A 55,136-nucleotide genomic window follows, 5' to 3' on the forward strand; every position below is an offset into this window, starting at 1 on the left:
CGCACTTCAAGCGCCACAGCCAGGCGGGCATGGTGATGGTGAACCTGCCCACGGCAGGCGTGGACTACCACGTGCCGTTTGGCGGGCGCAAGGGTTCGAGCTACGGTCCGCGCGAGCAGGGCCGTTATGCCCAGGAGTTCTACACCACCGTGAAGACCGCCTATACGCTGGCGTAAGAGCGGCCAAAACCGCCCTTGCTGCGTCGTTGCCTTGCCGTGCTATTGCACTGTCTGCGGCACCGCGCCTGGCATCAACCGCAAATCTTCGATTTGCTGGGCGGTGTTGGCCGCTCTCAACCAGCGCTGGCGCCATCCAGCTTCTCTTTGCACCGGGCCCTGGCCCGGTTTTTTTCGGCTCATTTCAGCGGTTGTTCCTGGCGACAGTGCACCTGGAGCAACTCGCGCTGCGCGAGAGTGTCGCCAAAACGCACGGCGCTCAGGCAGCCGCCCCAGACGCAGCCGGTGTCCAGGCCGATCAGGTCGGGCCGGTCCAGATGGCCCAGCGTCGACCAATGGCCGAAAGCCACGAGCGTGCCCGCGGTCTGGCGTGCGGGCGCGTCGAACCAGGGCACCAGGCCTGCGGGCGGCGTGTCCGCGCTTTCGCTGCTGTCGAAGTCCATGCGCCCTTCGGGCGTGCAAAAGCGCAGCCGGGTCAGCGCGTTGACGATCACGCGCAGGCGGTCGGCGCCCGCGAGATCGTCGCTCCAGGCGGCTGGTGTATTGCCGTACATGGTGGCGAGGAAGGCGGGCAGCGCGTCGCTGCGCAGCACGGCCTCGACTTGCGCGGCCAGTGCCAGCGTCGTATCCGCATCCCACGTGGGCAGCACGCCCGCATGCACCATCAGCAGCCGTTCGCCGCGTGCCGTGGTGTGCTCTCGGGCCAGGGGCTGGCGGCGCAGCCAGTCGAGCAGCGCGGCGCGGTCCGGCGCCTGCAGGATGGCCTGCAGTGTGTCGCGCTTGCCCGCGGGCCGCAGGCCATGGGCGGCGGTGAGCAGGTGCAGGTCATGGTTGCCCAGCAGCGGGCGCACCGCGTCGCCCAGCGCGATGCAGCGGCGCAGCACTTCGAGTGATGTCGGCCCGCGGTTCACCAGATCGCCGAGCAGATACAGGGTATCGCGGCTGGGTGAGAAATCGATGACATCGAGCAGTCGGCCAAGGGCTTCGTCGCATCCCTGGATATCGCCGATACAGTACATTGACATGGTGTTCTTTCTATTTATTGATTCATGGATTTTCTGCTGATTGCACTCTTGACCCTGCTCAATGGTGTGTTTGCCATGTCGGAATTGGCATTGGCCTCCAGCCGCAAGGCGCGCCTGGCGGGCATGGCCGAAGACGGCGACAAAGGGGCTGCGGCCGCCTTGATATTGCTCGAAAATCCGACCCAGTTCCTGTCTTCTGTGCAGGTGGGCATTACGTCCATCGGCATGCTCAACGGCATCATCGGCGAGGCCGCATTCAGTGACGGTCTGGCCCTTTGGCTGCGAGAGATCGGTGTCCCCGAAAGCGCTTCGGGCGTCTCGGCCACGGCCATCGTCGTGGCGGTCATTACTTTCATCACCATTGTCTTTGGCGAACTCGTTCCCAAGCGCATAGGCCAGTTGTACCCGGAAACCGTGTCGCGGCTGATCGCGCGCCCCATGACATGGGTCGCGTCCGCGGCCAAGCCTTTCGTGCGCCTGCTGTCGGCGTCGACCCAGGCGGTGCTGACGCTGCTGCGCGTCAATGACTCGGCCAGCCGCCAGGTCACGGAAGAGGAAATCGTCGCCAGCCTCGAAGAAGGCCGCAATGCGGGCGTGATCGAATTCCACGAGCACCAGATGGTGCAGAACGTGTTCCGTCTTGACGACCGCTCGCTGACTTCGCTCATGGTGCCGCGCTCCGACGTGCAGTGGCTCGATGCCGATCTGTCGGTGCTCGAGGGATTGCGGTTGTCGGCCGATGGCCAGGAAAAAGGCAGCCACTCATGGTATCCGGTCTGCCGAGGATCGCTCGATGACGTCGTGGGCGTGATCAGCGTGGCGCGCATGCTGGCGCTGGGCGCGGGCGCCGAAGGCAAATTGGGCGAGCATGCATTGCCTGCGGCATTCCTGCCCGAAACGCTCAGCGGCATGGAACTGCTCGACCAGTTGCGTGCGCGTTCGGGCCGCATGGTATTCGTCGTCGATGAATACGGAGTGGTGCAGGGCATCATGACGCCGCGCGATTTGCTCGAAGCCATTACCGGCGAACTCAAACCCGGAGCCCATACCGATGCCTGGGCCACGCCGCGGGACGATGGATCCTGGCTGCTCGATGGCTTGATGCCGGTCTCGGAACTCAAGGCCAGACTCGATATCCGCGATCTTCCCGAAGAAGACCGGGGCCGCTATAACACCATTGCCGGGCTCTTGATGGCTGAAACCGGGCGATTGCCTGCGGTTGGCGAGCGGATTGCGTGTGCCGGATGGATCTTTGAAATCGTCGACCTTGACGGCAAACGGATTGATAAGGTGCTTGCAGAGAAACCTGTGCAGACCGATTGAGCAGTGGTTGAAAATAAAACAGCGTAAATCTTGTGGTAATTACGTATAGTTTTTATGCTGGCGTGGTTTTTTATTTTTCTATAATATCCAATCACTTTTTTCACCTATCACCAAGATACGAACACCATGAATTCATACAAAGAATTGCTCAAGCAAAAAGAAGCCTTGGAACAGCAGATTCATGAGGCTCGCAGCCGCGAGCTTTCGGATGCTGTCGCCCGCGTGCGCTCCTTGGTTGCCGAGTATGAAATGACGCCTGAGGACGTGTTTCCTCCTGCACGCGCAGCGCGCAGCACGGGCACTGGTGCCAAGGTTGCTCCCAAGTACCGTGATCCCAACACCGGCCAGACCTGGACGGGCCGTGGCAAGGCGCCAAAGTGGATTCAGAACGAAGAACGTGAGAAGTTCGCGATCTAATTGCGCTTGCATTAAGAAAAGGCCTGCACTGCAGGCCTTTTTTGTTGATCCAAATCTTGAGCCCAATATGGCGGTTGGACGGATGCGCTGAAAATGTAACCAGGGCACCGGATTTTGTCAGGGGGCCAACATTGTCAAGTGGCGTGTTCGATATTTTTGAACTCGCAATGCACTGTAATCGTGCACGGCATGCTCGGCGCTGAAACGGTTACAAATTCAGCGATGCGAATCGTGCTGAAGTGGCACGGAGAATTACTGTCAAGAGCGGAAGTGAAACCGGCTTGCAGATGTACTGAAGAAACGCAGTATGCGGATGATTTCGACGCAGCCCGGAACGCGGCACAATGTGCGCATGAAAAAGCAGGTGTTGATTGCTGGTGGCGGAATCGGAGGATTGGCTGCGGGTATTGGGGCTGCGAGAGCGGGCTGCGATGTGCGGCTGTTTGAACGCGCGCAGAAATTCAGCGAAGTCGGCGCGGGCATACAGCTTGGGCCGAATGTGGTGCGCAGGTTGCAGGCCTGGGGCCTGCAAAAGGAATTGCAGTCGGTGGTCGCCGTGCCCGAGGCCTTGCAGGTGCGCAGCGCGGTGACCGGCCAGGCGCTTGCGCGCATGCCCTTGGGGCAAGCGGCGGTGGAGCGCTATGGCGCGGCCTATGTGACCATCCACCGCGCTGATCTGCACCAGTTGCTGCTTTGCGGCCTGCGCGACTACGCCGAAGTGCACCTGAATCTGGCCCAGGCGATCGCGCATTACCGCGAGGACGACGGCGTGGTGACGGTGCGCACCGAAGCCAGCAAGCTGATCGAAGGCGACGCGTTGATCTGTGCCGATGGCGTGCACAGCCGCTTGCGCATGCAGATGCTCGGTGATGGCGCGCCGCGCGCCACAGGCCATCTCGCCTACCGGGCGATGGTGCGCCAGGCCGAACTGCCCCAGCGCTTGCGCACCACCGACGTGACCGCCTGGCTAGGCCCCCGGCTGCATGTGATCCAGTACCCGGTACGCCGCGGCGAACTGCAGAACCTGGTGGTCATTGCCCAGGGCCCCGCGCCCGAGGACATGGAGCGCTGGGACCATGCGGCCAACGCCCAGGACCTCGATGCGGTGCTTGCCGGCACCTGCAGCGCGCTGCAGGACCTGGTGCGCAGCGTGCCGCGCATGGGTGTGGAGTGGCGCCTGTGGCCGCTGGCCGACCGGCCGCCGCTGCGCTCACCGGCCGAAATGGCCCAGGGCCTGGTGGCCTTGCTGGGCGACGCCAGCCACCCGATGCGGCCCTATCTCGCGCAGGGCGCGGGCATGGCCATCGAGGACGCGGCCGAACTGCAGCGCGCGCTGTCCATGCACGACCTCGACATGGACCTGCGCCTGCGCCGCTATGCGCTCAACCGCTGGCAACGCAATGCGCGCGTGCAGGCGCGCGCCCAGCGCAACGGGCGGATTTTCCATGCCACCGGCCCGGTGCGCTGGGGCCGCGACACCGCATTGAAACTGCTGGGCGCGCGGATCATGGATTTACCCTGGCTATATAGAGGCGATGGGTCGAGTGCGAGTTCGTTGTAAATATTGTCTTGCGCTCTCAAGAAACAGCTTTTTTCCAAACAAATCAACGACTTAGAGAGCACTCTATTTGAGCAAACAGCGGCAATGAATGGCCTACGCTCAAAATACCGACCCTTCGACAAGCTCAGGGTGAACAGGATTTTGAGGTCATGCCTCACCCTGTTTCTTGATAACGCCTGGCGAGACTTCGTCTCGCTTACCTCGCTCAGGGTGAACGGATTTTTAACTTTTCGTCCCCTGAGTCCTGAGCCCGTCGAAGGGGCGAACACTCCCGCCGCTAGACCTGTTGGTGCAGCCTCTGCGACACCGGCAGCGTCTGAAACGCCGCAGCGCCCAGGCACAGCATGGTGGCAATGCCCAGCATCACCGCCGCGAACGGATCGAAGCCGTAGCGCGTTGCCCAGGAGGCCATCAGCCCCGTGAACCATTGCATCAGCGCGGCGCCAAGGAACATCGCCATGGTCAGCAGCGCCATCGCCCGGCCCGTGGCTTCGGGCGGGTAGGACGAGCGCACATGGGCGTATTGCAGCACCGTGCCGCCAGAGATGAGGACGATCACGAGGATCAGCGCCACGTTGAGCCAGCCGGTGTGCAGCAGCCCGAGCGCCGCGTACAGCAGGGCGATGATCGTCGTCGTCGTGACCAGCAGGCGGCGCCGGCGCAGGGGGCCCGGGTCCATGCGGCCGAACAGCCCGGGGCTGACCAGCGAGATCAGCGACACCACCAGCGCCAGGTGGCCGCTGGCGACCAGGGACCAGCCCTGGCGCTCCATCAGCAGTGGCCCGAGCCAGAGGCCGCGCAGTGTCAGGAAGGACGCGTAGGTGACCAGGCCCATGGCCAGGATGCCCCAGCTATAGGGCTGGGTCAGCAGAACGCCGAATTCGCGTGTCGCCGCGAGCCAGCTCTGGCGCGGGACTGTGCTTGCACCTTGCGCGGGCTCATGCACCTGCCAGGCAATCAGCAGCCACGACAGCACGGACAGCAGCCCCAGCGTCGCAAACCCGCTGCGCCAGCCATATTGCTCGACCAGCCAGGCCAGCGGCGAGCCCGTGAACAGCATGCCTATGCCGCCCAGCCCCAGGCTGATGCCCGAGACGGCGGCGAAGCGCGACGCCGCGAAGTGGCGTGCGATGAACACCGTGCAGGCCAGGAAGGCCGGCGCGCAGCCCAGTCCGATCAGCGCCTGGCCGGCGAGCAGCCAGGCGTAGCTCGGTGACCAGGCCGAGAGGCCCGCGCCCAGAATGCTCAGCGGCGCGGTCACGAGCACCGTGCGGCGCAGACCGTAGAGGTCTATGCCCACGCCCATGAACAGCTGCACGGCGCCGAACGTCAGCGCGAACAGGCCTGCGAACAGCCCCAGGGACGAGGCGGGCAGACCGAAGTCGGTCTGCAGCGCGACGGCGATGATGGCGGTGACCGTGCGATAGGCCTGGCTCAGCGCAAAGCCGCTGAGCAGCGCCAGCAGCATGACCCAGGCCGCGCGCGAAGACAGTTGGGATGTGGCGGCAGCGTCGTGCGCGCCAGCGGATGGGGCCAGGGTCTGTGTCTCGGGCGGGTTCACGGCGCAATTTTCCTCATGGCGTAGCCTAGCCTGTACGGGCGCCGCGGCGTGTCGCCTGCGGCGCTAGGTGAAACCCGGGTTGCGGCGTTCACAGCGAGGTGCGCAGCGTCCAGATTTCGGGAAACAGCACCACGTCCAGCATCTTGCGCAGATAGCTCACGCCGCCGGTGCCGCCCGTACCGCGCTTGAAGCCGATCACGCGTTCGACCGTGGTCACATGGCGAAAGCGCCAGAGCCGGAATGTGTCTTCGAGGTCGGTGAGTTCCTCGCCGAGCTGGTACAGGTCCCAGTAGGTGGCGGGATCGCGGTAGACCGTGAGCCAGGCCTGTTCGACGCCGGCGTCGGCGCTGTAGGGCTGGGTCCAGTCGCGCGCGAGGTGGCCGGGCGGCACGGCGATGCCGCGGCGCGCGAGCAGGCGCAGGGCTTCGTCGTAGAGCGAGGGCGCGCGGTAGGCCGCATCGACCTGGGCCAGCAGCTCGGGCCGGTGGGCATGGGGCTTGAGCATCGCGGCATTCTTGTTGCCCAGCGAGAACTCGATGCAGCGGTACTGGTAGCTCTGGAAACCGCTGGACTGCGCGAGGTAGGGACGGATCGCGCTGTACTCGGGCGGCGTCATCGTCGCCAGCACATCCCAGGCATGGACCAGCTGCTCCATGATGCGCGAGACGCGCGCGAGCATCTTGAAGGCCTTGGGCAGTTCGTCGCTGGAGACATGGGCGATGGCCGCATGCAGTTCATGCAGCATCAGCTTCATCCACAGTTCGCTGGTCTGGTGCTGGATGATGAACAGCATCTCGTTGTGATCGGGCGACAGCGGCTTTTGCGCCGTGAGGATCTGGTCGAGCTGCAGGTAGTCGCCATAGCTCATGCTCTGGCTGAAGTCGAGCTGTGCGCGCTCTTGCTGCACGATGGCTTCGGGTGCGGGGGGAGGGGTGTGGGCGGTCATGGAAGCGGGACAATAAACAGTCGATCACATCATAGGCCGTGGGCGTGGCTCAGCGCTGCATGGCTTTCTCGCCCGGCATTCTTTTTCTGGAAGCTACGCATGACCCCATCCCCCGAGACGCGAGCGTCATGGCAACTGCCCTTGCCGCCGAATTTCCGCGCCGAGGACATCCTCGCTTTCCATGCGCGCGACCGCGCGGCGCTGGCCGAGCAGGTCGGGCCCACGACGCTGCGCAAAGGCCTGTGGTGGCGCGGGCAGCCGGTCTGCCTGCAGCTCGATTTCGCGCCGGGCCTGGCGCAGGTGCAGTGGCTGACGGCGGCGCATGACCCGGCCTTGGCCGCGCACGCGGCAAACGACGGTCTGCCACTGGTGCAGCGCATGCTGGGTCTGACGCAGGACGTCGCAGCGTTCGAGGCGCAGTTCGCGGGCCACCCGCAGCTCGGTCCGGTGCTGCGCCAGCAGTCAGGCCTGCGCGTGCCGGTCGCGGGAACGCCGTTCGAGGCGCTGGCCTGGGCGATCATGGGCCAGCAGATCAGCGTTGCGGCGGCCGTGGCGCTGCGCCGGCGATTGATTGCCGCGGCCGATCTGCGCCATCCGGGCGGACTGTATTGCCACCCCCAGGCCGACCAGGTGCTGGCGCTGGGCCTGGAACAGTTGCGCGCGGCGGGCCTGTCGCAGGCCAAGGCGCAGAGCCTGCTCGCGGTGTCCGAAGCCGTGCAGTCCGGCGCCTTGCCGCTGGACGCCTGGGCGGCCGCGCCGCAGCTGCCGGCCGCACAGATAGTCCAGGCCCTGCTGGCGATCAAGGGCATCGGGCCGTGGACGGTCAGCTATACGCTGCTGCGCGGCTTTGGCTGGCTCGATGGCTCGCTGCACGGCGATGTGGCCGTTCGCCGCGGCATTGCGCAACTGCTGGGGGCAGATGTGGGCCAGCCGCGCGCCGAAGCCTGGCTCGCACCTTTCGCGCCCTGGCGCGCGCTGGTGGCAGCGCATCTGTGGGCGATGCAGGGGCGCAGGACGGATTAGCGGGCAGGCGCCAGCGCAGTCGATGGAACCATAGGCGGCCCGGATGTTACCTACGGTACGAAGGCCCCTTTTCGGGCCTGAAAGCTCACCGCATGACTCTTGCCTATTCGGGGCTTCTGACGCAGCTGGCGCAGCACATCGGCATCGATGCCGGCAGTTTGCTGGCGCAGCAGGTGCTGCGCATCGGGGAGCTGGATGTTTTCCTGCAGCAAGGGGGTACGCCGGAAGCGCCGGAAGTACTGTTGTGCAGCGTGTTGGGCCGGCCGTGCGCCCAGCGCTTTGCCGAAGTCCTGCGCACGCTGATGCAGGCCAACCACCGGGGGATGGGAACGGCCGGTGGCACGCTGGGCCTGTCGCCTGCAGGGGATGCGATCAGCTGGAGCCAGCGCCGGGCTGCGCGCGACCTGGACGGCGCGATGCTGGCTGCCGGGATCGCCGGCTTTGCCGCGCTGGGCCAGGCCTGGATGCAGTATGTGATCGCAGACCCGGGCGAGGCGGCGCAGGTCTCGGCACATGTCCTGGACGCGGGGATGCGGGCCTGACGGCGCCCGGGAAACCAGCACCATGTCGCTTGATTCCAGCAGACCACTTCCTTCCAGCGGGGCATTGCCGCTGCCAAGGCCATGCACGACAGAGGGCGACAACCCGGTCCCTCCCGCACAAACGGGCAAGGGCATGGCGTTCACCGGCACAGGTGCGCTGCAGGGGCAGCGGATCAGTGTGCCGGAGTCGAGCGCCGCCCCCGAGCCTGGTGACACGACCGGCCTGCCGCCGCAAGTGCAGCACGCGCTGCAGCAGTCCGAGGGCGAACTGAATGGGCAAATGAACGCGCAGTTGCAGCCTCTTGCCGACCTGTCACCGCTGTACATCCCCGCGCCGCAGAGCCTGGCGACGAATCCGCAGGTGATAGCCCTGCTGCAGGCGCACGCCCAGGCGGCGGGCACTTGTCTGTCGCATCCGGAAATAGTGGCCTATGTGGCGCTGGGCGAGCGCGTGGTGCGCGCAATCGAGGCGTCGGTCGCCGAGGATGCGCAAACCGCGACGCCGACGCCGACGCGGCCGCAGGTGGACGGCATGGAGTTGACGCCCAATCTGGAGGCGATGCGGGCGATTGCCTGGTATGTGGTCGCCTGCGCGGCCCAGCAGGACGTCAACCAGCAGGCCATGGGCACGACGAGGAAGGTCGGGGAGCAGGAGATCACCGACCTGACAATCAGCGGCTCCTATCTGCTCAAGGACCCGCACAACGCGCTCTACCATTTCATGAGCAGCGGTCCGCTGGCCTATTCCCGGATATCAACGCATTTCAATGAACTCTCGGAAGGCTCCCCCGGTTATTTAGGCCATGCCGATCAGCGCGGGATAGAGGACTACGCCAGGCGCCTGCCAGGCGAAAACGGCACGATATTGTTCGACAGGCTCAAGGATGGCGAGAATAAATTGATCTTCTTCAAGTTCGAGTATGCCGGCGTCCCCACGCTGCTCAGCGGACAGAAGGTGGACGACCGGGGGCAAGGCGGTGGCAGCTACTTTGAGGTCCTCCAGCGTGTGTGGAGTCACGCAACGAGCTTTATCTCGACAAGCCTCGTCACGACGCCCGGCGTGGAGCGCAAGGAGCATGTCTACAAAGGGCTGCTGGAGAGCGCGGTGTACCGACCGTTCCTGGCACTGGTCCAGATGGCCGCAGCGCTGGGCCGGCTGGAGGAGGGTGCGACGGTGGGTGGGCATGCGACGCAGTCGAAAAACCAGGGGTTGCCCCATCTGGAGCGGACCTTGAGGCAGCTCGAGGCGAACATCAAGGCACAGCCCGAACAGACCCCGGAGCTGGCGGCGTTGATGGCGGATGTGCATGCGCTGAGGGAGACAATCCAGCAGGCCAAGGACCAACTGGGCGCGCAATCCAGCCACCTGGGAATCACCCGCCGAGGGGGCGAAACCCATGTGGACCTGAACCCGCGGCGTGTCCTTCGCGAACCGGCACAAGAAAGTTCCACGCAGCCCGGGCGCGGTGCGGCGCTGGCACCAGGCGCAGGGCTGTTCGGGGCAGTCGATGACGAGTTTGACGCCGAGCTCATAGAAGCCGACATCCATGAGGAGCTTGATACGGGGACCATCGATGACGAGTTCGATGCCGAACTCATCTCTGCGGCCAAAAAGGACGGCGGAGCTTAGGTCACTGCCTGGCGCTGGTGAAAACGCCCCTCGCGCCACTCGCCCGTTTCCAGCACCTGGCGCAGTTGCTCGACCGCGTTCCAGACGTCCTCGAAACCGACATACAGCGGCGTGAAGCCAAAGCGCAGTATGTCCTTGTGCACGCCCAGGCCGCCGTCGCCCTGGCGGAAGTCGCCGATCACGCCGCGCGCGATCAGCGCCTGGACGATGGCGTAGGCGCCGCTGCCCTGGCCGCTGACTCCCTGGTCCGCGCCCAGGCCTTCGGCGCGTGCGAGGCAGACCTGCGAGCCGCGCTTGTCATGCGCGCGCGGCGTAGCGAGTTCCAGTCCGTGGCCCGCGCAGCGCGTTTCGACGAGGGCGATGAACAGATCGGTCAGCGCCAGCGACTTGGCGCGCAGCGCCTCCATGCCGCCCAGCGCTTCGCTGGCGCTGAACACGTCGAGCCCGCATTGCAGCGCCGACAGGCTGATGATGGGCTGGGTGCCGCACAGGTAGCGGCGAATGCCTTCGGCGGGCGTGTAGTGGGGCGTGAACTGGAACGGCGCCGCATGGCCGAACCAGCCCGCGAGCGGCTGGGCGCAGCGGTTGACGACGCGCGGATGGGCCCAGACAAAGGCCGGCGCGCCCGGGCCGCCGTTGAGGTATTTGTAGCCGCAGCCGACGGCGAAGTCGGCATCGGCCGCGTGCAGGTTGATGGGCACGGCACCCGCGCTGTGGCACAGGTCCCAGACGCACAGGATGCGCCGCGCATGGGCCGCGGCCGTGATCTGCGCCATGTCGTGCATCGCGCCCGTGCGGTAGTTCACATGGGTCAGCAGCAAGATGGCCGCATCGTCGCCCAGCGCCCCCAGGATTTCCCCGGGCTCGAGCAGCACCAGCTCCAGCCCGTGCTGGGCGCAGATCGATTCGGCGATATAGAGGTCGGTGGGGAAGTTACTGCGCTCGGTCAGCAGCTTCTTGCGCGCCGGGCCGTCTTCGGCCGCGATGCGCGCCGCGGCCGTGAGCACCTTGAACAGGTTGATCGACGTGGTGTCGGTGAACACCAGTTCATCGGCGCGCGCGCCCAGCCAGGGGGCGAACTGGTTGCCCAGGCGCAGCGGCAGGTCGACCCAGCCGGCCTTGTTCCAGGAGGTGATCAGGTCCTGCGCCCATTCCTGCTGGACCACCTGCGCCACGCGCGCCGCTGCGGCTTTGGGCGCCACGCCCAGCGAATTGCCGTCGAGGTAGATCTGGCCCGCGGGCAGGGTGAACAGGTCGCGCAGCGCGCGCAGCGGGTCCTGGGCGTCGCGTTCGCGGCAGTCTTGCAAGGTGATTGTCATGGTGTCTCCGTCAGTTAATCAATCGCTTTACCCACAGTTCGTGGACCTGGCGTGTCCCCGCGCAGGGGCACCGAGCAAGGGCCGCCCCGCAGCGAGGGTGCCGTCCCTCGCCGGGCGCCCCCCTCCACCGAAGGATGAGAGGGGGAAGCGGGGGCCCGCCCAGGGCGTAAGCCGCTCAGGGGGTGGTTCGAAGTATCGCGCGCACCGGCGAGGCATCGGCCTGCGTGAGCTTGAGCGGCAGCGCGATCAGTTCGTAGTCGCCTTCGGGCACGGCGTCGAGCACCAGGTTCTCGAGCACGCGCAGGCCGCGCCGACGTATCACCTGGTGGCTGTCCAGCGTCTTGCTGCTCGCCGGGTCTATGCTCGCGGTATCGATGCCTATCAGCCGCACGCCCAGATCAGCCAGGCGCTCTACGGTCTCGGGCGCATACGCCGCGAGATCCGCATCCCAGCCCGTGGGCGCCTGCGCGTAGGTGCGCACCAGCACGCGCTCCGGCAAATCGGGCGTGATCGCATGCGCGAGGTGCTGCCACAGCAGCAGCGGCCCGCGTGCAATCGCGTGGATCACGCGGCACGGGCCGAGAAAAGTCTCGAGATCCACATCGCCGATGGCCGCGCCATCGGGCGCGTAATGCAGCGGCGCATCGGCATGCGCGCCGACATGCGGCGACAGCGTGATCGCGCTGACATTGACCGGGCAGTCGGGCGAGATCGTCGCGCACCATTGCTGGCTGTAGGGCGTGTCGCCCGGGAACACCGGGCTGGCGCTGTGGATTGCAGGGGAGATATCCCAGAGTTGCTGTGGCATGGTCACTCCACTGTAAACCGCGCGCAGGCCGCCAGGGCGCTCAGCGGCGCCGGAACCACAGCGCGTAGACCAGCAGCAGCACGGCCAGGAAAGGCACGCCGGTCAGCAGCGTCAGGTGGAATTCCTCGGTGAAGTAGGTCGTGACCAGCACGCCGAGCATCAGCACGGCGCCCAGCAGCGTGAGCACCGGAAAACCCCACATGCGAAACGCCAGCGGCCGGTTGCCTTCGGCCTTCCAGCGCGCGCGGAAGAACAGGTGGGTGACGAACACCATGAACCAGGTGAACATCGCGCCGAACATGGCGATGGACATCATCCAGACCAGCGACTTCTCGGGCTGCCAGACGTTGAGCACCATGGCCACGGCAATGCCTGCGCAGGAGACCGCGATCGCGCGCGTGGGCACGCCGCGGCGGTTGAGCCGGCCCAGCGCCGCAGGCGCATAGCCGCCGCGCGAGAGACTGAACATCATGCGCGAGGTCACATACAGCTGGCTGTTCATCGCCGACAGCGCCGCGACCAGCACCACGAAATTGAGCACATGCGCGGCGCCGGGAATGCCGATGATTTCCATCACCTGCACGAAGGGGCTCCTGTCGGTGCCGGCCGCGTGCCAGGGCACGATGGCCAGCATCAGCGCCAGCGTCAGCAGATAGAACAGCACCAGCCGCAGCACCGTGGTGCGAAACGCGCTGGTGATGGCTTTTTGCGGGTCCCGGGCCTCGCCCGCGGCGACCGCGATTGCTTCGAGGCTCAGATAGCTGAAGATCGCGACGATCACGGCGACCCAGCAGCCCCACAGGCCGTTGGGAAAGAAGCCACCCTGCTGCGTGTAGTGGTGAAAGCCTATGTCCGGGCGCTGCGCGCCGAACACCACATAGGCGCCGATCAGGATGAAGGCCACGATGGCGACGATCTTGACCATGGAAAAAACGTATTCGACCTGGCCGAAGGCCTTGACGCTGGAGGCATTGACCGCGACCAGCGCGGCGGAGAAGACCGCCACCCAGAGCCAGCGCGGCGAATCGGGAAACCAGTAGCCCATGTACAGTCCCACGGCCGTGACTTCCATGCCCACGGCCAGCACCACGGCGGCCCAATAGGCGTAGCGCACGAGAAAGCCGGCCCAGGGCGCGATGTAGTGTTCGGCATAGGCGCCAAACGAGCCCGAGGTCGGGTGGGCGACGGTCATTTCGGCCAGGCAGCCCATGAGCAGCAGCGAGATCAGCGCGCCTATTGCATAGCTGAGCAGCACGCTCGGGCCGGCAAAGCCGATCGCGAACGCGCTGCCCATGAACAGGCCCGTGCCGATCGCGCCGCCGATGGCGATCATCACGATCTGCGCGCCGCTCAGGTGCTGCTGCAGGCCGGTCTCGCGCTGCTGTATTTCTTCGAAGGTGGCCATGGCCGGAGAATCTTTCTGCGCGCGACTGCGCGCGCCCTTCGACCCTTCGACAGGCTCAGGGTGAGCGGGTAAGAGGCTCGGGGCGAACGGAGTGATCCGTGCGTCCCGAGGCCGTCAGGGATGAGCGGCAGCTTAGCCCGTTTGCTTGCCGATGAGCAAATATTCCATCAGCGCCTTCTGCACATGCATGCGGTTTTCGGCTTCTTCCCAGACCACGGACTGCGGGCCGTCTATGACTTCGGCTTCGACTTCCTCGCCGCGGTGCACCGGCAGGCAGTGCATGAACAGCGCGTCGGAGCGCGCCGCGGCCATCATCTCGGCGTCCACGCACCAGTCGGCGAAGGCCTTCTTGCGGGCCTCGTTCTCGGCTTCGTAGCCCATGCTGGTCCAGACGTCGGTCGTGACCAGGTCGGCGCCGGCGCAGGCTTCGAGCGGGTCCTTGAAGATCGCATAGCTGCCGGGGTTGGCGGCCTTGCCGTTGAAGGCCAGCTGCTCGTCGACTTCATAGCCGCCGGGCGTGCTCACATGCACCTTGAAGCCCAGCAGGTCGGCGGCCTGCAGCCAGGTGTTGGCCATGTTGTTGCCGTCGCCGACCCAGGCCACGGTCTTGCCCTGGATGGAGCCGCGGTGCTCGATGAAGGTGAAGATGTCGGCCAGGATCTGGCAGGGGTGGAACTCGTTGGTCAGGCCGTTGATGACGGGCACGCGCGAGAATTCGGCAAAGCGCGCGATGCGCTCCTGGCCGAAGGTGCGGATCATCACCAGATCGGTCATGCGGCTGATCACGCGCGCGCTGTCCTCGATGGGCTCGGAGCGCCCGAGCTGGCTGTCGCCCGAAGTCAGGTGCACCACCGAGCCGCCGAGCTGGTACATGCCGGCTTCGAAGCTCACGCGCGTGCGCGTGCTGGCCTTCTCGAAGATCATGGCCAGCGTGCGGTCGCCCAGCGTATGGTGCTTTTCGTAGTTCTTGAACTTCTTCTTGATCAGCGCGGCGCGTTCGAACAGATAAGCGTATTCCTCGGCGGTGAAGTCACTGAATTGGAGGTAATGCTTCATACGTCTTCATTCCTTGCAGTTTAGGCAGCCAGCACAGCTTGCACCAGCGGCAGCAGTTTGGCCACGATTTCATCGGCTTCGGCCTCGGTCAGGATCAGCGGCGGCACAAGACGGATCACGGTGTCGGCGGTGACGCTCAGCAGCAGGCCGGCTTCGGCCGCCTGGCCGATCAGCTGGCCGCAGGGCCTGGACAGCTCGATGCCTATCATCAGGCCCTGGCCGCGGATGTCGACCACGCCTTCGAGCGCGCCCAGCTGGGTGCGCAGCGCGGCGCGCAGGTGGTCGCCCACGCTGGTGGCATGCGCGAGCAGGCCGTCATCTTCCATGATGCGTATGGTTTCTATGCCCGCGCACATGGCCAGCGGGTTGCCGCCGAACGTCGAGCCGTGGTTGCCCGGCTTCAGCACCTCGGCGGCCTTGCCATGCGCCACGACAGCACCGATGGGCACGCCCGAGCCCAGGCCCTTGGCCAGCGTCATCACGTCGGGCACGATGCCGGCCCACTGGTGGGCGAACCACTTGCCCGTGCGGCCCATGCCGGCCTGGACTTCGTCGAGGATCAGCAGCCAGCCGCGCGCGTCGCACAGCGCACGCACCTGCTGCAGGTATTCGGCGCGCATCGGGTGCAGGCCGCCTTCGCCCTGGATGGGCTCCATCATCACGGCCGTGATGTTGGCATTGCCTTCGGTCGCGGCCAGCAGGCCTTGGTAGTCGTTGGGCGCGACGCGGATGAAGCCCTCGAGCAGCGGCCCGAAGCCGTCGCGCACCTTGGGATTGCCGGTGGCGGTCATGGTGGCGATCGAGCGGCCGTGGAACGCATTGTCGTAGACCACGATTTCGGGCCGGGCAATGCCCTGGTCGACGCCGAACTTGCGCGCGATCTTGATCGCGGCTTCGTTGGCTTCGAGGCCGGTGTTGCAGAAGAACACGTTGGTCATTGCCGAGCGCTCGACCAGCAACCGGGCCAGCGTTTCCTGGCCGGGCACATGGTAGTAGTTCGAGGTGTGGATCAGCCGCGTGAGCTGCTGCTGCAGCGCGGGCACCAGGCGCGGGTGGTTGTGGCCCAGCGTGTTCACGGCAATACCGCCGAGCGCATCGAGGTACTCCTTGCCATTCACGTCCCAGACGCGGCAGCCTTGGCCTCGTTCCAGAGCGATCGGGACGCGGCCATAGGTGTTCATCACGTGGGGCGAGGCAGCCTCAATGAAAGCGGTCATTGCAAAAATCTCCCAAGAATGCGGGGGTGGCATGGACATTGCGTCCTTGCCCGGGTTGAGCGAACTACAATTTTAGATGGGCCGGGCAGGATGAAAATTGAGGAATACGCATTACAGCCGTGCAATGGGCCCATGGACCGCTCGGATGCTTAGCTTAACTCTTGTATAAGAGTTAGAATCTTCCATTGACCTTCCGGCGGCGATCCTGCTGTGGTCACATCACTTTGCACAACGATATCGATGGTTTCCCCCAACTCACAAGAACTGTTCATCCAGGGCATGACCCGGGATGGAAAAACCTTTCGGCCCAGCGACTGGGCAGAACGCCTGGCCGGCGTCATGAGCCAGTTCCGCCCAGGGGGGGCGCAGCCCGGCAGCCATCTGAGCTATTCGCCCTGGTGCATTCCCACGACGCTCAACGGCACGAAGTGCGTGGTGCTGCACGCCGACCTGCGTGAGCACGAGCCCATGGCCTGGGATTTCGTGATCAACTTCGCCAAGGACAACAACCTGCAGATCGCCGAAGCCTGCCTGCTGCCGGAAGCGCCGCCCAAGGCCTGCGCCGGCCGCGCCTAGTCGCGCTCCTTTGGCATCTCGACCAGGCCGGCTTCATGCCGGCTTTTTTGTGCGTGCCTTGCCAGGCGAGTATCGGGCGCTGAAGCGCCCTTAGACGGGGCCGCCGAGGCAGGCTCAGGGCAAACGGGTACAAGCCGTTTGTGGTGTGAGCTACGCAGGGGGCGCCGTACGGTTGAGCAGGGCGTCTGCGGTGGGCCAGGCGAGCCGCCGCCGGGCCGCCCCAAGGCGGCGAGGGCCCCCTTGGGGGGCCGCGACTCACACGCAGTGGGGGAGCGTGGGGGCCATTTCGAGCCGCCGCCGGGCCGCCCCAAGGTGGCGAGGGCCCCCTTGGGGGGCCGCGACCCACACGCAGTGGGGGAGCGTGGGGGCCATTTCCACAACGCAAAAACCGCCCTAAGGCGGTTTTTGCGTTCGTTGACAGCGCACCCGTTACAAACGGCAGATGGCTTGCGCCATCCGTGCGATTGCCTAAATGTGGTTTAGGCGGCCAGTGCCAGGGCCTTGACCTTGGCGGACAGACGGCTCTTATCGCGAGCAGCCTTGTTCTTGTGGAAGATACCCTTGTCGGCAATGGTATCCAGCACGGATTGTGCCTTGGCAAACAGTTCCGATGCCTTGGTCTTGTCGCCGGCCAGAACAGCCTTTTCGACGTTCTTGACAGCGGTACGGTACTTCGAGCGCAGCGAGGTGTTCGCGGCGTTCAGGACGACGTTCTGGCGGGCGCGCTTGCGGCCGGATGCCAGGCGGGGGTTCTTTTTCTTGGGTTTAGCAGATGCCATGATTCAAATTCCTTGTGTCTGAGGATGATGTCAGCGAAGCCGGCGATTGTATCACCTGTTGCAGCCTTGGGTGAATGCGCAGGCCCAAGGCCCGCGCAGCGCATACACTGCGCGGGTGTCACTTTTCAAAGCCGCCTCCACCGTCTCGCTGCTCACGCTCGCTTCCCGGGTCACCGGGCTGCTGCGCGACCTGCTCATGGCCTCCATGTTCGGCGCCAACGCGCTGACCGACGCCTTCAACGTCGCCTTTCGCATTCCCAACCTGTTTCGGCGCCTGTTCGCCGAAGGGGCTTTCAGCCAGGCTTTTGTGCCGGTGCTGGCCGGGACCAAGGCCAAGGAGGGCGACGAGGCCACGCGTCTATTGATTGCCAATGTGGCGACGGTGCTGACCTGGGCGCTGGCGCTGACCTGCGTGCTGGGCGTGCTTGGCGCGCCGCTGCTGGTCTGGCTGCTGGCCAGCGGGCTGCAGCGCAACGATGCGAGCTATGACGCCGCCGTGCTGATGACGCGCTGGATGTTCCCCTACATCGGCTTCATGTCGCTGGTCGCGCTGTCGGCCGGCGTGCTCAACACTTGGAAGCGTTTCGTCGTGCCCGCGGCCACGCCGGTGCTGCTCAACGTGAGCATGATCGCCGCGGCGCTGATCGGCGCGCCGCGCTTTGCCGCGCACGGCATCGAGCCCATCTATGCGATGGCCGCCGGCGTGATGCTCGGCGGCGTGCTGCAGCTTGCGGTGCAGTTGCCTGCGCTGCGCCGGCTGGGCCTGCTGCCGCGCATAGGCCTGCGCTGGAGCACTGTGCACGCGGCCTGGCAGGACGCGGGCGTGCGCCGCATCCTGTCGCTGATGGCGCCGGCCCTGCTCGGCGTCGGGGTGGCGCAGATCTCGCTGATGATCAACACGCAGATCGCGTCCTATCTCGCGCCGGGCAGTGTGTCCTGGCTGTTTTACGCCGACCGGCTGATGGAATTCCCCACGGCCTTGCTGGGCGTGGCGCTGGGTGTGGTGTTGACCCCGCAGCTGGCCGCAGCCAAGGCCGCGGCCGATGCCGAGCGCTATTCGGCGATGCTCGACTGGGGGCTGCGGCTGGTGGTGGTGCTTGCCGTGCCGTGTGCCGTGGCCTTGCTGGTGTTTGCCGAGCCGCTCGTGGCCACGCTGTTCCACCGCGGCGCGCTGACCGACCGCGATGTCGGCCAGATTGCGCTGGCACTGGCCGGCTATGGCGCCGGCCTGGTGGGGCTGGTGGCGATCAAGGTGCTGGCCCCCGCGTACTACGCGAGCCAGGACATCCGCACGCCGGTGAAGATCGCGGTGGTGGTACTGGTCATCACCCAGTTGCTGAATCTGGCGTTCGTGCCCTGGCTGGCGCACACCGGGCTCGCGCTGTCGATTGGTCTGGCGGCGCTGGTCAATGCGGTCTGGCTGCTCGTGGTCCTGCTGCGCCGCGGCACCTATGTCCCCCGGCCTGGCTGGGGCAAGCTGGTGCTGCAGGTGCTCGCTGCCAGCGTGCTGATGGCCGTGTTGCTCGCCTGGAGCGGGCAGGCGCTGGACTGGATTGCGCTCAAGGCGCACGGGCTGCAGCGCATGGGCTGGCTGGCGTTGATCATCTCGGCGGCGGCCGTCCTGTATTTTGGTGCCCTGTGGGCTGCCGGGCTGAAGTTGCGGCAGTTGCTGCACAGATAGGCCATGTATCATTTTTTGGCTATAAGCTAGGCAGGCCGCGGCCGTTGGCAGATAAAGTGTCGGCGGCCTTCCCTCTTGCGCTCGATGGCGCCTGGTCGTACAAGGACAGCATGTCACTGCGTTTTGATGCGCCTTCTTCGCTGCAATACTTTGCCACCCTGGTGCAAAGCGACGAGCATTTGCCGCTGATGGAAGCGGCCATCTGCATTGCACAGGATGAATTTCCTGAGCTCGATATCCAGGCCGTGCTTGCGGATATCGACCAGATGCAGGTGCGCCTTGCACGCCATCTGGTGGGCGTGCACACGCCGCTGCAACGGCTCAAGGTGCTCAACCACTTCTTCTTTGGCGAAATGGGTTTTGGCGGCAACGTCAACAATTACTACGCGCCCGAGAACAGCTATATCCCGGTGGTGCTGGCGACGCGCCGCGGTATTCCCGTGAGCCTGGCGCTGGTCTGGCTCGAACTTGCCCAGGCCGCAGGGCTGCAGGCCGCGGGCATCGCGTTTCCCGGCCATTTCCTGCTCAAGGTGGGGCTGCCCGAAGGGCAGGTGGTCATGGACCCGCTCACGGGCACGTCGTTTTCCGCGCAGGAGCTGGCCCAGCGTCTCGAGCCTTTCGGGCTGGGCCGCGGGCGGCGCGAAGACACCATTCCGCTGGGCTTGCACCTGCAGGCGGCGACCGCGCGCGACATTCTCGAGCGGCTGCTGCGCAACCTCAAGGAAATCTACTTCGCTCAAAGCCAGTGGGCGCTGCTCACGGCGACGCTCGATCGCCTGATCGTGCTGCTGCCCGACGACTGGGCCGAATACCGCGACCGGGGCGCGGTGCTCGCCGAACAGGGCCGCACGCGCGAAGCGGTTGCGGACTGGGAAACCTATCTATTGCATGCGGGCGACCGGCCCGATGCGGGCCTCATTGCCAGCCGACTGGCTGTACTCAAAGGCTGATTCACCGGCGCCGGGCCGCCCCAAGCCGGTGACGGCCCCCTTGGGGGGCAGAGAGCCACACGAAGTGGGCGAGCGTGGGGGCTTAAGTTCACCGGCGCCGGGCCGCCCCAAGATGAAAAGCATCTGGGGGGCTCCGCCCCCCAGCGCGACCACACGCAGTGGGCGAACGTGGGGGCCATTTCTACACCAGCTTGCGCGCCTCAAGCTCTTTCTTGAGGTAGGCGTAGAACAGCGGCGCGGCCACGAGGCCCGCAGGGCCGAAGACGGACTCTGCGACGAACATCACCGACAGCAGTTCCCACACGCCCATGTGCGTGCGCCGGCCCACGACCTTGGCGTTGATCACGTACTCGGCCTTGTGGATCAGGATCAGAAAGCCCAGGCAGGCGGCTGCGGCCACGGGCGACACCGACAGGCCGACCAGCGTGATGACCGCATTGCACAGCAGATTGCCGACGATGGGGATCAGGCCGGCGACAAAGGTCAGCGTGATCAGCGCCGGCGTATAGGGCAGGGCGAGGTCCAGATAAGGCAGGATCAGCAGCAGGAAGAAGGCCGTGAGCAGGGTGTTGAACGCGGCGATCCAGAACTGCGCGGCGACGATCTGGCCGAAAGCTTCGCCAAACAACGTGATGCGCTGGTAGAGCACGTCGACCAGCGGCGGGCGTTGCAGCGGAATGTGGCGCACGGCCGCGAGCGCGCCGATCAGCAGACCGACATAGGCATGCAGCAGGCCCGAGAGCCAGGCCCGCCCGGCGAGCGCCAGCGCGCCGGCCTTGGCGCCAAGGTAGGAGGCGATCATGGTCTGGATTTCGCGCGCGCCGTCGGGCAGCTGGCTCGCGATGTCGGCCGGCAGCTTGTGGCGCAGCTCCAGCACGGTGCGGGCCAGGTAGTCGAGCAGTTCCCGATATTGCTGCGGGGCTTCGACAATGTAGCTGCGGGTGTGGGGCAGGGCGGAGGTCAGCAGCGCCAGCGGCGCGAGCATGATCACCGCCGCGGCCACCACCTGCGCCCAGTGGGGCAGATAGCCCGGAATCCGGCGGCGCTGCAGCCTGGACAGCAGCCGGGCGAGCGCGCGCGTGAGCATGAAGCCCACGCAGACGCTCAGCAGACCGGGCAGCAGGCCTTGCCACATGACCAGCAGCAAGGTGCTGGCCATCAGCAGATAGCTGGCGGTTACCACGCTGCGCGAAGGTGTCTGGAGGAAATCTTCTCGGGAAGCAGGAAGGTAATCGGACATCTGGGCGCGTGGTGGTACAGGCAGGGTCAGCGCACTTCGACGGGCTGGCCGTCACCGCGCGTGGCGATACGTCCAATGGTATAGACAGTTTCGCCCAGGCCTTGCAAGGCTGCGGCAATCGTTTCGGCCTGTTCGGCGGGTACCACCACCACCATGCCGATGCCGTTGTTGAACGTGCGGTTCATTTCAACGGCGTCGATGCCGGCCGTGGCCTGCAGCCAGGCGAACAGCTCGGTCTGCGGCCAGCTGCCTGCATCCAGATGCGCGGCCAGGCCGTCGGGCAGCACGCGCGGGATGTTTTCCAGCAGGCCGCCGCCGGTGATGTGGGCCAGGGCCTTGATCGGGTGCTCGGCCAGCACGGCCAGCACGTTCTTCACATACAGGCGCGTGGGTTCCATGATGGCTTGCTTGAAGGGCTTGCCGTCCAGCGTCTCGGGCACCGTGCCCTGTGCCTCGGCACGTTCTATGCACTTGCGCACCAGGCTGAAGCCGTTGGAGTGCACGCCGGCCGAAGCCAGGCCCAGCACCACATCGCCGGCCTGCACGTTCTGGCCCGTGAGGATCTTGGATTTCTCGACGGCGCCGACCGCGAAGCCCGCGAGGTCGTATTCGCCTTCGGGGTACATGCCGGGCATTTCAGCGGTTTCGCCGCCGATCAGCGCACAGCCCGAGAGCTCGCAGCCGCGGGCGATGCCGCCGACCACGGCCGCGGCCGTGTCCACGTCCAGCTTGCCGCAGGCAAAGTAGTCAAGGAAGAACAGCGGCTCGGCGCCTTGCACCAGCACGTCGTTGACGCTCATGGCGACCAGGTCGATGCCGACGGTGTCGTGCATGTTCCACTCGAATGCCAGGCGCAGCTTGGTGCCCACGCCGTCGGTGCCCGAGACCAGCACGGGTTCCTTGTAGCGCTTGGGCACTTCGAACAGCGCGCCAAAACCGCCGATGCCGGCCATCACGCCTTCACGCATGGTTTTCTTGGCCAGCGGCTTGATGCGCTCGACCAGAGCATCGCCGGCAACAATGTCGACGCCAGCGTCTTTGTAGGAAATGGGAGTGGATGGAGTGGCAGAGGAGCTCATGGGATGGGTCAGTGCAGGTGTGCCCGGCAGGGGCGGAACTCGGGGATTTTACGGCCCTGGCCTGCTTCGCGGGGGGCATGCGGCTGCTTTCAAGGGCTTTTCCCCGGGTCTGTGCAGGCCGGCTGTGTGCTTTGCGCGCGCGCGCAGACTAAAATCAGCGTGGCGCAGCTGCGGTTGTGCCTTCCGAGCCCTGTCGCACAAACCTTGCGCCAGGGGCCTTTTGCTCTGTCCTTTGTAATGTTGCCGAAACTCCTTTTGCCAGCCTGTCGCGCACGGCTCCTCCTGGGCTCAGGTGGGAGGGCGTGGTCCGTATGCCGTCCATGAAGCAAATGGCGCTGGATATCGGCCTGGCAACGAGTCCCTCGCTGTCGCGCTTCTTCGCGGGTCCGAACATCGCGGTGTTGCAACACTTGCGGCTGTGGGTCGGCGAAGGCCGCAGCCAGATGCCGCGCTCGCCCGTGCCGACCTATCTGTGGGGCGAATCGGGCTCGGGCAAGACCCATTTGCTCAAGTCAGTGCGAGAAGCTCTGCGCGATCAAGGGGCCATTGTCGGCTGGATGGATGCGTCGATCGGCTATCCTCCGGAGTTCGACGAACGCTGGTCGGCCGTGCTGATGGATGATGTGCATCTGTACACACCCATGCAGCAGGCGCGGGCTTTCAACTGGTTTGTCAATGCCACCAGCCCGGCCACAGGCATTCCCCGCTGGGTGCTCGCGGCCGGAGAGTTGCCGCCTGCCGACCTCAAGCTGCGCGAGGATTTGCGCAGCCGCCTGGGCTGGGGCCATGTGTTCCAGCTGCGGCTGCTCGACGAACCCGCGCGCCGTGCGGTGTTGCGCCAGGAGGCCGATGCCCGGGGCGTGTTTCTCGGTGACGACGTGATGGATTACATGCTCAAGCGCTTTTCGCGCGACCTGGGCAGCCTCATGCAGTTGCTCGACATGCTCGATGGCTTCGCCTTGCGCAACAAGCGGGCCATCACCATCCCACTGCTCAAGACCATGTTGGAGACCGAGTAGCCCAAGCTAGCTGCCAGGCCTCTTTTTCTGGAACCCCATGCCATCATCTTCTGCGCCCAACGTCCGCCCGCGGCTCGCGCTGTTCGATCTCGACCACACTTTGCTGCCCCTGGACTCGGATTACGAGTGGGGCGTATTCACGACCCGCATCGGCTGGACCGACCCGCAGGAATTCGGGCGCCGCAACGATGCGTTCTTCGCCGACTACCAGGCAGGTACGCTCAATGTGCATGACTACGTGCGCTTTGCGACCGAGGCCGTGCGCGAGCGCGGCTCCAAGGCAGCGGATGAGGCCCATGCGCAGTTCATGCGCGAAGTCATCACGCCGGCGATCCGCCCGGCCGCGCGCGCGCTGCTGCAGGCGCACCGCGAGGCCGGCGACGAGATCGTGATCGTCACCGCGACCAATGAGTTCATCACCCGTCCGATCGCGCAGGCGCTGGGCGTCGATGAACTGCTGGCGGTGCAGCTCGCGCGCGATGGCTCCGGCTGGATCACGGGCGAGATCGATGGTCATCCGACCATGCGTGAAGGCAAGGTGCTGCGCATGCAGCAGTGGCTGGGCCAGCGCGGACTCGACTGGAGCGGGGTGGAAAGCACGTTCTACAGCGATTCGATGAACGACGTGCCCCTGCTTGAAAAAGTGGACCATCCGGTCGCGACCAATCCTGACGCGCGTTTGCGCGCACTGGCCCAGCAGCGCGGTTGGCGCATACTGGACCTGTTTACTGAACACCCATGATCAAAAACTTCATCGACAAACTGCTGGGCAAGCCCAGCGCTGGCGCGCGTGCGCACAAGCTGCGTTTTGGCAAGCGCGAAGAAGTGCCGGCCTCGGTGCATGGCATCAATCCCGAACTCGTCGATCGGCGTGCCATTGATGTGGTCGAGACGCTGCAGGACGCGGGCTTCGAAGCCTATATCGTCGGCGGCGCGGTGCGCGATCTGCTGCTGGGCCTGCGGCCCAAGGATTTCGACGTGGCCACCAACGCCACGCCCGAACAGGTCAAGAGCCTGTTTCGCCGCGCGTTCATCATCGGCAAGCGCTTTCGCATCGTGCATGTGGTCTATGGTCGCGGGCGCGAGAACGAAGTCATCGAAGTCTCGACCTTCCGTGCCTTCCTCGACAACAGCCTGGCCGAAAGCGTGTCGGGCAACGAGCGCACCAGCAAGGCGGCGCTCGCCGGCATGAAGCATGCGGTGGACGCGAGCGGCCGCGTGCTGCGCGACAACGTCTGGGGCCCGCAGGACCAGGATGCGACACGCCGCGATTTCACCATCAACGCCATGTACTACGATCCGGCCACGCAGATCGTGGTCGATTACCACAAGGGCATCCAGGACGCGAAAAAGCGCGTGCTGCGCATGATCGGCGACCCGGCCACACGCTACCGTGAAGACCCGGTGCGCATCATCCGCGCCGTGCGTTTCGTGGCCAAGCTGCACGACGTGGGCTTCAAGCTCGAGCCGAAAACCGCCGCGCCGCTGATCGCCAGCCAGCACCTGCTGGCCGAAGTGCCGCAAAGCCGGCTGTTCGACGAAATGCTCAAGCTGCTGCAAACCGGCCATGCGCTGGCTTCGGTGGCGCGCCTGCGCGAGCTGGGCCTGGACCGCGGCATCTATCCGCTGCTTGACGTGGTTGTCGAGCGCGCGGATCACCCGTTCGTCACCGCGGCGCTGGCCGACACCGATCGCCGCGTGGGCGAAGGCAAGCCGGTCGCGCCGAGCTTCCTGCTGGCCTGCGTGCTGTGGCAGGACGTCAAGCAGGGCTGGGAGCAGCGTCTGCAGCAGCGCCAGCATGCGTTTCCCGCATTGCAGGACGCGATCGACGACGTGTTCAACCAGCGCATCGGCGACGTCTCCGGCCGCGGCAAGCTCGCCGCCGACATGCGCGAAATCTGGGTCATGCAGCCGCGCTTTGAAAAGCGATCGGGCGTCACGCCGCTGGGCCTGGTCGAACAGGCGCGCTTTCGCGCCGGCTTCGACTTCCTGCGACTGCGCGCCGATGTGGGCGAAGTCGAGGAGGCGCTGGCCAGCTGGTGGCAGGAATTCCAGCAGGCCGACGACGACCGCCGCGACGACCTGATCGCCCAGGCGCGCGAAGAACAGCGCCAGCGCCCCAAGGCGGTTGCCGCGCCTGCTGGCGCCAAGGCCGCCGCACCCGCGCCGCGCCGCGCGCCCAAGGCCGCGGGTGCTGCATCGGCTGCACCTGCGCCCGCCGCCGAAGCCGAATTTGCCGAGACCGAAGACGGCGCCGCACCCAAGAAGCGCCGCCGTCGCCGCCGCAAGCCCACCGAAGGTGCGGACGGCGGTGAATCCGGTGGCGCCGTGGCTGCCGACAAGGGCGCGGCGCGCGATACCACCGACGACGCATCGCCGTACTGAGGCCTGGCGTCATGTCCCAAGCGCAGGCACCTGAAGGGCGCGCCTGGATTGGCCTGGGTGCCAATCTCGGCGACCGCGGCGCGGCGCTGGCCCGCGCCGTCCAGGCGCTGGCTGCCATGCCCGCGACGCGCGTGGCGCAAGTCTCGGGGCTGTACGCGAGTGCGCCCATCGATGCCGGCGGCCCCGACTATCTCAATGCCGTGGTCGAGCTGGCCACCAGCCTCGCACCGCTGGACCTGCTGGACGCGCTGCAAGCCATCGAACAGGCGGCCGGGCGCGAGCGCCCTTACCGCAATGCGCCGCGCACGCTGGACCTGGACCTGCTGCTCTACGCCGACCAGCAGATCGCGTGCGAGCGCCTGGTGGTGCCGCATCCGCGCATGGGCGAGCGCGCATTCGTGCTGCTGCCGCTGGCGGAGATCGCGCCTGAACGCGTCACGGCCGTGCAGCTGGAGGCTGTGGGGGATCAGCGGATTGAGCGGATCGAAGGGCCTGAGTGGGTGGGGACTGTCAGCGGATTTTGAGGGCAGGCCGTTCACCCTTCTATCCTTCGACAGTCTCAGGACTCAGGGCGAATGGGGAATAGGTTGGGTGCTGCGATGTGCCAGCGGCCCATGCAGTGGGCGGGTATTCCTTATGGGGGCACCGAGCAAGGGCCGTCCCGCAGCGACGGTGCCGTCCCCCTCCACCGAAGGATGAGAGGGGGAAGCGGCGAAGCCGCTCAGGGGGTGTCAATCCACTTTCGCGCCCGAGGCTTTGACGACTTGTTGGTATTTCGTACGTTCGGCGGCCATGAACTGATCGAAGCCCGCAGGGCTCGAAGCCACGGGCTCGGCCATCAGCATCTCGAAGCGGGTCTTGGTTTCCGGTGCCTTGAGTGCGTCGGTGAACGCCTTGTTGAGCTTGTCGAGCACGGCCTGGGGCGTGCCTGCGGGAGCCACCAGGCCCCACCAGGTATCGATGGAGAAGCCGGGGAAGGTCTTGGACAGCGCGGGCACGCCGGGCAGCAGCGCGGTGGGCTCGAGCGATGTCACGGCCAGCGCCTTGAGCTTGCCCGAGCGGATGTTCGGGGCCGCCGCGGCCAGGTTGTCGATGTTGAAGTGGACTTCGCCCGACAGCAGCGCGAGCTGGGCCGGGTTGGCGCCGCGGTAGGGCACGTGCAGCGCGAAGATGCCGGCCTTTTGTTTGAGCATTTCACCGGCCAGGTGGCCTGCACTGCCGTTGCCGCCGCTGCCGTAGTTGAGCCTGCCCGGGTTGCTCTTGGCGTAGGCCAGCAGGTCGGCGATGGTCGCGATCTTCTGGCGTTCCGCGAAGTCGGCGTTCACCACCAGCACATTGGGCACGCGGACCATTTGCGTGATGCCGGCGAAGTCCTTGGCTGCGTCATAGGGCATGCGCGAGTAGAGCCAGGGGTTCACGGCGTGGGTGGCGGTCGCGGCCAGGCCGATGGTCAGGCCGTCGGGCGCAGCCTTGGCAATCGCATCGGCGCCGATGTTGCCGCCGGCGCCGGCCTTGTTTTCAATGATCACCACACCCAGCGAATCGCGCACGCGTTCGGCGAGCGCGCGCGCCGTGATGTCGAGCGGTCCACCGGGTGCATAGGGCACGATCAGGCGAATGGGTTCTTGGGCTTGGGCGAGGGGGGCTGCCAGGGCCGCGGTGGCGGCGAGGAGCGAGAGGAGACTGTTACGGCGATTCATTGCCTATCCATTCTTGCAAAAAAACTGCTTCTCGTCGTCAGGAAAAACCATGCAATGCAGCTTTCTTGCGTGAATGCGTCGATTTCGGGCCGCGTTCACGGCCCAAGCGTGGCTTGGCTCAGGCTTTGTGCGCGGTCGTGAGGCTGTGAATCACGGCGCTTCGCCGCCTACAAGGCATGAAACCGGCGTGGCCCGGCTCAGGGGGCGGTGGATCCGTGCTTGTCTGCCTCCGACGTGAACGCGTCGGCATGGAACTCGTCCTCGGGCAGGCCGCCCTGGCGGGTATAGGCGGTGCGGGCCGAATCGACGACGATGGGCGCGCCGCAGGCATAGACCTGGTGGCCACTCAGATCGGCGAAATCGTCGAGCACCGCCTGGTGCACATAGCCGGTGCGGCCGGTCCAGGCGTCTTCGGGCTGGGCATCGGAGACCACGGGCACATAGGTCAGGAAAGGCATGTTCGCGGCCTGCTCGCGCAGCCAGCTGTCGAGGTACAGGTCCTGCGGCCGGCGGCCGCCCCAGTAGAGCGTGGTCGGGCGCTTGAAGCCTATGTGCTGCATGTGCAGGATCAGCGCCTTGATGGGCGCAAAGCCCGTGCCCGACGCCAGCAGGACGACCGGCTTGTCGCTGTCCTCATGCAGGTGGAAGCTGCCGAACGGGCCTTCGATGCGCAGGATTTCCTTTTCCTTCATGGCCGCGAACACATGGTCGGTGAACTTGCCGCCGGGCATGTGCCGGATATGCAGTTCAATGCCCGGCGCGGTTTCCTGCAGATGGGGCGGCGTGGCCATCGAGTAGGCGCGGCGTGCGCCGTCGCGCATGATGAATTCGACATACTGGCCCGCGTGGTAGCGGAATTTCTCCATCGCCGGCAGTTGCAGACGCACCTGCATCACGTCGTGCGCCATTTTCTCCAGCGCCGCCACGCGCACCGGCATCTTCTTGACCGGGAACGCGCTTTCATCGGTGACCTGGCGCGATTCGAGCACCACATCGCTTTGCGCCGTGGCACAGCAGGTCAGCACAAAGCCCGCGGCCTCGTCTTCGGGGCTCAAGGCCTTGGCCTGGTGCGTGCCATGCACCACGCTGCCGCTGAGTTTCTTGCACTTGCACGAGCCGCAGGCACCGTCCTTGCAGCCATAGGGCATGCCCACGCCGGCGCGGATGGCGGCGGCCAGAATGGTTTCATCGCCCTGGCTCGCAAAGGCGCGACCACTGGGCTGCACGGTGATCTGGTGGGTGGGGTTCGCAATCAAGGTCATGTTCTCGTTATCCTAGGAGCTTTTTCTGGGTCTGCCAGTGGGATGGCCGGCCCGCACAACAGGGTGAATTTTGCCTTCAAACCAAAACCCTCTCGGGGCGCGGCCGGCGCGCTTTCGCCGCCAGCGCCTGCTGATCATCGGCTGTGGCGATGTGGGCCAGCGCGTGGCCAAGGCCCAGCGCGGCGTGCGGCTGCTGGCGCTGACCTCGTCGCCCGAGCGCCGCGCTGAACTGCGCGCGCTGGGCATCACGCCGCTGCTGGGCAATCTCGACGATGCGCGCAGCCTGCGGCGCCTCGCGGGCCTGGGCACGCGCGTACTGCACCTCGCGCCGCCGCCGGCCGCGTCCGAGGAAACGCCGCGCTGGTGGCTGGACCCGCGCACCACGGCGCTGGTGCAGGCGTTGCGCCGGCGCGGCCTGCCGCAGGGCCTGGTCTATGCCTCGACCAGCGGCGTCTATGGCGACTGCGGCGGCGCCTGGGTCGACGAAAGCCGCCCGCCTGCGGCGCGCACCGGGCGGGCCATGCGCCGCGTCAACGCCGAGCGCACGCTGCGCTGGGCGGGCAGGCAAGGCCTGCGCGCGAGCATTTTGCGCATTCCCGGCATTTATGCGCCCGACCGTGCGGGCGGCACGCCGCGCGCGCGGCTGCTGCGCGGCACGCCGGTATTGCGCAGCGAAGACGATGTCTATACCAACCATATCCATGCCGATGACCTCGCGCGTGCCTGCCAGGCGGCGCTGTGGCGCGGCAGCGCGCAGCGCGTCTACAACGTGGCCGACGCCAGCGCCATGCGCATGGGCGATTATTTCGATCTGGCCGCCGACCTGTATGGCCTGCCGCGCCCGCCCCGGGTCTCGCGCAGCCAGGCCCAGGGCGAGCTGCCGCTGACCCTGCTGAGCTTCATGGGGGAATCGCGCCGGCTGCGCACCAGGCGCATGGCGCTCGAATTGCGCGTCGCGCTGCGCTATCCGACGGTGGCGCAGGGGCTGCAAGGCAAGCCCGTGCGTTAACGCGGATAGGTGTTGCCGTGGCGGTCGTAGCAGCGAAACACGTTGCAATGCGTGATCTGCGGGCGCGGCGGCTGCACCGGGGGCGGCAGGGGTCGCGGCGGGCGCAGCGGCGGCACCACGATCACCGGCCCAGAAGGTGCGGCGGACTGGGCGCGTGCCTGCTCGAGTTCGCCATAGGCTTGCGGACCCAGGCAATCGAGTTCCATTTGCTGGCGCGCGGCAGCGAGCTGCTCGCCATAGGAAGACGAAGATCGATCGGGCCGGGCGAGCAGGCTCTGCAACTGCTGGCGTGACTGGGCGCAGCGCGCTGTCTCGGCCGGTGCGGCTGGGGCAGGGGGCTGCGCGGGCGTGGGGGCCGAGGCAGCGGCCGCGGCCTGCGCCTGGGCTTCCTCGCGCAGGCGCTGTTCCTTGCGCGCGATCGCCTGCGCGGCCTCCTCGCGCTCACGCGCGAGCGCTTCGGGGCTGCGCGCCGGCAGCACCTGCTCGGCCTGCCGGCCGTTATCGCAACTGCCGTCGGTGTAGGTGACCGCACCGGTGCGCGCATCGGTGCAGCGCAGCACCTGGCCGTGGGCCGAGGCTGCTGCAAGGCACAGCGCGGCCAGGGCCATGCCCATGCCCATGCCCATGCCCATGCCCATGCCCAGAGCGCGACCATTGCGAAGTGGCATGCGCGCAGTCATGGCCTGCGGATATCAACTGCCGCGGTCGCCACGCGGCACGCCTGGCAGTCCTCCATCGCGGCGATCGCCGTCGCGCGGGCCGCCTTCGCGGGGACCGCGGCGGTCGTCATTGCGTTGCGGTGGCCGCTGCTGCTGCTGGGCACGCTGGCGCTCGGCCTGGGCCCGTTGTTGCTGCTGCTGCGCACGCTGGCGTTCGGCCTGGGCGCGTTGCTGTTCGCGCTGACGCTCGACCTGGTGGCGTTCGCGTTCAGCCTGTGCACGCTGGCGCTCCGCATGGGCGCGCTGCTCGCGTTGCATGCGCTCGCGTTCGCGCGCCATGCGCATGCGTTCCTGCTCGCGGCGCTCATGCTCGCGCCAGGCGCGTTCGTCGCGTCGGTCGGGCACGACATAGATCGGGCTGCTGCGGTAGATGGTCGTGGGTTGCTCATACACGATCGTTCCGGGCGCGTTGTAGACCCGGCCCGGGCCGACGTGCCCCGGGCCGTCGTAGTAGGGCTCTGGCGGCAACACACAGCCCGTGACCAAGGTGGCCAGGACACTGGCGGCCAGAAGGCGGATGGAAGTATTGCGCATAGGTCTCCGTCGTGTGGTGTATCCCAGGTGGCACGGCGACAAGGCCGCTGTGCGCCGCGGATGCGGTGGGCGCCCCGCATGGCTGGCCTGGGGCGCAATGCGGTGGGGCCCGCGATGCTTTACTGTTATACGCGCGGCCTGCGCTTTTGGTTGACGGAAAAGATGCTGTTGCACCAGCTTTGCCTTGGCGCCATGGTTGTATCCATATGCATCTTCAATAGTCCACGATGCGCAGAACAGTTTTGCGCGCAGCTTGCGGCAAGGCCCGCCATGTGCCGATAGAATCAACAACGGCCCCCGCGTGGGGCCAGCGTTCTCAGGGCGGGGTGTGATTCCCCACCGGCGGTATCTGTGGCCTGACCACAGCAGCCCGCGAGCGCCTGTGACCTCTGCGCAGCGATGCGTGCCGGTCACAGGGTCAGCAGACCTGGTGAGACTCCAGGGCCGACGGTCATAGTCCGGATGAAAGAGATCGCGCATTTCCTCGCAGCCGCAGTGCGCCCGAATTTCGGCCCTGTGGCCGCGCAGCTTCGCGCGCGCCCTGATTCATGTTGTCAACGTTGATCTACTTGTCATGAATCAGACTTCCACTGCTGTCGTTTCCTCCATTTCTTCCGCCGTTGCCACGGCCCCTGCCTGGGGTGGCGTGGCGCGCAACAGCCGCGTTGCGGTGATCTGCGCGAGCTGGCACACCGACGTCGTGCACCAGGCGCGCGACGCGCTGGTCGGCGAGCTGACCCAGCAAGGCATGCCGGCCACGCAGATCGCGCATTTCGACGTGCCGGGCGCGTTCGAGATCCCGCTGATGGCCAAGCGCCTGGCGCTCAGCGGCCGCTTCGACGCGATCATCGGCTGCGCGCTGGTGGTCAATGGCGGCATCTACCGCCACGAGTTCGTCTCCAGCGCCGTGATCGACGGCCTGATGCGCGTGCAGCTCGACACCGACGTGCCGGTGCTGTCGGCTGTGCTCACGCCGCGCGACTTCCACGAGCATGCCGACCACCTCGAGTTCTTCCGCTCCCACTTCGTCAAGAAGGGCGTCGAAGTCGCGCAGTCGTGCCTGGGCGCAATCGCGCAGTTGCAGCGCGTAGAGGCAGGCTAAATCGTGCACCCGTTCCGAGCGTGGTGCGCGCCTATGTGCAGGACGCGCAGCAGACCGTGGCGGGCAGCCCCGCATCTACGCGGATTGCATGCGCGGCGCGCGCGCGATCCGGGACGGCACCAAGGCCGCAGGCGTCAAGCGATCTGCTCAAGAAATTGCAGGAGCGCCAGCGCGAGTGGGCGTTGCTGAGCCCGCCCATCGGCTTGCGGCCCGGCGAGCGCGGCCAGCGCACCGGCCACTACCGCGTGGGCCAGGGCCAGCCGCTGATGAACGGCGACCAGCCCGGCAGCATTTCTGCCACCGATCTGGCCGTGGTCGACGAACTCTAGCGCCCGGCCCATGTGTGCGCGCGCTTCACGATTGCTCATTGAGGCGTTGCCGGCGCCGGCGGGGCAACTGCCCGCTGCGGCATAAGGGCACTTGCGCTGCAGGCGCGCAAGTGCGCATGGGCGGCTATGCTCCGGGCCGAGCCTCCCGGCGCAGGGAGGCGCCAACGGTCCCTAGCGTCTCTACTGCGTGCCTCGCGCGCCCCCCATGTCTACTCCTTCCTCTCAACAACCCACCTCCTGGCTGGCGGTGGTCGCTTTGGCCATTGCGGCCTTTGTTTTCAATACCAGTGAATTCGTGCCTGTCGGCCTGCTCAGCGGCATAGGTGCGAGCTTTGGCCTGCCGACCGGGCAGGTCGGGCTGATGCTGACCGTCTACGCCTGGATCGTCGCGCTGGCTTCGCTGCCCTGCATGTTGCTGACCCGGCATGTCGAGCGGCGCCGACTGCTGATGGGCGTGCTGCTGGTGTTCATCGTGAGCCATCTGCTGTCGGGCATCGCCACCAGCTATGCGCTGCTGCTGGTCAGCCGCGTCGGTGTGGCCTTGTCGCACGCCGTTTTCTGGGCCATCACGGCGTCGCTCGCGGTGCGCCTCGCACCCGAGGGCAAGAAGGCGCAGGCGCTGAGCCTGCTTGCCGTGGGTACTTCGGCGGCCATGGTGCTGGGCATTCCGCTGGGCCGCGTGGTGGGCGAACTGCTGGGCTGGCGCACCACGTTCATGGCGATAGGCGCCGTCGCGGCGCTGGCCATGCTGTGCCTGGCGCGGCTGCTGCCGCTGCTGCCCAGCGAGAACGCGGGGTCGCTGAGCAGCGTTCCCATGCTGCTGCGCCGCAAGTCGCTGGTCTGGCTGTATGTGCTGCTCGCGGTCATGATCACGGCGCAGTTCACGACCTACAGCTATATCGAACCGTTCATGCAGACCGTGGCCGGGCTGGGCAGCGACAGCATCACGCTGGCGCTGCTGCTGTTTGGCGGCATGGGCCTGGTCGGCAGCCTGCTGTTCAGCCGCTGGGGCATGCGCTATCCGCGCCGCTTCCTGCTCAGCGCCTGCGCAGTACTGGTGCTGTGCCTGTGGCTTCTGCTCCCCGCAGCGGCCCATGCCGCAGGCTTGTATGCCGTGGTTTCGGTCTGGGGCATTGGCATGATCTGCTTTGGCCTGGCCATACAGTCCCAGGTGCTGCGCCAGGCGTCGGATGCGACCGATGTCGGCATGGCGATGTTCTCGGGCATCTACAACATCGGCATCGGCGGTGGCGCGCTGCTGGGCAGCCAGGTCATCCAGCAGGGATCGCTGGTGCACATTGGCTGGGCCGGCGGCGCGCTGGCCCTGGCCGGGCTGCTGTGGTGCGCCTGGGCCGGCGCGCGCAAAACTCTGAAGGCGGGCCCCCCTGTGCTTGCCTAAAAATCAGGCAGCCATTGAATTTCCCTGGCCCGACAGCGACTTGGGCCCCTTATCCCTGGTAACGGGCGGACTTGTCCACATGCTTGGGGGCCTTGCGCGGGGATAACTTTCCCCCGCATTCACCGCCCCAGCAGCGCCAGGCACAGCGGCATCAGCAGCGCCGTCGCCACGCCGTTCAAGCCCATGGCCAGCGCCGCGAACGCGCCCATGGTCGGGTGGATCTGCAGCGCGCGCGCCGTGCCGATCGCATGTGCGCTCAGGCCCAGCGCGAAGCCCTGCTCGGCGGGGTCGGTGGAGCGCAGCAGGCGTATCAGCAAGGGCGCGAGCATCGCGCCCGCGATGCCTGTGATCGCCACCGCCACCGCGGCCAGCGAGGCCGTGGCGCCATAGCGCTCGGCCATGGGCAGCGCGATCGGAATCGTCGCCGATTTGGGCGCGAGCGCCATCAATGTCGAATCGCTCGCGCCGAACACCCAGCCCAGGCCCAGCGCCGAGAGCAGGGCCACGCTGCAACCCACGAGCAAGGCCACGGTCAGGGGCAGCCACAGCGCACGGATGCGCGCGCGCTGGGCATACAGCGGCAGTGCCAGCGCCACGGTCGCGGGGCCGATCAGCAGGGCCAGCGGTGCGACGCCGCTGCGGTAGGTCGCATAGGACGTGCCCGTGAGCAGCAGCACGCCGACCACGACGACCACGGCCGTGAACACCGGAATCAGCAGCGGGTGGCAGCCGCTGCGCCGGTACAGCGCCATCGCGGCAAGGTAGCAGCCCAGGGTCAGCACCAGCCAGGGCAGCGGCGAGGCGGCGAGCCAGGATCCGATGGCGGTGCTCATGACCGGACCTTTTTCGCCTGCCAGCGCAGCATCCAGCGAAAGCTCAGCAGCGTTGCGACGAAGGTGAGCGCGGCGCCGAGAATGCAGGCCAGCACGAACGGCTGCCATTGGCGCGCAAGGTTGTCGAACTCGAGCATCACGCCCGCGATCACGGGAATGAACAGCAGCATCATGTTCTGCAGCAGCACGCTGCCCACGCGCTCGAGCGCTGGCGGCGTGCGGCCGTGGACGACCAGCGCCGCGAGCAGCAGCAGCGTGCCGACCAGCGCCCCGGGCAGAGGCAGGTGGGTGAAGTGAACGACGGCTTCTCCTAGCAGTTGAAGCGCAAACAGGGCGGTGATGGCGTAGAGCATGGGCGATGAACAAGAAGCGGGCGGTATGCGCCTTTGCGGCGCGCGCAGGGCGATCATCGCAGGCTGGCGCCGAATGCGCCGGCAGACGCTTGCGCATCCGTGCTCAAGAGAATACGCTGGAGACCTGTTACCGCTTCCCGATCAACCGGCTGCAAGCCCGTAGCCAGGAAAGTGCCATGACCACCAGTGACCACCTGCTGCATTTCGAACCCACCGTGGACGAGTTGGCCGCGCTCAAGAAGCTCGAGATGGGCGAATCCATTTCGCTCGAATCCGCGGCGCGCGAGCATATTTCCAAGCGCCTGCTGGAATTCGGGTTCGCCCGGCAGGATGAGGCGAAGAAGTGGGCCATCACTGCGCTGGGGCGCGATCTGATACGTCGCCAGGAAGATTGAAGCGCCGGCCCGGCAGAGGCTGCGGATGCGCTGCCTCAAATTGCGGCAAGGCAGCAGGTTGATAGCCAGGTCAAGGGCTTGGCTTGGCCGTGCACATGCTGGTCACAGCTTATCCACAAGGTTGTTCCGCACATTTGTGGAGAAAAAGCGCTGCCCCGCAGGGCGCCTGCCTCCCGATTAACGCACAACAACGCGCTGCGCGCAATCGGTGGCGGCCACAGCCCCCGGCGGTGCCGTGCCTGGTGCCGCTGCAGGCATCGATGGCCAGGACTTCGAACTTTCGGGTTTCGCACGCGCACTCAGGGCTCCAGCGGTGGCTTGGCCATTGGCGCAGAAGGTGACGTCTGTTTCGGTCCCCGCCAACTCTGCGCATTGGCCGCGCAAGCCATTGGCTGACAGCATCGCGGCCATCCTGACGGCGAGCGCAGCGACGGGTGCGGGGTACAACCGAGTGACATCGGGCGCAAACCCCGTCGTCCATTGCCAAGGAGTGACCCCATGAACATCGCAATCTCCCCCAAAGAAAAAACCATGGACCCCGACCTCGCGGAGCAGGCCCTGCCAGGCCACGGCGTACCATCCCAGGATCCGGACCCTGCGGCGCAGGTGCAGTTGTCGCCGGAAGACGCCGAGCGTGAGTCCGGCTCCGTGCTGATGGGCGGTGGTCTGGTCGCGGGCGCGGCTGCGGGCGCTGCGGTCGGTGCAGCCGTGGCCGGGCCTGCTGGCGTGCTCGTGGGCGGTGTGGTCGGCAGCGTGGCCGGCGCCCTGGGCGGCGCTGCCGCGGGCTCGGCGGCCGCTGCCTCCGAACCGGGCACCACAGCCGTCAAAAAACAGCCCTGACGCCTTTATTCTTTCCTGTTGTCTCCGTGCCGGCTCCAGCCTGCACTTGCCCACCGGGGCGTGCGTCGGTGGGTTTTTTTGTGCCGGTTGCGTGGCTAAAGCGCCGGCGATGTCGTGATTCCACGATCAAGCGCTGCTCTGACATGAGCCTGCGCACGACCTTCTCGGAGGTGCGAACGCCTTGACCGCGTAAGACGCGATCAATCCGCCGGTATCCATGGCAATGGCAATTGCTTGGGAAGATATATCTGCAATGGTGCTTCTCACCGATGCGTATTTGTCGGGCAGTTGCTGGCGCGCCCTGTGATGGAAATAAGTGCTGCGAGCCAGACGAAATTCAGTCAGTAGTGCCCGCAGCGGGTGGCTCATTCTCGAGGCATCGACCAGCTGGGTTTTCTCCTGACTCGTCAGCTGCAGCGGATTGATGCCTTGGTCTTTTTTAATAGTTCATTTTCCTTGGTCAAAATATCATGTTCAAGTCGGAGGCGTTGAACGCGCGCTTGAAGCCGGTCTTCCTCCTCCAGTAGCGTGTCGCATTTTTTGTCCGGGCAGCGATCATTGGGGATTGTCATAGGTGCGCGTTGCCTCCTATCGAGCATTTGAGCTTGCCAGTGATGCAGAGTTGTCCTACTGACGCCCACTGATTTGGCAATCCGCCAAGCGTTCCCTTTGCGTGTATTCATGTGAATGACGGCATCCTGTTTCCGCGCAAAAGTGTAGGCGGCTGGATCATTTTTCCGAGCTGCCGGTGTCCACAGGTCCAGTCTGAGTTCGCGGATCCATGTGCGCAAAGTTTCACGTGTCGGGCAGCCTAATGCACGGACGGCATAGGCCAGGCAGAGGTCGTGTTGCGAACAATGATCGACGACCAGCTGTTTCTGCTGCTTGGTATGAGTGTGCTGACTGCGTTTATAGCCCTGGGCAAGATCGCTAGCCTCCAGCAACTGGCGAGACCAGGTGATAAGCGCATTTTTTGCAGGGTAGCCAGCTGCCGCAAGATCGGAGCGAGTCTCTTTCCAAGTGCAATGTGGAGCTTGATGGCGCGAATGCGATTGTCGTATGAATACATGAACCACTCCTAGAGTAGTCCAAGACTTTGTCCACACCCCAATTAGACATTGGATTACAAAATGAGCCCGCACCGACGAATAACAATTCCGAACTATCTGTGTAGCACACAAACGAACAACTACATATGTTTACTCCCGCGATAAAGAGAAATATTGCCACCTACGTAAAAAATCTCGTCAAGCGCCACGCACACTGACTAGTTGTGTATCAGTAGTGAATTAATGCTCTCGGCCGACAGGAGAAGATGTCATGACGCAACCAGTTTGTCCTTTTTTTAACAAAAACCAATCGGATAAGAAAAAAGAGGAAAAATCTTGGCATAAGCCGATTCTCATTGCTTGGTTGTGGGTAGCTTTGATTGGATCGCTTGCTTGGACAGTGTTGTCAGTGACTGCATCTAGTATCGGTTTTCTACCTATCGAGTTAGGGTGGACTCTTTCGATTTTTGGGCAAATAACTCTATTCATAACTTCTCTGCATATGTATTCCTTGCGCGCGCGTGCCAGATTCCAACCGACAGATCCTCGTGCTGGAAGTGAGAGTGCTGCGTTCCGGCGCTCGATACCGACCCATGGTCTATTCACGACTTTATTTGATATCGTGGTGAGGAAAAAGACGTTGCTCAGGGAAATTGATATTGAGCGGATGAAGAAATACGGCGACATATATCTGATGTTCGCTGGCCCACTTCCAGTCATAGTAGTGACATCGTCGTCATTGGTTGAGAAAATTTCCAAGGAATATGACGATTTCTCTAAAAGCGATCCTCGAGATTTGAATATGCTTTATTACTTCAAATGGGTCGGAAATAGCAATGTTGTACTGGCGAATGGGGATCAATGGCATCGCGTTCGTCGGCTTACCCATCCTGCGCTGAACTCTGTTCATGTTTTTTCTCCAGTGTTCAATCAGAAAGCTCATTTTTTATGTCAAACCTTGCGAGAAAAAGTAGCATCTTCTCAGGAAGGCGATGGAATGGTCATCCAATTATCTAGGTGGTTAAAAGCAGTATCCTTAGATAGCGCAGGTGTTGCGCTCTTCGGATTTGACTTTAACCATCTAAAGGAGGTTAGCAATCCGGGGATAGATGCGATGGACTTTGTCATGGCGGAAGTCTTCGATCCAGAACGTATCGCGTTGCCTATCAAAAATCACCTTCCTCTTGAATCGAATCGGCATCTTGAACAGTGCAGAAACATCTGGACCATCTTGTGCTAGATATGATCGGGAGTATTAATAGAGACGGGGGTGAGCACGAGAGTGGGAACGTTTTGGAAATGCTTATTCGCGGGCAGCGCAGTGAGAAACTGAACACCGATGAATTGCGAAATAACGTGATCGCCATGGTGCTGGCAAGTCACGAAACTACTCAAGTATCGCTTGGTGGCGTGCTCTACTTTCTTGCCAAGTATCCGGGGTTGCAAGAAAAAATCCGAAAAGAATCAATCGCACTATTCCCGGATTTTGAACACGCTTTTGCTAATATGGATAGCGGGAAAAAAAGAACAGTACCTATGAGAAGCTACGCAATTTTCATTCTCTTGGAAACTTCATTCTTGAAAGTTTGAGAGTATATTCTCCACTCGCAAATCAAAATCCCCGAACAACGTCGAGAGACACGGATTTGGGAGGATATCAGATTCCAAAAGGGACTTTGATAAGCATGAATATCCATGCGATCCATATGAATCCAAAAGAATGGGATCGTCCCGAAGAGTTTGATCCAGATCGATTCGTTGATGAAAATTGTCGGAATAAATTTGCGTATCTGCCGTTTGGTGCGGGACCGCGGGTATGCGCAGGCCGAAACTTCACTTTGATGGAGCAAAAAATCATTTTATGCCACATACTTCGGCACTTCGACGTAGGTCTCCCAAATGTGGGATATGAGGTTCCAATAAGACGGGGAAGTTTTACGGGTCTTCCCGAGGACTCGTTCCAATTGCGTTTCAGATTGCTTTCTGAAGCACCTTCACTACCCACCGGCAAGCCGGATGTGACAGTGTACAGTTCGGAAGAGCCGCTTCCTGAAGAGGTCAAGACATGCGTTCTCGCTGTATCCTACCCAAAATACTGGTTTGCGCCTGTAGCACTTTCCCCATTTGCTACCACAATTGAGGAAGAAACCATCGAATGGATGGATTCTCTCGGCCTTGTAAAAAGCAAGGAGCGGCGATCCCATATTCGAGCGATGGAGCCTCGTCACTATGCGGGCTATTCGCATTCTATGGCGTCATATGAGCACGCCTTGATGTATTGCAAGTACATCACCATGTGGCTGCTCTGGGATGATGAATGTGTGGAAGTAGCTACAGACTATTCCGAAGTCGCCGAACCTTTAATGGCACTTGCTGGAGAAGATGTTCCCGCTGCAAGAAAAAATGACCCATATGTCCTAGCATTCAAACACATTGGGGATGAATATGAGCGGTTAGGTGCTTCGCGAGAATGGCGGATCCGTTTTGCTGCGAGCATGAGCGAGTGGGCGAAACACGCCGTTGAGGAAGAAATAGTTCGCCGCAAAGGCTCTGACGGAATATCAGGCCGGAACTTCTCCGAAGCTATCAAATTGCGTGCCGTCACGGTGGGCATTCGCCCAAATAGCTTGCCTCTCGAAAGGGCTGTCGGCATCGAGGTCCCTCAAGAGATACATACAGATCCTGATTACAAGGCGCTGGTTGACCAGGCAGCTCGTGTTTGCTGCATTGTGAACGATCTGGTCGGCGTGCCAAAGGATATCAAGAACAAGCAAAAAGAATCGAATCTGATTTTGTACCATCAGATGTGCTCCGGTGGCTCTTTGAATGATTCGTATGCCGCCATTCTGGAAATACACGACAAGGCAGTCAAGACATACGATGAATTGGCAGCGAAGTTATTGGCAAGAACTCCTTCGGTATTTCGCGAACGGATGAATACATTCTTCGATCACCTTAGGTATATGGATTCAGGCTTTGGTTTCTGGCATAGGGACTGTATCAGATATCAACGATTTATCGCGGCGGAAGAAAATCGTGCGTTTCGTATTCAAATTGCAGAGCAATGCAGTGAAGTAGCGGAAGATTTTACAGTGAGTCAGAAAGAAGCAGAAGATGCTTACTTTGTTTGATCTTCTGAAATCCATTGACCCGAGAATGAAGTTGCTGTAGTGGCTTTCCTCGAGAGTCATATTCGATTTTTGGAGCTTACTCATTCAGTCGTCGAAACGTAGGAGGGCATACCCTCAATCAATGCTGTAAATTTTGATGGCATTAAAGGTAAAAGATATTGCAGGCATATACTTTGAGCCTTTTCTTGTTATGTATTCTGTGAGAAATTTGCGAGATAGTATTTTTAATAGAAGAAAACTATATGCCAGGTTATTCTTTGGCAGATAGATTCTATCTGGATAGTTTACACCACCGATTTTGATATCGACGATAACGATGAGGGAGTGAAAATGTTTACTATCCGGTTTCCCAATGGGGAAGAACACAATTTTGAGACTGCTATTTCACTGAAAGAGGTTCTGCGAAACGTAAACTTAAAGCCGGAGCGGCATGCTATTGCTGGAAGGGTGAACGGCGTGTTGGTAGATAGCTCGTGCATCATAAATCATGATATTGTACTGGAGATTGTTGCAAGAGATGATGCAGATGGATTAAGCGTCATTCGGCATTCCACTGCGCATTTGTTAGCATATGCCGTGAAAATTTTGTTTCCCGATGCAAAAGTGGCTATTGGGCCAGTCATAGAGAATGGTTTCTATTATGATTTTTCTTATCGACGCACCTTTACCTTGGAAGATATGGCGGAGATAGAGAATAAGATGAGGGAGTTGGTGCAAAAGGACGAGCCTATTATTCGAAAAGCAATGCCGCGCCAAGAAGCGGCAACATACTTTCAATCGATAGGTGAGACGTACAAATGCAAGATTCTCGAGTCTATCCCAGGAAATGAACAGATAATGCTTTGTACTGTCGGAAATTTCACCGATTTATGTTGCGGGCCACACGTATCGTCGACTGGAAGTCTAACTATTTTCAAATTGATGAGGCTGGCCGGAGCTTACTGGCGCGATGATGCAAAGAATGAAATGCTGCAACGAGTTTACGGCACAGCGTGGGCAAGTGAGCAGCAGCAGCGCAGCTATCTGGCAATGTTGGAAGAATCGGATCGGAGAGACCATCGCAAGCTTGGTCAAGCGCTTGATTTATTCCATTTTCAAGAAGAAGCACCGGGTCTAGCGTTCTGGCATCCCAACGGTTGGACGGTGTGGTTGGAAGCTGAAAAATACCTGCGACACAGACTTGCTAATGCCGGTTATTTAGAAATTAAAACACCGCAGGTCCTGGATAAGTCATTCTGGGAGCGTTCTGGGCATTGGCAGAACTATCGGGAGTACATGTTTGCAACAGCGTCCGAGAAGCGCGAGTATGCAATTAAGCCGATGAGTTGCCCGGGCCATATTCAGGTCTTCAACAGAAGCCTGCGCTCCTATCGCGATTTGCCGATCAGGTTCTCTGAGTTTGGTGCATGTCATCGTAACGAGCCATCCGGAGCGCTGCACGGCTTAATGCGTGTTCGCGGATTTGTGCAGGATGACGCCCATATTTTCTGTACCGAGAAGCAAGTGTTCTCCGAAGCTCGAAATTTCAACCAACTGGCATTGTCTGTATATAGGGATTTTGGCTTTGATGAAGTTACTGTGAAATTGTCATTACGGCCTGCGAAGCGGGCAGGTAGCGATGAAGTATGGGATCTTGCTGAAAATGAACTTCGACAGGCGCTTAGATCATGTGAGATGGATTGGGAGGAGTTGCCCGGTGAAGGAGCATTTTACGGACCGAAGGTTGAATATCATATCAAAGATGCATTGGGCCGTTCATGGCAATGTGGCACATTGCAATTGGATTTTGTTTTGCCGGAAAGACTTGGCGCGGAGTATATGACAGAGAATGATTTACGGGCTCAGCCTGCTATGCTTCATAGAGCAATTTTTGGTTCATTTGAACGCTTCATTGGTATTATAGTCGAACACTATGGCGGTGCGCTACCAGTGTGGCTTTCCCCTGTCCACGTTATCGTTATGAATATTACGGAATCCCAATCTGCATACGCAGAGCAAGTTGTGTATGAATTAAAGAACCAAGATTTTCGGGTAAAGATGGATTTGCGTAACGAAAAAATCTCCTACAAGGTACGTGAACATTCCATGCAAAAAATTCCTTATTTTCTTATTGTTGGCGATAAAGAGCGTGAGGCAGGTACGGTATCTGTACGGGCGCGTGGAAATATGAATTTGGGAGTTATGTCTTTAAATGACTTCAAAATGATTCTCAACTCCGCAATAGTTGACAAACGATGAGGAGTGAATAATTCCACTGCAACTAAGCTTTTGTAATACTTGGTTTTTAGTATCTTTCTGACTTCACAGTCGTGGCGAGGATTTGATGAATTCGTCAACACGGATACCAGCTAAGCGGTATGTTGAGCTTCTGCCAGAGAAGGGGCATCCATCTGAAATACCATTTGGCTGGTATTTCGTTGCATATTCTGATGAATTGGAGTTCAGCGAGATTCGTGTCATTTCATGTTTCTGGCAAGAGTGGGTATTGTTTCGCGATGAATGTGGTAGTGTTGGAATGATTGATCCATATTGTCCTCACTTGGGGGCCCATATTGGTTTCGGCGGGAAAGTGGATGGCGAGATGGTGCGCTGTCCTTTTCATGCTTGGGGCTTTGATTCTAGCGGTTACTGTCGGGATGTGCCTTATGCGAAGAAAATGCCACCTATCCTTAAGAAGGGGCCTGTACTTAAATATCTTCCGGTCATCGAGTGCAACAAGATAATATGGGCCTGGTATCATCCGGGGGCAGTGGCGCCTATCTGGAATGTCGACAATTTTCCCGAGACAATGTCCAATAACTGGATCGAATACGAAAAGGTTGAGTTTGAGATAAGTACATCGATCCAAGATATTGTCGAGAATAGTATCGATTATTCTCATCTCAAGTATGTTCATGGACATACTTCAACTCTGTTGGGTGAGACCCGCCAGGACGGAATTTACCGACATGTCAACATTGGAGCGGACGTGCAGGTTATAGATCGCGAAGGAAAACCAGATTCCTGCCACTATTCGATCGAGCTTATCCAAAAGGGACCAGGGCAACATACGATCCGTTATCGGCGTGAAACAGAACTGCTGATGATGTTTTTGATGACACCAGTGACGAACGAAAAAACTATTTTACGTTTTGCATTCACCCATGAAAAGTATCCCGAAGGTTCTTACGAACATAAGTCAGTGAAGGAGTTTATGCTCGAAAAACTCGGATCGCATGGCAACTTGAACGGCGTACATGCCGATATTCCTATCTGGAATAACAAGATATATCGTAAGAAACCATTGCTTTGTGAGGGAGATGGTCCGATCATGCCGTATCGCTCTTGGTTTAAGCAGTTCTACGATGGTGGTTCATAAACATTGCTCGCGTAGATTGAATTTAATAAATTCTCGTAACCGATCTGCTATCGGCAGATACCCCGTCACTAACCACTTTCGAGCCCGATCGTAAGCCCGAAAAACCAATGAAATCAAAAAATATACTTTAGATTTTTTATGGCTTGACACTACCTCTCGGCATTCATCATGTTCTGCCTCCCCGAGGGGAAAAACCGCACCCTTGGACCAGTCTTTGAATTCAGAAACGAGCTCGTCGGGGGCCTCTCCAATACTTGTGCGAAAGCGCGCGCTCAATCCCCACCTCGCTTGCGCGCTTCATGTCTCGCTCTCGACGGAGGCGCCGGAAGGCAGCAGAAACAGGCAGGGCGGGCCTTGTACCGGGTCGGCAAGGGGTCCTGCGCCGGGTTTTGACGGGCTTATTCGGGGCTTCCAGGCGATTGAAGATGCCGCGCACAAAGAGTCCTGGCGGATCAAGCGGTTTGCGCATGACGGCCTGCACTGCCCAGCCGATGCTGACAACCCCTTGCCCATCGTTTTTTTGCTGGTCTGCGCGCCGGCGTTTTTGATTCTTTGCGCCTAATTTGGCCGCAGTGCGATCGGAAGCGAAAATGAAAAAAGCCGATAAATCATTGAAATTTAAAGGCTTTTTTTTCTGATGCCCGGGGCCGGAATCGAACCGGTACATCTTTCGGTGGGGGATTTTAAGTCGCTGTGTGAGGTGCTCTGTCTGGGTAAGCGGTGCGAAGCTGAGCGAAGGTTGAAGTAGTCAAAAGTACTTACGGATCAGTAGGTTAGCGAAGTTTTGCGGAGTCGGGGAAAACTGATCTGTGTACCTGTACGGTACTGCGGATGCGCTTCTTTTCAAGGTTGGTTTGTGGTCTGGACGTGGTTGGCGCGCTGTGATCTGTGATGGCCGCTGCAGGCTGGAGTCAAGCAACTGGATTTTTGCGCACTTCAAACGTCATCCGGTTAGCGAGGGTTCAAGCGAGCGCTCGGCAATTCAGTCGGGCCTAGAGCGGATTTCATATTGCTAAAAGGCATAACCGCAATGAGTGAACCATCCCTCTGCATCCCTGGTAGTCACCGTGTCGACGACCTTCGACAGGGCCTCATCCAGGGCGTCTCGGGTACGCGCCTTGATGGCGCGCAGACTCGTTTTGAGCTTGGACCAACACGGCTCGATGGGTGAGTAGTCGGGCGAGTACGGCGGCAGATACACCAGGGCTGCGCCCTTGGCCTCAATCGCCTCACGGACACCTCGCACCTTGTGCGTGCTCAGGTTGTCCATTACGACCACATCGTCCGCTTGCAGGGTCGGCGCCAATACCTCGGTGACATAGGCACGGAACACCGATGCATCGGCCGCATCCTCGACGGTCATCACCGCGTCAAGACCTTGATACGACAGCGCGCCCAGCACGGTCACGTTGCGGCCCCAGTTTTCCGGCACCGCATCATGCACACGTTGGCCACGCCGAGCGCGCCCGTAGCGACGCGTCATCGCGATGTTCACACCCGATTCGTCGACAAATTTCAACCGTTTTACGGGGTGTCTGGCGATGTCTTGCCAGTATTGGTCGCGTGCCTGACGTACTTGCGCAGTGTCCCGCTCGCTGGCATGGAGAGTCTTTTTTTTCGACCCAAGCCCAGACGCTGCAGGACTCGGCACAAGGTCGGTGTGCTGACTGCCGGGCCGCCTTCGGCCTGCAACTTCTTGGCCAACTCAAGCAGCGTCAAGTCGGGCTGCTCTTGCAACCAGCGCTCCAGGCGTTCGCAGCCTGCAGGATCTATCTTGACGCGAGGTCCGGGGCGCCATTTGCGCGGCGCCAGGTCAGCGTTGCGGCGCACGCGGCGCACGCGGCGCATCATGCCTTCGACAAACGATAGGCTCACGCCAAAAAGCTCAGCCACCGCTTGTCGCGTTTGACCTGAGTGTTGGCATGCATGGACGACCTTAAGACGCAAATCCAAGGAATAAGGGACAGTCATGATCGCTCCAATTTGTCAATCACATCATGATTTGACTCCGATGCCATCCTCAAAATTCCCAGGCCTTCAGTCATCAAGAAATCCGCTCTAAGTCGGCGTGGCAGGCGGCGGGCGGCCGCCAGACGTGACAAAGCCCGCGCGAGGCGGGCCTGTGTCGGTTGGCTGGTGGTCGATCGGCGTTATGCCGCAGCCTTGAATTTTCCCTTCTGTACTGCTTCGCGCAGCACATCGTTGAGGCGGGTTTGCCAGCCCTTGCCGCTGTGCTTGATGGCATCGAGTACATCGGCGTCAACGCGGGTCGTCATGGGCGCTTTGGGGCGCTCCACCGTCGGACGCCCACGCCGACGCAATGGCTGCATCCTGGCGGTCAGGACTGCCGTGATTTCTATCGTGTCCGGGTCTGCCGCAATGCCGCGATTAATGGCTGCATCATCGGCATCGGTGGGGACGATGAGCCCCGATTTACTCAAACGCTTGTTCATAGTGCTTTAACTCCCGCTTGTTGGCCTTGCGCAGGCTGATGATCCGCATGGTCTCGCCGCGCTGCACGAACACCACCACATACAGGCGCTGCGCGATCACTGCGAACCCGACTTCGCGCACTTCGCTGTAGTCCGCGCGATCGTCCACGAAACAGAGCACGTCTTGCCATTCGATCATGCTGGCCAGCGAAAGCGACACACCATGCTTTTGCTGATTCGCGGTGTCTTTCATGGCATCGAACTCTGTTTCCATGCGATTTATTGTACGTACATATATGCCGTTGTGAAAATTATTTTGTACTTACATTTAATGTGCGCTTAGCGGCTTGCGGCTGCATCTGCGTGCCAAGGCTTCAATCCTCGTTCGCTTCGTCCCCATCTTTCACCCCCTCAGCAGACTCGCCTTTGTGTAGCGTTTGCTTTGGATGGATTCGATGGTCTTGAGGGCGCGCTTTGGCAACGCGGACCAGGCGCAGAGCGTGTTCATGAGCAACGAGATTGCACCACTGCAGACGCTGTTCGAGACGTTCAACGAATGGGCCGGCGACGAACTGGTGCGGTTTCAGCCCATAGTTTCTTCCCCGAGCTGAAAGCGGCGGCAGTCGCCGCATCATTCCACCCCATCAAGGCGCCCTGGCGCCTTTTATCTGGCCTGCATTGCCAGACCCCTGCCGGATCGCGCCCCAGGCCGCGCACGGCCCGAATTCCGGCCGCCGTGGGCCTTTGGGCCGTCGACCTTCAAGAGCTGACCCTCTGCCCCGCGGCGCGCCATATCGCCCCCGCCGCGCCTCCCTGCTTCGTGACGCGCAAATTACGTGCTGGTCGGCCTGGGCTGATCGGCGCCAGCGCTGGCGCGGGCGCGCAAAGACGCCTCTTTTCGGATTACGGGAAATTACGGGAGATTCCCGCGGCTATCACCCAATGGCTGTCGGTGGTTCCACATGGTCGGCCATTCGGCTCGCGGCCATGTTCAGTTGACGCGCGACGGGCTGCAGCAGCGCGCGCACGGAGGATGCCCGGATGGTTTCATCGCTCGCGGCAGCAAGGATGTCGCAGAGCGCATCCACGCTCCCGCTTGCTGTTTCCACATCGTCCCGAACTGCCTGAATAAATCGCATGCTCCGACCTTTGATAGCTGGTTGCTGTATTTGCGTACAGTATACCTTTGCCGCCAAGACGTATCTAGATGAAACAGGATTGAACATGGCCGCACTTTTCATCTTGGGCAGGAAAGCGTAGCCCTCACGGGGGGGAAACAGAGGCTTTTTTGGGACGACAAAAAAGCCTGCATTCGGTAAGGAATGCAGGCTTTGAGGAAACGGCTGCGGAAATGATGAGGAAATCGCCTCAAATTTCATAGCAGCGTATCTATGGTGCCCGGGGCCGGAATCGAACCGGCACACCTTTCGGTGGGGGATTTTGAGTCCCCTGCGTCTACCAATTTCACCACCCGGGCTTGAATTTGCGCAGACGCGAATTATGGCACATTTGAGGCTTATGAAAACGTATTTGACCATCGAAGACGCAATCGGCCAGACGCCCCTGGTTGCGCTGCAACGTATCGGCGCTGAGGACAACAAGGAACGCGGCAACGTGGTCCTTGGCAAGCTGGAGGGCAACAACCCGGCGGGGTCGGTCAAGGACCGGCCCGCCGTGTCCATGATCCGGCGCGCCGAGGAGCGTGGCGAGATCAAGCCCGGCGACACGCTGATCGAGGCGACTTCGGGCAACACCGGCATCGCGCTGGCCATGGCCGCGGCCATCAAGGGCTATCGCATGGTGCTGGTCATGCCCGAGGATCTGTCCGTCGAGCGCGCGCAGACCATGAAGGCCTATGGCGCCGAGCTGATTCTCACGCCCAAGAGCGGCGGCATGGAATATGCGCGCGATCTGGCCGACCAGATGGTGGTGCAGGGCAAGGGCCGCATCCTGGACCAGTTCGCCAACCCCGACAACCCGCGTTCCCACTATGAAACCACGGGCCCCGAGCTCTGGGAGCAGACCGGCGGCGAGATCACCCACTTCGTGAGCGCCATGGGCACGACCGGCACCATCACCGGCGTTGCCAAGTACCTCAAGGAAAAGAATCCCGCGATCCGCATCATCGGCGCCCAGCCCCAGGAAGGCTCGCGCATTCCCGGCATCCGCAAGTGGCCCGAGGAATACATGCCCAAGATCTACGACGCTTCGCTGGTCGATGAAACGGTGTCGGTGAGCCAGGATGATGCCGAAGACCTGTGCCGCCGGCTGGCGCGCGAGGAAGGCATTTTCGCGGGCATTTCGGCAGCCGGTGCCTGCTGGGTCGCGCAGGAGATTGCCAAGCGCGAGAAAAACGCGACCATCGTGTTCGTGGTCTGCGATCGCGGCGATCGCTACCTGTCCACCGGCGTCTTCCCGGCCTGATCCGGGCGCGCGCCGTCCCGCGCTGCGCCCGCAGCGTTTCGATTTCTGTCCAAGGATCTGCGCATGCAGTATGAAACCCGGTTTTGCAGCCATTGCGCGACGCCGCTGCAGTGGCTCACGGTCGCGGAAGACAGCGGCGACGTGCAGCGCCTGCGTTGCGCGGCCTGTGGCTGGACGCACTGGAACAACCCCACGCCGGTGCTCGCGGCGATCGTCGAGCACGAAGGCCGGGTGCTGCTGGCGCGCAACGCGGCCTGGCCCGAGAAGGTCTTCGGGCTGATCACCGGCTTCATGGAGGCGGGCGAGTCGCCCGAGGCGGGCATTGCGCGCGAAGTGCTGGAGGAAACCGGTCTCGTGGTGCAGTCGCACCAGTTGATCGGCGCCTACGAGTTCCTGCGCATGAACCAGGTGATCATTGCCTACCATGTGCAGGCCACGGGCCAGGTGCGGCTGTCGCCCGAGCTGCTCGAATACCGGCTGGTCGCGCCCGAGAAGGTGCAGTGCTGGCCCGCGGGCACGGGGCAGGCGCTGGCGACCTGGCTGCGCAGCCGCGGCCACGAGCCGGAGTTCATCGATTTCTGGCGCCGCGACGAGAACCCGCAGCCGGCCTAAAATGGCGCCCTATGGACATCCACAAAGAAATCGACACCCGCGGCCTCAACTGCCCGCTGCCCATCCTCAAGGCCAAGAAGGCCCTGGCGGAGATGGTGACCGGTCAGCTGCTCAAGGTGGTCGCCACGGACACCGGTTCGCTGCGCGACTTCCAGGCATTTGCGCGCCAGACCGGCAATGAGCTGGTCGAGCAGCAGACCCAGGGCAACGAGTTCATTCACATTCTGCGCCGGCGCTGAACCTGCGCCAGGCTCAGGGTGAGCGCCAATCCCATTTGGAGGCAGGCCGTTCATCCTTCGACGCGGCCGGCGAGGCAGGCTCAGGGCGAGCAGGTAAGGATTAAAGCGCCAGCGTCTTGAGATACGCGCGGAAGTCTTCGCCCACCTGCGGGTGCTGCAGCGCGAGTTCGACCGTGGCCTGCAGGAAGCCTTCCTTGCTGCCGCAGTCGTAGCGCTTGCCCTGGTACTGGAACGCATAGACTGCTTCGTGCGCCATCAGGCGCTCGATGGCGTCGGTCAACTGGATCTCGCCGCCCACGCCCTGGGGCTGGTTGCGGATCTCGTGGAAGATGCGCGGCGTGAGCACATAGCGGCCGGCCACGCCCATGCGCGAGGGCGCGTCGGCGGGCGCGGGCTTTTCGACGATGCGGTCGACGCGCATCAAGGCACCGCCCGCGGGTTCGCCGGCGACGATGCCGTAGCGCTTGACCTGGTCGAGCGGCACTTCCTGCACGGCCAGCAGCGAGCGGCCCTGTTTCTGGAAGGCTTCGGTCATCTGCGCGAGCACCGGCTTGCCGCCTTCGGGGCCGACCATCAGGTCGTCGGCGAGCAGCACCGCGAACGGCTCGTCGCCGACCAGGGGCTCGGCGCAGAGCACCGCATGGCCCAGGCCCAGCGAACGGTGCTGGCGCACGAAAGCGCAGTTCATGTCGTCGGGCTGGATGGAACGCACGAGTTCGAGCAGCTCCTGCTTGCCCGCCGATTCGAGTTCGTTCTCGAGCTCGTAGGCGGTGTCGAAATGGTCTTCGATCGCGCGCTTGCTGCGGCCGGTGACGAAGATCATGTGGCGTATGCCCGCGGCATAGGCTTCTTCCACGGCGTACTGGATCAACGGCTTGTCGACCACGGGCAGCATTTCCTTGGGCGAGGCCTTGGTCGCCGGCAGGAAGCGCGTGCCCAGGCCGGCAACGGGAAATACGGCTTTGCGCACGATGGTGGTGGTGGTGGGCATGGAGTCTCTCTACGGGGAGCAGGGAAGGGCCGGCGCTGCGCGCCGGGGGCAGGCCCCCGGCGGCGGGCGCATCAGCCCAGGCGGGCGAGCTGGTCGCGCAGGCGGTTGAGCGTGGCGCCGAAGTCGGCGACGCGCTTCCTTTCCTGATCGATCACGGCCGGCGGCGCCTTGGCGACGAAGGCTTCGTTGCCGAGCTTCACGTTGGCGCGCGCGATTTCGCCTTCGACGCGCGCGGCTTCCTTGGCCAGGCGGATCTTCTCGGCCGCGATGTCGATCTCGATGAACAGGCACAGGCGGATGTCGCCGACCACGGCCACGGGCGCGGCCTGGGCGGCGGCGGCCCAGCCGGCCTCGTCGTCGAACACCTTGACTTCGCTGAGCTTGGCCAGCGACTGCAGCACGGGTGCGACGGTGCGCAGGAAGGCGCTTTCCTCGGCGTTGGCGGCCACGGCGAACAGCGGCACGCGCTGAGCGGGCGAGACGTTCATTTCGCCGCGCAGCGTGCGGCAGGCGTCGACCATCGCCTTGATGCGCACCACGTGGGCGATCGCGGCTTCATCGATTTTCTCGGGCTGGGCTTCGGGGTAGCGCGCAATGCTCACCGACTCGCCGGGCAGGCCGGCGACGGGCGCGACCTTCTGCCACAGTTCTTCCGTGACGAACGGAATGACGGGGTGGGCCAGGCGCAGGATGGCTTCGAGCGTGCGGATCAGCGTGCGGCGCGTGGCGCGCTGCTGGGCCGCATTGCCGTGCTGGATCTGCGTCTTGGCGATTTCGAGGTACCAGTCGCAGAATTCGTTCCAGACGAAGTCATAGAGCGTGTTGGCGACGTTGTCGAGGCGGAACTCGGCAAAGCCCTTGGCGATCTCGGCTTCGACCTTCTGCAGCTGCGAGGTGATCCAGCGGTCGCACTGGCTGAACTCCAGGTAGCCTTCGAATTCGCCGCCGCTTTGGCATTGCTCCTTGGTGTGGGCCTGCAGTCCGCAGTCCTGGCCTTCGCAGTTCATCAGCACGAAGCGGCTGGCGTTCCAGAGCTTGTTGCAGAAGTTGCGGTAGCCTTCGCAGCGCTTGCTGTCGAAGTTGATCGAGCGGCCCAGCGAGGCCAGCGCGGCGAACGTGAAGCGCAGCGCGTCGGCGCCGTAGGCGGGAATGCCTTCGGGGAATTCCTTTTGCGTGTTCTTGCGCACCTGGGGCGCGGTCTCGGGCTTGCGCAGGCCCACGGTGCGCTTGTCGAGCAGCGCGTCGATATCGATGCCGTCGATCAGGTCGACCGGGTCAAGCACATTGCCTTCGGACTTGGACATCTTCTTGCCCTGGGCGTCGCGCACCAGGCCGTGCATGTAGACATGCCTGAACGGCACGCGGCCCGTGAAGTGCGTGGTCATCATGATCATCCGGGCGACCCAGAAGAAGATGATGTCGTAGCCCGTCACCAGCACGGACGAGGGCAGGTAGAGGTTGAAGTCGTCGTCGGCGGCCTCGGTCTGGTTAGGCCAGCCCATGGTGCTGAAAGGCACCAGTGCCGACGAGTACCAGGTGTCGAGCACGTCCTCGTCGCGGCGCAGCGTCTTGCCCGGGGCCTTGGCCTGGGCTTCGGCTTCGTCGCGCGCGACGATGACATTGCCGTCCTCGTCATACCAGGCCGGAATCTGGTGGCCCCACCAGAGCTGGCGCGAAATGCACCAGTCCTGGATGTTGTTCATCCACTGGTTGTAGGTGTTGACCCAGTTCTCGGGCACGAATTTGACTTCGCCCGAGGCCACGGCGTCGATGGCTTTTTGCGTGATCGACTTGCCTGTGGCGTCGCCTTCGCCGACCTTGGTCATGGCGACGAACCATTGGTCGGTGAGCATGGGCTCGACGACCTGGCCGGTGCGCGTGCAGATCGGCACCATCAGCTTGTGCTTCTTGGTCTCGACCAGCAGGCCCAGAGCGTCCAAGTCAGCAACGATGGCCTTGCGCGCCACGAAGCGGTCCATGCCGCGGTACTTTTCGGGCGCCTCGTCGCTCACCGTGGCCTGCAGCGTCAGCACCACGATCATCGGCAGGTTGTGGCGCTGGCCGACCTGGTAATCGTTGGGGTCGTGCGCGGGCGTGACCTTGACCACGCCGGTGCCGAATTCCTTGTCGACATAGGTGTCGGCAATCACCGGAATCTCGCGGCCGACCAGCGGCAGCGTCACCGACTTGCCGATCAGGTGCGCATAGCGCTCGTCTTCGGGGTGGACCATCACGGCCACGTCGCCGAGCATGGTTTCGGGGCGGGTGGTCGCGACCACGAGCTGGCCCGAGCCGTCGCTCAAAGGATAGGCGATATGCCACAGCCAGCCGTCCTTTTCCTCGCTTTCGACTTCGAGGTCGGAGACCGCGGATTGCAGCTTGGGATCCCAGTTCACCAGGCGCTTGCCGCGGTAGATCAGGCCTTGCTCATAGAGGCGCACAAAGGTCTCGTTGACCACCGTGGACAGCTTGGGGTCCATGGTGAAGTATTCGCGCTCCCAGTCCACGCTGTCGCCCATGCGGCGCATCTGCGTGGTGATGGTGTTGCCCGACTGCTCCTTCCACTCCCAGACCTTGCTGACGAAGTTCTTGCGCGCTTCGGGGGGCGTGGAGCCCATGTCGTGGCGGCTGATGCCCTGCTCCTGCAGCTGGCGCTCGACGACGATCTGCGTGGCGATGCCCGCGTGGTCGGTGCCCGGCACCCAGGTGGTGTTGAAGCCCTTCATGCGGTGGTAGCGCGTGAGGGAATCCATGATGGTCTGGTTGAACGCATGGCCCATGTGCAGCGTGCCGGTCACATTGGGCGGCGGCAGCTGGATGGAGAACGAAGGCTGGCTGGCATCGGCCTTGCCCGTGCCGCGCACGCCGCCCGCGCCGTAGCCGCGCTTTTCCCATTCGGGCCCCCAGTGGGCTTCGAGGGCCGCGGGTTCAAAGGATTTGGAGAGGCTGTCGAGGCCCGGCTGTGCAATGGAGTCGCTCATGGAGGGGGTGCCAATGCAAACGGCATCGCTCCCATCAAAGCGGGAGGATGCCGTCTACAGGGCTTAGTAGATGACGGATTGGCATTGATTTTACCGACCCCGCCGGTCTGCGGGGGCGGTATGCCCAATATCCGCCGCAAAGCCCTCAGGCCTTGGTCTTCTCGGGTACGAATTCGGGGCGGTCGTTGCCTTGCGGCTTGAGCGGATCGGCGGCCTTGCCGGCTGCGCGCTCGCGGCGCCATTGCTGCTTGCGCTCGGTCCATTCGGCCAGGCGCGCATGGGCGGTGGTGCTTTCCCTGGCCATCTGCACCGCATCGGCGAGCTGGGCCGAAAGCTCCAGGCGGATGCCGTTGGGGTCGAAGAAATAAATGCTCTTGAATATATGGTGGTCGGTCACGCCCAGCACTTCGACGCCATGGGCCTGCAGGCGCACCTTGGCGTTTTCGAGTTCCTCGACGGTGTTGACGCGAAACGCGATGTGGTTGACCCAGGCCGGCGTGTTGGGCGAAGGCTCGGCCGCGAGGTCGTCGCCCAGGTCGAAGAACGCAATGAACGAGCCGTCCTGCAGGCGGAAGAAGAAATGCGTGTAGGGGCAGTACTCGCCGGTGCTGGGCACGTAGTCGCTCTGGATGATGTGGTAGAGCGGCAGGCCCAGGATGTCTTCGTAGAAGTGGCGCGTTTCCTCGGCATCACGCGCCTTGTAGGCGAAATGGTGCAACTGCTGGATGGGCGCGGCAGGCGGCAGGGCAGACAGGGGCGAGAGGGCAGCCATAGGGTCTCCTGGAAAAGGTGAGTTTTCTCTATTTTAAATCAATTCACCTAAACGTAATCTTTTTTCTTTCGAGCGCGCTCCGAAGGCGAAAAAAAACCGACACCTCTTGCGAAGTGCCGGTTGTGGCTGCCCGTCAGTGATTCATAGCGATGGCCACAGCCTATGAAACTGTCACACCCCAGCATGGGGGCACCGAGCAAGGGCCGCCCCGCAGCGATGGTGCCGTCCCCTGGGGGAAGCGGCGCCAGCCGCTCAGGGGGGCTAATTACTGCTTCACGGCTTCGATCTGCAGCACCAGGCGCACTTGCTTGGACGCGCCGAAGTTCACGCCGTAGTCCAGGCCGAAGGCCGTGCGGTCTATCGTGGCTTCGAAGTCGCCACCGCAGACTTCACGCTTTTGCAGCATGGGGCTGGGGTAGCAGTTGAACTTGCTGGCCTTGAGTGTCACGGGCTGGGTCTTGTCGAGCAGCGTCAGCTGGCCCGTGACTTCCTTGACCTTGTCGCCGTCGAACACGAACTTGTCCGAAACGAACTTGGCGGTCGGGAATTGGGCGACGTTGAAGATGTCGGCGCTTTGCAGGTGCTTGTCGAAGCCGGGCGTGCCCGAGTTCACCGAGGTCATGTCGAGCACCACTTCGACCTTGCCGGTCTTGCCGGCGCGGTCGAATTCGACCGTGCCCTGCTTCTTGTCGAAGCGTGCGCGGTTGGTGGTCGCGCCCATGTGGTCGATCTCGAAGGTCGCGAAAGTGTGCGTCGGGTCGATGGCATAGGTCGCGGGCGCGGCCTGGGCAACGGAAGCGAACAGGCCGGCGGCGGCGAGAGCGAAAAGCGTGGTGCGCATGGGAAAACTCCTGGATGAAAAGGGGTTGCGAGAGAGAAAAATCAGGCCGTGCGCGCGGCTCGGGCCGCAGGCAGGGCGCAGGGAAGGGGTCAGAGCTTGCCCACGCCGGTCAG

Annotated in this window: 54 protein-coding genes, 1 tRNA gene, 2 pseudogenes and 1 riboswitch (1 of these 58 running past the window's edge); of the genes and pseudogenes, 27 read left to right on the forward strand and 30 right to left on the reverse strand. The window is 62.8% G+C overall.

Features of this window, described 5'->3' with window-relative positions; translation table 11 throughout:
- On the forward strand, positions 1-176 hold a 176-nt coding region (locus GVL12_RS20395; RefSeq protein ID WP_159917398.1), incomplete at its 5' end, for an aldehyde dehydrogenase family protein.
- Between the two features lie 179 nt (positions 177-355).
- On the opposite strand, the gene GVL12_RS20400 is transcribed toward GVL12_RS20395, so the two are convergent.
- Positions 356-1,201 (reverse strand): symmetrical bis(5'-nucleosyl)-tetraphosphatase, encoded by an 846-nt coding sequence (locus GVL12_RS20400; protein WP_159917399.1) that lies wholly within the window; start codon positions 1,199-1,201, stop codon positions 356-358.
- 24 nt (positions 1,202-1,225) lie between these two features.
- Here GVL12_RS20400 and GVL12_RS20405 point away from each other — a divergent pair, with 24 nt between their 5' ends.
- The 3 genes from GVL12_RS20405 to GVL12_RS20415 all read left to right on the forward strand — a co-directional run bounded on the left by GVL12_RS20405 (position 1,226) and on the right by GVL12_RS20415 (position 4,502).
- Positions 1,226-2,524: a hemolysin family protein gene (locus GVL12_RS20405; RefSeq protein WP_159917400.1), complete on the forward strand. Its 1,299-nt coding sequence runs from the start codon at positions 1,226-1,228 to the stop codon at positions 2,522-2,524.
- Between the two features lie 126 nt (positions 2,525-2,650).
- Positions 2,651-2,941 carry an H-NS family nucleoid-associated regulatory protein gene (locus tag GVL12_RS20410; RefSeq protein WP_159917401.1) on the forward strand — a complete coding sequence of 97 codons (291 nt, stop codon included), beginning with the start codon at positions 2,651-2,653 and terminating at the stop codon, positions 2,939-2,941.
- A 352-nt stretch (positions 2,942-3,293) separates the two neighbouring features.
- On the forward strand, positions 3,294-4,502 hold the full coding sequence (locus GVL12_RS20415; protein WP_159917402.1) for an FAD-dependent monooxygenase: 1,209 nt from the start codon (positions 3,294-3,296) through the stop codon (positions 4,500-4,502).
- Positions 4,503-4,779: 277 nt separating this feature from the next.
- On the opposite strand, the gene GVL12_RS20420 is transcribed toward GVL12_RS20415, so the two are convergent.
- On the reverse strand, positions 4,780-6,063 hold the full coding sequence (locus tag GVL12_RS20420; RefSeq protein WP_200843952.1) for an MFS transporter: 1,284 nt from the start codon (positions 6,061-6,063) through the stop codon (positions 4,780-4,782).
- An 88-nt stretch (positions 6,064-6,151) separates the two neighbouring features.
- A complete protein-coding gene (kynA, locus tag GVL12_RS20425; protein WP_159917403.1) occupies positions 6,152-7,009 on the reverse strand; it encodes a tryptophan 2,3-dioxygenase in 858 nt (285 codons plus the stop codon).
- A 99-nt stretch (positions 7,010-7,108) separates the two neighbouring features.
- On the opposite strand from kynA, the gene GVL12_RS20430 reads away from it, so the two are divergent.
- From GVL12_RS20430 to GVL12_RS20440, 3 genes are all read left to right on the forward strand, one after another.
- Positions 7,109-8,032, forward strand: coding sequence for a DNA-3-methyladenine glycosylase (locus GVL12_RS20430; RefSeq protein WP_159917404.1), 924 nt, complete (start codon positions 7,109-7,111; stop codon positions 8,030-8,032).
- 92 nt (positions 8,033-8,124) lie between these two features.
- On the forward strand, positions 8,125-8,574 hold the full coding sequence (locus tag GVL12_RS20435) for a type III secretion system chaperone (protein ID WP_159917405.1): 450 nt from the start codon (positions 8,125-8,127) through the stop codon (positions 8,572-8,574).
- A gap of 22 nt (positions 8,575-8,596) precedes the next feature.
- Positions 8,597-10,204 (forward strand): hypothetical protein, encoded by a 1,608-nt coding sequence (locus GVL12_RS20440; protein ID WP_159917406.1) that lies wholly within the window; start codon positions 8,597-8,599, stop codon positions 10,202-10,204.
- Here the strand turns inward: GVL12_RS20440 and kynU are convergent.
- The 5 genes from kynU to GVL12_RS20465 all read right to left on the reverse strand — a co-directional run bounded on the left by kynU (position 10,201) and on the right by GVL12_RS20465 (position 16,009).
- Positions 10,201-11,523, reverse strand: a complete 1,323-nt coding sequence (gene kynU, locus GVL12_RS20445; protein WP_159917407.1) for a kynureninase — start codon at positions 11,521-11,523, stop codon at positions 10,201-10,203. The genes GVL12_RS20440 and kynU overlap by 4 nt on opposite strands.
- Before the next feature lie 175 nt (positions 11,524-11,698).
- Positions 11,699-12,331 (reverse strand): arylformamidase, encoded by a 633-nt coding sequence (gene kynB / locus GVL12_RS20450; protein ID WP_159917408.1) that lies wholly within the window; start codon positions 12,329-12,331, stop codon positions 11,699-11,701.
- A gap of 40 nt (positions 12,332-12,371) precedes the next feature.
- Positions 12,372-13,736 (reverse strand): amino acid permease, encoded by a 1,365-nt coding sequence (locus tag GVL12_RS20455; RefSeq protein ID WP_159917409.1) that lies wholly within the window; start codon positions 13,734-13,736, stop codon positions 12,372-12,374.
- A gap of 132 nt (positions 13,737-13,868) precedes the next feature.
- On the reverse strand, positions 13,869-14,792 hold the full coding sequence (gene argF / locus GVL12_RS20460; RefSeq protein WP_159917410.1) for an ornithine carbamoyltransferase: 924 nt from the start codon (positions 14,790-14,792) through the stop codon (positions 13,869-13,871).
- A 20-nt stretch (positions 14,793-14,812) separates the two neighbouring features.
- The gene (locus GVL12_RS20465) at positions 14,813-16,009 is read right to left on the reverse strand and encodes an aspartate aminotransferase family protein (RefSeq protein WP_159917411.1); all 1,197 of its coding nucleotides are present in this window, start codon (positions 16,007-16,009) and stop codon (positions 14,813-14,815) included.
- Positions 16,010-16,249: 240 nt separating this feature from the next.
- On the opposite strand from GVL12_RS20465, the gene GVL12_RS20470 reads away from it, so the two are divergent.
- On the forward strand, positions 16,250-16,585 hold the full coding sequence (locus GVL12_RS20470) for a DUF3579 domain-containing protein (RefSeq protein ID WP_159917412.1): 336 nt from the start codon (positions 16,250-16,252) through the stop codon (positions 16,583-16,585).
- A gap of 479 nt (positions 16,586-17,064) precedes the next feature.
- Here the strand turns inward: GVL12_RS20470 and rpsT are convergent, their stop codons facing one another.
- Positions 17,065-17,364, reverse strand: coding sequence for a 30S ribosomal protein S20 (rpsT, locus tag GVL12_RS20475; RefSeq protein ID WP_159917413.1), 300 nt, complete (start codon positions 17,362-17,364; stop codon positions 17,065-17,067).
- Between the two features lie 115 nt (positions 17,365-17,479).
- Here rpsT and murJ point away from each other — a divergent pair, with 115 nt between their 5' ends.
- Together murJ and GVL12_RS20485 are read left to right on the forward strand one after the other, a co-directional pair.
- A complete protein-coding gene (gene murJ / locus GVL12_RS20480; RefSeq protein WP_159917414.1) occupies positions 17,480-19,045 on the forward strand; it encodes a murein biosynthesis integral membrane protein MurJ in 1,566 nt (521 codons plus the stop codon).
- Between the two features lie 110 nt (positions 19,046-19,155).
- Positions 19,156-19,995: a SirB1 family protein gene (locus GVL12_RS20485; RefSeq protein ID WP_159917415.1), complete on the forward strand. Its 840-nt coding sequence runs from the start codon at positions 19,156-19,158 to the stop codon at positions 19,993-19,995.
- A gap of 181 nt (positions 19,996-20,176) precedes the next feature.
- On the opposite strand, the gene GVL12_RS20490 is transcribed toward GVL12_RS20485, so the two are convergent.
- The gene (locus GVL12_RS20490) at positions 20,177-21,235 is read right to left on the reverse strand and encodes an AI-2E family transporter (protein WP_159917416.1); all 1,059 of its coding nucleotides are present in this window, start codon (positions 21,233-21,235) and stop codon (positions 20,177-20,179) included.
- Between the two features lie 26 nt (positions 21,236-21,261).
- Positions 21,262-22,314 (reverse strand): phosphoribosylformylglycinamidine cyclo-ligase, encoded by a 1,053-nt coding sequence (purM, locus tag GVL12_RS20495; protein WP_159917417.1) that lies wholly within the window; start codon positions 22,312-22,314, stop codon positions 21,262-21,264.
- Positions 22,315-22,634: 320 nt separating this feature from the next.
- Here purM and hda point away from each other — a divergent pair, with 320 nt between their 5' ends.
- Genes hda through folK form a run of 4 tightly spaced genes read left to right on the forward strand, consistent with a single transcriptional unit; the run spans position 22,635 to position 26,242 of the window.
- A complete protein-coding gene (gene hda / locus GVL12_RS20500) occupies positions 22,635-23,333 on the forward strand; it encodes a DnaA regulatory inactivator Hda (RefSeq protein WP_200843953.1) in 699 nt (232 codons plus the stop codon).
- Positions 23,334-23,370: 37 nt separating this feature from the next.
- Complete coding sequence (locus GVL12_RS20505; RefSeq protein ID WP_159917419.1) at positions 23,371-24,075, forward strand: HAD family phosphatase; 705 nt, start codon at positions 23,371-23,373, stop codon at positions 24,073-24,075.
- Positions 24,072-25,718 carry a polynucleotide adenylyltransferase PcnB gene (gene pcnB / locus GVL12_RS20510; RefSeq protein ID WP_159917420.1) on the forward strand — a complete coding sequence of 549 codons (1,647 nt, stop codon included), beginning with the start codon at positions 24,072-24,074 and terminating at the stop codon, positions 25,716-25,718. The genes GVL12_RS20505 and pcnB overlap by 4 nt, the downstream gene beginning before the upstream one ends.
- An 11-nt stretch (positions 25,719-25,729) precedes the next feature.
- Positions 25,730-26,242, forward strand: coding sequence for a 2-amino-4-hydroxy-6-hydroxymethyldihydropteridine diphosphokinase (folK, locus tag GVL12_RS20515; RefSeq protein WP_159917421.1), 513 nt, complete (start codon positions 25,730-25,732; stop codon positions 26,240-26,242).
- A gap of 207 nt (positions 26,243-26,449) precedes the next feature.
- Here the strand turns inward: folK and GVL12_RS20520 are convergent, their stop codons facing one another.
- Entirely contained in the window at positions 26,450-27,418 is a 969-nt protein-coding gene (locus GVL12_RS20520; protein ID WP_159917422.1) for a tripartite tricarboxylate transporter substrate binding protein, read from the reverse strand.
- A 197-nt stretch (positions 27,419-27,615) separates the two neighbouring features.
- Positions 27,616-28,680: a CDP-6-deoxy-delta-3,4-glucoseen reductase gene (locus GVL12_RS20525; protein ID WP_159917423.1), complete on the reverse strand. Its 1,065-nt coding sequence runs from the start codon at positions 28,678-28,680 to the stop codon at positions 27,616-27,618.
- A 70-nt stretch (positions 28,681-28,750) separates the two neighbouring features.
- Here GVL12_RS20525 and GVL12_RS20530 point away from each other — a divergent pair, with 70 nt between their 5' ends.
- Positions 28,751-29,689 (forward strand): SDR family oxidoreductase, encoded by a 939-nt coding sequence (locus tag GVL12_RS20530; RefSeq protein WP_159917424.1) that lies wholly within the window; start codon positions 28,751-28,753, stop codon positions 29,687-29,689.
- Here the strand turns inward: GVL12_RS20530 and GVL12_RS20535 are convergent.
- Both GVL12_RS20535 and GVL12_RS20540 read right to left on the reverse strand, forming a co-directional pair.
- On the reverse strand, positions 29,686-30,357 hold the full coding sequence (locus tag GVL12_RS20535) for a DUF4124 domain-containing protein (RefSeq protein ID WP_159917425.1): 672 nt from the start codon (positions 30,355-30,357) through the stop codon (positions 29,686-29,688). The genes GVL12_RS20530 and GVL12_RS20535 overlap by 4 nt on opposite strands.
- A 24-nt stretch (positions 30,358-30,381) precedes the next feature.
- On the reverse strand, positions 30,382-30,942 hold the full coding sequence (locus GVL12_RS20540; RefSeq protein WP_159917426.1) for a hypothetical protein: 561 nt from the start codon (positions 30,940-30,942) through the stop codon (positions 30,382-30,384).
- A 308-nt stretch (positions 30,943-31,250) separates the two neighbouring features.
- Positions 31,251-31,420: riboswitch (FMN riboswitch) on the forward strand.
- A gap of 96 nt (positions 31,421-31,516) precedes the next feature.
- Here GVL12_RS20540 and GVL12_RS20545 point away from each other — a divergent pair.
- The 3 genes from GVL12_RS20545 to GVL12_RS20555 all read left to right on the forward strand — a co-directional run bounded on the left by GVL12_RS20545 (position 31,517) and on the right by GVL12_RS20555 (position 33,772).
- Positions 31,517-32,044, forward strand: a complete 528-nt coding sequence (locus GVL12_RS20545) for a 6,7-dimethyl-8-ribityllumazine synthase (RefSeq protein ID WP_159917427.1) — start codon at positions 31,517-31,519, stop codon at positions 32,042-32,044.
- A gap of 20 nt (positions 32,045-32,064) precedes the next feature.
- Entirely contained in the window at positions 32,065-32,373 is a 309-nt protein-coding gene (locus GVL12_RS20550; protein WP_159917428.1) for a hypothetical protein, read from the forward strand.
- Between the two features lie 205 nt (positions 32,374-32,578).
- Complete coding sequence (locus GVL12_RS20555) at positions 32,579-33,772, forward strand: sugar transporter (protein WP_159917429.1); 1,194 nt, start codon at positions 32,579-32,581, stop codon at positions 33,770-33,772.
- Between the two features lie 119 nt (positions 33,773-33,891).
- Here GVL12_RS20555 and GVL12_RS20560 read toward each other — a convergent pair whose 3' ends face one another.
- Positions 33,892-34,605 carry an LrgB family protein gene (locus tag GVL12_RS20560; protein WP_159917430.1) on the reverse strand — a complete coding sequence of 238 codons (714 nt, stop codon included), beginning with the start codon at positions 34,603-34,605 and terminating at the stop codon, positions 33,892-33,894.
- The gene (locus tag GVL12_RS20565) at positions 34,602-34,958 is read right to left on the reverse strand and encodes a CidA/LrgA family protein (RefSeq protein WP_159917431.1); all 357 of its coding nucleotides are present in this window, start codon (positions 34,956-34,958) and stop codon (positions 34,602-34,604) included. Before GVL12_RS20565 ends, GVL12_RS20560 begins: the two co-directional genes overlap by 4 nt.
- Before the next feature lie 5 nt (positions 34,959-34,963).
- On the opposite strand from GVL12_RS20565, the gene GVL12_RS26380 reads away from it, so the two are divergent.
- Both GVL12_RS26380 and GVL12_RS20575 read left to right on the forward strand, forming a co-directional pair.
- Positions 34,964-35,353 carry a hypothetical protein gene (locus GVL12_RS26380; protein ID WP_200843954.1) on the forward strand — a complete coding sequence of 130 codons (390 nt, stop codon included), beginning with the start codon at positions 34,964-34,966 and terminating at the stop codon, positions 35,351-35,353.
- 498 nt (positions 35,354-35,851) lie between these two features.
- Positions 35,852-36,193: a bacteriocin gene (locus tag GVL12_RS20575; RefSeq protein ID WP_159917432.1), complete on the forward strand. Its 342-nt coding sequence runs from the start codon at positions 35,852-35,854 to the stop codon at positions 36,191-36,193.
- Here the strand turns inward: GVL12_RS20575 and GVL12_RS27065 are convergent.
- Complete coding sequence (locus GVL12_RS27065; RefSeq protein WP_159917454.1) at positions 36,177-36,530, reverse strand: IS3 family transposase; 354 nt, start codon at positions 36,528-36,530, stop codon at positions 36,177-36,179. The two genes, GVL12_RS20575 and GVL12_RS27065, sit on opposite strands and share 17 nt — an antisense overlap.
- Positions 36,531-36,600: 70 nt before the next feature.
- Positions 36,601-37,269, reverse strand: coding sequence for a hypothetical protein (locus GVL12_RS20585; RefSeq protein ID WP_159917433.1), 669 nt, complete (start codon positions 37,267-37,269; stop codon positions 36,601-36,603).
- A gap of 667 nt (positions 37,270-37,936) precedes the next feature.
- On the opposite strand from GVL12_RS20585, the pseudogene GVL12_RS27070 reads away from it, so the two are divergent.
- The 4 genes and pseudogenes from GVL12_RS27070 (at position 37,937) to GVL12_RS20610 (ending at position 43,731) form a co-directional block, all read left to right on the forward strand.
- Positions 37,937-38,832, forward strand: a pseudogene (locus tag GVL12_RS27070) (cytochrome P450).
- Positions 38,817-40,373, forward strand: coding sequence for a cytochrome P450 (locus GVL12_RS26950; RefSeq protein WP_306770611.1), 1,557 nt, complete (start codon positions 38,817-38,819; stop codon positions 40,371-40,373). Before GVL12_RS27070 ends, GVL12_RS26950 begins: the two are co-directional and overlap by 16 nt.
- A 330-nt stretch (positions 40,374-40,703) precedes the next feature.
- A complete protein-coding gene (gene thrS, locus GVL12_RS20605; RefSeq protein ID WP_159917436.1) occupies positions 40,704-42,611 on the forward strand; it encodes a threonine--tRNA ligase in 1,908 nt (635 codons plus the stop codon).
- Between the two features lie 85 nt (positions 42,612-42,696).
- A complete protein-coding gene (locus tag GVL12_RS20610) occupies positions 42,697-43,731 on the forward strand; it encodes a Rieske 2Fe-2S domain-containing protein (RefSeq protein ID WP_159917437.1) in 1,035 nt (344 codons plus the stop codon).
- A gap of 1,012 nt (positions 43,732-44,743) precedes the next feature.
- Here GVL12_RS20610 and GVL12_RS20615 read toward each other — a convergent pair.
- From GVL12_RS20615 to GVL12_RS20645, 6 genes and pseudogenes are all read right to left on the reverse strand, one after another.
- A complete protein-coding gene (locus tag GVL12_RS20615) occupies positions 44,744-45,382 on the reverse strand; it encodes an IS630 family transposase (RefSeq protein ID WP_159917438.1) in 639 nt (212 codons plus the stop codon).
- Positions 45,334-45,702, reverse strand: a pseudogene (locus GVL12_RS20620) (transposase); the annotation flags it as partial. The gene GVL12_RS20615 and the pseudogene GVL12_RS20620, both read right to left, overlap by 49 nt.
- 179 nt (positions 45,703-45,881) lie before the next feature.
- Positions 45,882-46,184 (reverse strand): BrnA antitoxin family protein, encoded by a 303-nt coding sequence (locus GVL12_RS20625; protein ID WP_159917440.1) that lies wholly within the window; start codon positions 46,182-46,184, stop codon positions 45,882-45,884.
- Positions 46,165-46,437: a BrnT family toxin gene (locus tag GVL12_RS20630; RefSeq protein ID WP_159917441.1), complete on the reverse strand. Its 273-nt coding sequence runs from the start codon at positions 46,435-46,437 to the stop codon at positions 46,165-46,167. The genes GVL12_RS20625 and GVL12_RS20630 overlap by 20 nt, the downstream gene beginning before the upstream one ends.
- Before the next feature lie 661 nt (positions 46,438-47,098).
- A complete protein-coding gene (locus GVL12_RS26385; protein ID WP_200843955.1) occupies positions 47,099-47,542 on the reverse strand; it encodes a hypothetical protein in 444 nt (147 codons plus the stop codon).
- Positions 47,543-47,555: 13 nt separating this feature from the next.
- A tRNA-Leu gene (locus tag GVL12_RS20645) sits at positions 47,556-47,640 on the reverse strand.
- A 41-nt stretch (positions 47,641-47,681) separates the two neighbouring features.
- Here GVL12_RS20645 and cysM point away from each other — a divergent pair.
- The 3 genes from cysM (at position 47,682) to GVL12_RS20660 (ending at position 49,438) form a co-directional block, all read left to right on the forward strand.
- Complete coding sequence (gene cysM, locus GVL12_RS20650) at positions 47,682-48,587, forward strand: cysteine synthase CysM (protein ID WP_159917442.1); 906 nt, start codon at positions 47,682-47,684, stop codon at positions 48,585-48,587.
- Positions 48,588-48,650: 63 nt separating this feature from the next.
- Positions 48,651-49,199, forward strand: a complete 549-nt coding sequence (locus tag GVL12_RS20655) for an NUDIX domain-containing protein (RefSeq protein WP_159917443.1) — start codon at positions 48,651-48,653, stop codon at positions 49,197-49,199.
- Between the two features lie 11 nt (positions 49,200-49,210).
- The gene (locus tag GVL12_RS20660; RefSeq protein WP_159917444.1) at positions 49,211-49,438 is read left to right on the forward strand and encodes a sulfurtransferase TusA family protein; all 228 of its coding nucleotides are present in this window, start codon (positions 49,211-49,213) and stop codon (positions 49,436-49,438) included.
- 100 nt (positions 49,439-49,538) lie between these two features.
- Here the strand turns inward: GVL12_RS20660 and galU are convergent, their stop codons facing one another.
- From galU to GVL12_RS20685, 5 genes are all read right to left on the reverse strand, one after another.
- Positions 49,539-50,429: a UTP--glucose-1-phosphate uridylyltransferase GalU gene (galU, locus tag GVL12_RS20665; RefSeq protein ID WP_159917445.1), complete on the reverse strand. Its 891-nt coding sequence runs from the start codon at positions 50,427-50,429 to the stop codon at positions 49,539-49,541.
- Between the two features lie 71 nt (positions 50,430-50,500).
- Positions 50,501-53,410, reverse strand: a complete 2,910-nt coding sequence (locus GVL12_RS20670) for a valine--tRNA ligase (RefSeq protein ID WP_159917446.1) — start codon at positions 53,408-53,410, stop codon at positions 50,501-50,503.
- Between the two features lie 145 nt (positions 53,411-53,555).
- A complete protein-coding gene (locus GVL12_RS20675) occupies positions 53,556-54,182 on the reverse strand; it encodes a VOC family protein (RefSeq protein ID WP_159917447.1) in 627 nt (208 codons plus the stop codon).
- 265 nt (positions 54,183-54,447) lie between these two features.
- Entirely contained in the window at positions 54,448-55,023 is a 576-nt protein-coding gene (locus GVL12_RS20680; RefSeq protein WP_159917448.1) for a YceI family protein, read from the reverse strand.
- A gap of 89 nt (positions 55,024-55,112) precedes the next feature.
- Positions 55,113-55,136, reverse strand: the 3' portion of a protein-coding gene (locus GVL12_RS20685) for a YceI family protein (protein ID WP_159917449.1). 546 nt of this gene lie beyond the right edge of the window; the window shows 24 of its 570 coding nt (coding positions 547-570); its start codon lies beyond the right edge, outside the window — the gene reads right to left on this strand; the stop codon is at positions 55,113-55,115.

The sequence above is a fragment of the Pantoea sp. 18069 genome, assembly GCF_902706035.1.
Lineage (GTDB): Bacteria > Pseudomonadota > Gammaproteobacteria > Burkholderiales > Burkholderiaceae_C > Comamonas.

Excerpts from the sequence above, each read along its gene's own strand:
- GVL12_RS20400 (WP_159917399.1), bottom strand. The coding sequence starts at position 1,201 with ATGTCAATGTACTGTATCGGCGATATCCAGGGATGCGACGAAGCCCTT.
- GVL12_RS20405 (WP_159917400.1), top strand. The coding sequence starts at position 1,226 with ATGGATTTTCTGCTGATTGCACTCTTGACCCTGCTCAATGGTGTGTTT.
- GVL12_RS20410 (WP_159917401.1), top strand. The coding sequence starts at position 2,651 with ATGAATTCATACAAAGAATTGCTCAAGCAAAAAGAAGCCTTGGAACAG.
- GVL12_RS20415 (WP_159917402.1), top strand. The coding sequence starts at position 3,294 with ATGAAAAAGCAGGTGTTGATTGCTGGTGGCGGAATCGGAGGATTGGCT.
- kynA (WP_159917403.1), bottom strand. The coding sequence starts at position 7,009 with ATGACCGCCCACACCCCTCCCCCCGCACCCGAAGCCATCGTGCAGCAA.
- GVL12_RS20430 (WP_159917404.1), top strand. The coding sequence starts at position 7,109 with ATGACCCCATCCCCCGAGACGCGAGCGTCATGGCAACTGCCCTTGCCG.
- GVL12_RS20435 (WP_159917405.1), top strand. The coding sequence starts at position 8,125 with ATGACTCTTGCCTATTCGGGGCTTCTGACGCAGCTGGCGCAGCACATC.
- GVL12_RS20440 (WP_159917406.1), top strand. The coding sequence starts at position 8,597 with ATGTCGCTTGATTCCAGCAGACCACTTCCTTCCAGCGGGGCATTGCCG.
- kynU (WP_159917407.1), bottom strand. The coding sequence starts at position 11,523 with ATGACAATCACCTTGCAAGACTGCCGCGAACGCGACGCCCAGGACCCG.
- kynB (WP_159917408.1), bottom strand. The coding sequence starts at position 12,331 with ATGCCACAGCAACTCTGGGATATCTCCCCTGCAATCCACAGCGCCAGC.
- GVL12_RS20455 (WP_159917409.1), bottom strand. The coding sequence starts at position 13,736 with ATGGCCACCTTCGAAGAAATACAGCAGCGCGAGACCGGCCTGCAGCAG.
- argF (WP_159917410.1), bottom strand. The coding sequence starts at position 14,792 with ATGAAGCATTACCTCCAATTCAGTGACTTCACCGCCGAGGAATACGCT.
- GVL12_RS20465 (WP_159917411.1), bottom strand. The coding sequence starts at position 16,009 with ATGACCGCTTTCATTGAGGCTGCCTCGCCCCACGTGATGAACACCTAT.
- GVL12_RS20470 (WP_159917412.1), top strand. The coding sequence starts at position 16,250 with ATGGTTTCCCCCAACTCACAAGAACTGTTCATCCAGGGCATGACCCGG.
- rpsT (WP_159917413.1), bottom strand. The coding sequence starts at position 17,364 with ATGGCATCTGCTAAACCCAAGAAAAAGAACCCCCGCCTGGCATCCGGC.
- GVL12_RS20485 (WP_159917415.1), top strand. The coding sequence starts at position 19,156 with ATGTCACTGCGTTTTGATGCGCCTTCTTCGCTGCAATACTTTGCCACC.
- GVL12_RS20490 (WP_159917416.1), bottom strand. The coding sequence starts at position 21,235 with ATGTCCGATTACCTTCCTGCTTCCCGAGAAGATTTCCTCCAGACACCT.
- purM (WP_159917417.1), bottom strand. The coding sequence starts at position 22,314 with ATGAGCTCCTCTGCCACTCCATCCACTCCCATTTCCTACAAAGACGCT.
- hda (WP_200843953.1), top strand. The coding sequence starts at position 22,635 with ATGAAGCAAATGGCGCTGGATATCGGCCTGGCAACGAGTCCCTCGCTG.
- GVL12_RS20505 (WP_159917419.1), top strand. The coding sequence starts at position 23,371 with ATGCCATCATCTTCTGCGCCCAACGTCCGCCCGCGGCTCGCGCTGTTC.
- pcnB (WP_159917420.1), top strand. The coding sequence starts at position 24,072 with ATGATCAAAAACTTCATCGACAAACTGCTGGGCAAGCCCAGCGCTGGC.
- folK (WP_159917421.1), top strand. The coding sequence starts at position 25,730 with ATGTCCCAAGCGCAGGCACCTGAAGGGCGCGCCTGGATTGGCCTGGGT.
- GVL12_RS20520 (WP_159917422.1), bottom strand. The coding sequence starts at position 27,418 with ATGAATCGCCGTAACAGTCTCCTCTCGCTCCTCGCCGCCACCGCGGCC.
- GVL12_RS20525 (WP_159917423.1), bottom strand. The coding sequence starts at position 28,680 with ATGACCTTGATTGCGAACCCCACCCACCAGATCACCGTGCAGCCCAGT.
- GVL12_RS20535 (WP_159917425.1), bottom strand. The coding sequence starts at position 30,357 with ATGCCACTTCGCAATGGTCGCGCTCTGGGCATGGGCATGGGCATGGGC.
- GVL12_RS20540 (WP_159917426.1), bottom strand. The coding sequence starts at position 30,942 with ATGCGCAATACTTCCATCCGCCTTCTGGCCGCCAGTGTCCTGGCCACC.
- GVL12_RS20545 (WP_159917427.1), top strand. The coding sequence starts at position 31,517 with ATGAATCAGACTTCCACTGCTGTCGTTTCCTCCATTTCTTCCGCCGTT.
- GVL12_RS20555 (WP_159917429.1), top strand. The coding sequence starts at position 32,579 with ATGTCTACTCCTTCCTCTCAACAACCCACCTCCTGGCTGGCGGTGGTC.
- GVL12_RS20560 (WP_159917430.1), bottom strand. The coding sequence starts at position 34,605 with ATGAGCACCGCCATCGGATCCTGGCTCGCCGCCTCGCCGCTGCCCTGG.
- GVL12_RS20565 (WP_159917431.1), bottom strand. The coding sequence starts at position 34,958 with ATGCTCTACGCCATCACCGCCCTGTTTGCGCTTCAACTGCTAGGAGAA.
- GVL12_RS26380 (WP_200843954.1), top strand. The coding sequence starts at position 34,964 with ATGAACAAGAAGCGGGCGGTATGCGCCTTTGCGGCGCGCGCAGGGCGA.
- GVL12_RS20575 (WP_159917432.1), top strand. The coding sequence starts at position 35,852 with ATGAACATCGCAATCTCCCCCAAAGAAAAAACCATGGACCCCGACCTC.
- thrS (WP_159917436.1), top strand. The coding sequence starts at position 40,704 with ATGTTTACTATCCGGTTTCCCAATGGGGAAGAACACAATTTTGAGACT.
- GVL12_RS20610 (WP_159917437.1), top strand. The coding sequence starts at position 42,697 with ATGAATTCGTCAACACGGATACCAGCTAAGCGGTATGTTGAGCTTCTG.
- GVL12_RS20625 (WP_159917440.1), bottom strand. The coding sequence starts at position 46,184 with ATGAACAAGCGTTTGAGTAAATCGGGGCTCATCGTCCCCACCGATGCC.
- GVL12_RS20630 (WP_159917441.1), bottom strand. The coding sequence starts at position 46,437 with ATGGAAACAGAGTTCGATGCCATGAAAGACACCGCGAATCAGCAAAAG.
- GVL12_RS26385 (WP_200843955.1), bottom strand. The coding sequence starts at position 47,542 with ATGAAATTTGAGGCGATTTCCTCATCATTTCCGCAGCCGTTTCCTCAA.
- cysM (WP_159917442.1), top strand. The coding sequence starts at position 47,682 with ATGAAAACGTATTTGACCATCGAAGACGCAATCGGCCAGACGCCCCTG.
- GVL12_RS20655 (WP_159917443.1), top strand. The coding sequence starts at position 48,651 with ATGCAGTATGAAACCCGGTTTTGCAGCCATTGCGCGACGCCGCTGCAG.
- GVL12_RS20660 (WP_159917444.1), top strand. The coding sequence starts at position 49,211 with ATGGACATCCACAAAGAAATCGACACCCGCGGCCTCAACTGCCCGCTG.
- galU (WP_159917445.1), bottom strand. The coding sequence starts at position 50,429 with ATGCCCACCACCACCACCATCGTGCGCAAAGCCGTATTTCCCGTTGCC.
- GVL12_RS20670 (WP_159917446.1), bottom strand. The coding sequence starts at position 53,410 with ATGAGCGACTCCATTGCACAGCCGGGCCTCGACAGCCTCTCCAAATCC.
- GVL12_RS20675 (WP_159917447.1), bottom strand. The coding sequence starts at position 54,182 with ATGGCTGCCCTCTCGCCCCTGTCTGCCCTGCCGCCTGCCGCGCCCATC.
- GVL12_RS20680 (WP_159917448.1), bottom strand. The coding sequence starts at position 55,023 with ATGCGCACCACGCTTTTCGCTCTCGCCGCCGCCGGCCTGTTCGCTTCC.